The following is a 57,260-nucleotide window of genomic DNA, read 5'->3' on the forward strand; positions in this document are numbered from 1 at the left end:
CGATTTCACTCTGCACATCCTCGACATTGCGGCCGGTTGCGCGGATCTTGCCGGCATAGGGAACGCTGATATTGCCTTCCCGGTCGACCGTCTGGTTTGGGAGGCTTATGAAGTTACCCGGGCGACTGCCTGCATCGTTTGGAATGAACAGGCCGCCCGCCTGGCTTTCGAAAATCGCAACCTGGACTACGTCGCCGACACCCATCGGCAATGCCGGGACGCCGCCCTTGCCACCACCGAAGCTGCCGAGCAAGGTGGTCGTGGTGGTATCACCGACATAGTTAAGGACGGAGCTGTTGATGTCGATAAGCGCATAATCCACGCCTGCGGTCTTTTTCTTGTCCTTTGATCCGAATTTTACGGAGGCGTTGGATTCGATTGTGGCTGCGTCGGGGCCAGATGCCGCTGTGACAGTGCAGCCTGCCAGAGCCGCAGAGGCTAGCAGAATCGAAACATTCAATAAACGCATTTGGTCCTCAAGATGAATATCGTCCGAAAGCAGGAAAAACGGACACGTATAGGTTTTTAAAAAATTATCACTTCGTAAATAACCCGGTAAAGAAAGTCTCAGCCGGTTTGCATTTGTTCAGAAAGGATAGGATTGAAAAACGTGTTGAACTGCGAAAGTAATATGCAAGTTTGGAGCGTAATTCAATTTTATTAAGGTATCTCGGGCTAAATCTTGTGTATTGCCTATGTTATGCAAGACGCACTGTTTTAGTTTCGTTGCAATTCAACATTCGTCCGCCCACTATCATCTCTGTGATTGCTGCATTGCGCTAGTGCAGTTTTGTCACGCTTATGCAGTTTTTTCCTTTGTCGACACCATGTAATCAGTTTTGATAGTCGAGTTTCACTTTGCAGGCGATCATGCCCGTTCAGCGAGCGCGAAATTGACGGTGTCGGCAAATTCCCTCAGGAAGCGTTCCCGGGAGAAACGGGCGGCATTGTCGATGCAGGCGGTCTTGTCGAAGCGGTCGGAATTGTCGACGAACTCCTGCACCGCGCCGCAGATCGCTTCAGGCGTCTGCTCGCGGAAATAAAGGCCCGTGGGCTGGTTGGAGCCGCCGAGCGGGATGACGGTTTCCAGCACGCCGCCCTTGCCATAAGCGATCACTGGTGTGCCCAGAGCCTGGGATTCGACGGGCACGATGCCGAAGTCGTCTTCCGCCGCGAAGACGAAAGCCTTGGCTTCCGCCATGTATCTGTGAAGCTCCTCATTGCCGACAAAACCCAGGATTTCGATATTGGGAGTTGCGATATCGCGAATGCGCTTCATGTCCGGGCCGTCTCCGATGACAACGAGGCGCCTGTCGGGCATTTTGGCGAAGGCTTCGACGATCAGATGCACTTTTTTGTAGGGCACCAGCCGTGATGCAGTGACGAAATAATCGCCCTTGCGGTCAGAGGGAGAGAGGTGGGAGGTATCCACCGGGGGATAGATCACCGTGGAATCCCGCCCATAACACTTGCGCACCCGGTTGCGGATGAATTTGGAATTGACGGTCATCAGGTCGACACCGTTGGCGGTGCGGATGTCCCACATGCGGATATAATGAAGGATGGCGCGGGCGATCCACGAGGCGAAGCCGTGCGTCAGCCGCGTTTCCTTGAGGTACTGATGCTGAAGATCCCACGCATAACGGATGGGGCTGTGGATATAGGAAACGTGAAACTGGCCCGGCCCGGTGATGACGCCTTTGGCGACCGCATAGCTTGAGGAAATGACGAGATCATAACCGCTCAGATCGAATTGCTCGATGGCGAGCGGCATCAACGGCAGGTAAGAGCGATATTTCTTCCGGGCGAAGGGCAGCTTCTGGATGAAGGAGGTATTGACCGGGCGGCCGCCGAGAAAACCGCGATCACGCTCGCTCATGAAATCGACGAGGCAGAAAAGATCTGCCTGAGGATAGATTTCGAGAAGGTTGTGAAGGACCTTTTCAGCCCCACCCCTATCGGTGAGCCAGTCATGGACGATCGCCGTCTTCATAGTTTCCTCAATAATATCAACGTAATGAAAATTTGTAATCCGACCTGGAAATTAGCCGGCAGTATCGAATATCAATCTTGCCTTCACCCGCAAAAGCGCGGCTGCGAAGACGAAACAATGCAAAAATAATATGGACGCAAGGTTATGTCTGTCGGAATCCTGTCCTGCTCCGTCTCTTGAATAGCATCTTGTTCGCAGATGCGAAATATCCCGCTTCCTAATTTCCTGACATCTGTGCCGACCCAGCGTCCGCCGTGGCTGCCGAAAGTGCCCGGGGCGGGCGGTTTGTAACCCCCTCGTTCCGGTAATTAGTCCTCCTCGCTTCAAGGTTATTGACAAGGCGTGGCAGCAAGATATTCTGTTATAAAGATGCATATAACATAATAATGGAACACAGAAGAGCTGGGAGCTTGACCATGAGACGTAAAATTGCATTTCTCGCCACCGCCGCTTTGTTGCTTGCGCCTGGTGTGATGATGGCCCAGGAAAAGGGCGGCGTGATCAATGTCGCCACCATCGGCGAGCCGCCGACACTGGACCCCATGGCGTCTACCGCCGATCTCGTCGGCATCGTCACACAGCACATTTTCGAAACGCTCTATACTTTCGACAAGGGCTGGAAGGTGACGCCGCTGCTGGCGGAAAGTCTTCCCGACATCAGCGCAGATGGCAAAACCTACACGATCAAGCTTAGACAGGGCATCAAGTTCCATGACGGCAGCGACATGACGTCTGAAGATGTCGTCGCCTCGCTCGGACGCTGGATGAAGATCGCCTCGCGCGGCAAGCAGGCCGCCGGCTTTATCGAGAATATTTCCGCACCCGACGCCGGTACGGTGGCGATCACCCTCAAGCAGCCCTATGCCCCGCTCACCTCGCTGCTCGCGTTCAACAATTCCGCGGCGATCATCCTGCCGGCCGAAAAGCAGGCGGAGCCGATGGCCGAATTCATCGGCACCGGTCCCTATATGCTGAAGGAACGCAAGGCCGACCAGTATATCCAGCTCGTGCGCTTCGATGGCTACAAGTCCCGCGGCGGCGAAAGCGACGGTTACGGAGGTGCGCGCCATCAATATCTCGATGAAATCCGCTTCGTTCCGGTGCCTGATCCGAACACCCGCGTCGAAGCCGCCGTTTCGGGCCAATACGACTATGTCGATTCCATTCCTGTGGAATCCTTCGAGAAGGTGAAGTCGTCCGCCGCCTCGCAGCCGTTGATGCTGAAGCCCTTCGGCTATCCGGTCTTCGTCTTCAACACCAAGGAGGGACTGTCCTCAAAGCTTGAGGTTCGCAAGGCGGTGACGGAAGCGCTGAACATGGAAGACATGCTCGCGGCGGCTTTCGGCAGCCCGGATTTCTACGCGCTCGACGGCGCTTATTATCCCGACAACTTCTCCTGGCATTCAGAAGAAGGTGTCGAGGGCAACTATAATGTCGGCAATCCGGAAGCCGCCGCCGAAAAGCTGAAGGCGGCCGGTTATAATGGTGAGCCGCTGCGCATCCTTACCAGCCGCCAGTATGAGTTCCATTACAAGATGGCGCAGGTTGCTGCAGAATATCTGAAACTGGCCGGTTTCAAGGTGGATATGCAGGTGGTGGACTGGGCGACGCTGACACAGCGCCGCGCTGACCCGAAGCTCTGGGATATTTATATCAGCCACAGCCCGTTCCTGCCGGAACCGGCACTGATGGGCGCGCTTTCCACGAGCTCGCCGGGCTGGTGGGATACGCCGGCACGCAAGGCTGCGGTTGATGCCTTCACTGCCGAAGTCGATCCGGATAAACGCATCGCTCTCTGGGCCGACGTTCAGAAGACGATCTATGCCGAGCTGCCGCTTCTCAAGATCGGTGACTTCAATGCCGTGGCCGCGAAGTCCAACAAGCTGGAAGGCGTCGATCCCGCTCCGTGGCCGTATTTCTGGAATGCCTCGGTCACAAAATAAAGCCCGGACGGCAATCGGGTGCCGGGCTGCCGGCACCCTTCAGTAGCTTCGCTTCAACTATCGCGCATAAGTGGTCCGCCACTTTTGCGATCAGGAGCTTTTATTCGTGATACGGTATATCTTCCAGAGACTTGCGGGAATGATCGTGGTGATGTTCCTCGTCGTCACCATCGTTTTCGTCATCCTGCGCGTCACGCCCGGAGACCCGGCCGCCGTGATGCTGGGGCCGGATGCCTCGGCACAGGACATTGCGGAACTGCGCACCCGCCTCGGCCTCGATCAGTCGCTTGGGGTGCAATATGTCTACTATATCGGCCAATTGCTGAAGGGCGATCTCGGCCAGTCGATCTTTCTCAATATGCCTGTCGGATCAGCCCTGCTGGATCGGGCCGAACCGACCTTTTTCCTGACAATCTTTTCACTGCTGATCGCCAGCGTCATCGCTCTCCCGATCGGCATCTATGCCGCTTACCGGCGCGGCTCGTTCGTGGACCAGGCCGCAACGACGGTCGCGATGCTGGCGGCGAGCATTCCGAGCTTCTGGCTCGGTCTCATCCTCATGCAGGTCTTCGCCGTCAGGCTCGATATGTTCCCGGTATCGGGTTATGGCGGGCCGGGGTCGAGTTTCGCCGAGCGCATGTATCATCTGACGTTGCCGGCTATCGCGCTCGGCCTCGTGTCCTCCGCCCTCATTCTGCGCTTCACCCGCGCCTCTATGCTGGATGTCCTCGGTGACGACTATGTCCGCACCGCGCGCGCCAAGGGCGTCAAGGAGCGTCGGGTGGTGATGAAACATGCGCTGAAGAATGCGCTTATACCCATCCTCACCGTACTTGGCCTCACCGCCGCCGTGCTGATTTCGGGTGCGGTGGTAACGGAGACGGTCTTTGGCTTGCCGGGGGTCGGAAATCTCGTCGTCTCGGCGGTGCTCCGGCGTGATTATCCGGTCATCCAGGGTGCGCTTCTCGTTATCGCCGGGCTCTACGTACTCATCAATTTTGCAATCGACATGCTCTACCTGCTGGTCGATCCAAGGGTTCGCTACTGATGGCCGATATCGTTTCCACCGTTCCCCCGGCACGCAACCCGACAGTCCTGTTCATTCGGCGTCTCCTGAAGCGCAAGACAGTCGCCGCCGGCCTGCTCGTGCTGCTCGTCTTCGTGCTGCTTGCGGTTTTCGCGCCGATGATAGCGCCGTACTCGCCCTCAAAACTGTCGATCGTGAACCGCCTGAAGCCGCCGAGCGAACTCTATTGGTTCGGCACCGATGAGTTTGGTCGCGACGTCTTTTCCCGTACCATATACGCCGGAAGACTGTCGCTTCTGGTCGGGGCCGCCGTGGTGGCGCTTTCGGCGCTGATCGGCATAACGCTCGGCCTGCTTGCCGGTTTCTTCCAGAAACTGGATACGCCGATCGCGCGGCTGATCGATGCGATGATGGCGTTTCCTGATATTCTGCTGGCGATTGCGCTGGTGGCGGCTCTCGGCCCGTCGCTGACGACTGTCATCATCGCGCTCGCCGTCGTTTATTCGCCGCGCCTTGCCCGCATCGTGCGCGCCTCGACGCTGGTAATTCGTGAGTTGCCCTATGTGGAGGCGGCAAAGGCGCTCGGCATTTCCACTTTCCACATCATGACGCGGCATGTCCTGCGCAATCTGGTCTCGCCAATCCTCGTGCAAAGCACCTTTCTTTTTGCCAGCGCCATGCTGGCGGAGGCCGGCCTGTCGTTTCTGGGACTTGGTGTCAGCCCCGAAATTCCAACGTGGGGAACCATGATTTCCGCCGGCCGCCAATATATCGGACAGGCCGACTGGATGACCTATTTCCCCGGCTTTGCCATCATTCTTTCCGTACTGTCGCTGCAAATGGTTGGCGATGGACTGCGGGACATGCTCGACCCAAGACTGCGAAGGGATTTGTAATATGACATCAGGTGAACAGGCAAAAACGCCTCTTCGAGCTCCCATTCTTCTCACCAATGTCAAACCTGTCGGTTTCGGAAAAGGTGCGTCTGAGGCTTCAACCGATATTCTGATCGGCGGCGACGGCAAGATTGCCGCGGTAGGCTCTGCCCTGCAGGTGCCTGCGGATGCGCAGCGTATCGAAGCCAAGGGTGCCTTCATTTCGCCCGGCTGGGTCGATCTGCACGTGCATATCTGGCACGGCGGCACCGACATCTCCATCCGCCCCTCCGAATGCGGGGCCGAGCGCGGCGTAACCACACTGGTGGATGCCGGGTCGGCGGGCGAGGCGAATTTCCACGGTTTCAGGGAATATATCATCGAACCCTCAAGGGAGCGCATCAAGGCCTTCCTCAACCTCGGCTCCATCGGCCTCGTTGCCTGCAACCGCGTGCCTGAACTGCGCGACATCAAGGATATCGATCTCGACCGTATCCTCGAATGTTACGCGGAAAACAGCGAGCATATAGTTGGCCTGAAGGTGCGGGCGAGCCATGTCATCACCGGCTCCTGGGGTGTGACGCCGGTCAAGCTCGGCAAGAAGATCGCCAAGATCCTCAAAGTCCCGATGATGGTACATGTGGGCGAGCCACCGGCCCTTTACGACGAGGTTCTGGAAATTCTCGGCCCCGGCGATGTCGTGACCCACTGCTTCAACGGCAAGTCGGGCTCCAGCATCATGGAAGACGAGGACCTGTTCAACCTTGCCGAACGCTGCGCGGGCGAAGGCATCCGGCTGGATATCGGCCATGGCGGCGCATCCTTTTCCTTCAAGGTTGCGGAAGCCGCGATTGAACGCGGGTTGCTTCCGTTCTCCATCTCTACGGATTTGCATGGCCATTCGATGAATTTCCCGGTCTGGGATCTGGCAACCACCATGTCGAAGCTGCTCTCCGTGAACATGCCCTTCGAAAACGTGGTTGAAGCCGTGACCCGTAACCCCGCCTCCATCATCCGCCTCGATATGGAAAACCGTCTCGAGGTCGGTCAGCGCGCAGATTTCACTGTTTTTGATCTTGTCGATGCCGATCTGGAAGCGACCGATTCCAACGGCGACGTGTCGCGCCTGAAGCGCCTGTTCGAGCCGCGTTACGCGGTTATCGGCGCGGAAGCCATCGCGGCCAGCCGTTACATTCCAAGGGCGCGCAAGCTGGTGCGCCACAGCCATGGTTATTCCTGGCGCTGACCCCGACTGATAGGGCGGAGGTCCTTCCTCCGCCGTTCGCAGCCATTACGGGAAACCGCTCCCGGCATTATGAGGAATTCGCGTGAAACAGTCTTCGCTCGACGCAGAAGGGCACGTCTCGCCCTATGACCGGCTCGCCGCGCTCGGCATCTCCCTGCCGCCGCCGCCGCCGCCGATTGCCAATTTCGTCACGCATGTGGTGGAAGGCAACATGCTTTATCTTTCGGGCCAGGGGCCGCGGGAAGAAAATGGCCACCTCTATGCCGGCAAGGTGGGCGCGGAAATCGGGCTGGAAGAGGCCTATAACCATGCGCGTCTCACCGGCATCAACCTGCTTGCCGTCATGCACGAGGCGCTGGGCGATCTGTCGCGGGTGAAGAAGGTGGTGAAGCTGCTGGGCATGGTCAATGCCGTCAGTGATTTCCGCGATCACCCGAGCGTCATCAACGGCTGTTCCGATCTCTTCATCGATGTGTTCGGCGATGCGGGACAACATGCCCGCTCCGCCGTGGGCTTCGGCTCACTGCCGGGCAATATAACCGTCGAAATCGAAGCCATCGTCGCGCTCAAGGGTTGAGGCCGTTCAATGGTTGCGCCAGCCCATCAGCTTTTCGATCCGTTCCGCCGAGACCCTGACCTGCTCGGTGTAGTGGTTCTCGTCCGCCAGCACCTTCTGCTCGGGCAGCACGATGGAAATCGTCGCAACGCATTCGCCCCTGTTGTCGCAAATCGGCGAAGCGATGCATGCCACGGCGTAATCGGACTCGGCGACCTGGATAGACAGCCTGTCACGGAACGCCGCCGCCGCAGACTGGGACAGCGTTTCCGGGTTGATTTCGGCGCGTCCGGTCGGCGAGGAACGGGCACAGCGACGGAAAAGTTCGAGACGTTCGGCTTCCGGCAGATGCCCGACGAGCAGACGTCCGGACGCCGTCCAGTTCAAGGGAACGCGGGTGCCGACACGGGACGCGACCTGAAAATGGCTCGGTCCATCCGCCATGGCCAATACCAGCATATGGTCGCCATCGCGGCCGCAAAGCTGCACCGTCTCGCCCGCATGGCGGCAGAGATCGTGCATTTCGTGGGTGGCGACACCCATGAAGTCGAGCGAGCGGGCATAGGCAAGACCGTAGTGGTAAAGCCGTGCGCCGAGCCAGATGTTGCCGTCGGCATTGCGCGCCAGCATGTTCTTTTCGATGAGATCATCGATGATCACATAGACGGTGGACAGCGGGGCCTTGATCGCCTTGGCAATGGCGTAAGCGCCGGCGGGGGATCCGGTTTCGTAAAGGTAGTCAATAACCTGAAGGGCGCGATCGATGCCGCTGACGCGAGAGCGCTTGGCCGCCTTCGCGTCCGGGTTTTCCGCCGTATCGGGAAGGGCGGATAAAGGCGTTTCGTCCAGCTTATGGGCGTCCAATTTTGGCTCCTCATCAATTTTGAGAAGCTATTACATTATTATGGCATATATGTCGATGCCCATCGCATCGCAAAGACAGGAGAAAGACATGACCGAGGATATCAGAAGCAGGATCGGCCTTCGCCCGGTCATCAACGTCTCGGGCACCATGACCTCGCTCGGCGCTTCCATCGTCGTTCCGGAAGCGGTTGAAGCCATGGCGGCCATCCTGCCGCAATTTGTCGAGATCAACGATCTGCAGCGCAAGGCAAGTGCGATCATTGCAAGGCTGACGGGCGGCGAGGCCGGTTTTATCACGGCGTCCTGCTCCTCCGGCATCAGCCTTGCTGTCGCGGGCGCGATCACCGGCAATAATCTTCTCGCCATCGAAAAGCTGCCCGATGTTACGCCTGAGAAGAACGAGGTTCTGGTGCAGATGGGGCATGTGGTGAGTTATGGCGCACCGGTTGATCAGGCCATCCGCCTCGGCGGCGGCAAGGTGGTGCTGGTCGGGCAGGCAACATCGACCCACCGTTTCCATATGGAAAACGCCATCACCGAAAAGACGGCTGCCGCTGTCTATGTCGTCTCGCATCATGTGGTGGATTACGGTCTGCTGCATCTTTCCGAATTCGTCGAGATCGCCCATGCCAAGGGTGTCCCTGTCATTGTCGATGCCGCTTCCGAATACGACCTGAAGCTGTTTTTGGCCACGGGTGCGGATGTCGTGCTCTATTCCGGCCATAAGTTCCTCGGCGGCCCTACCTCAGGCATCGTTGCCGGTAGGAAGGAACTGGTTCGCAATGCCTTTCTCCAGAATATGGGGATTGGCCGGGGCATGAAGGTTGGCAAGGAAAGTATTTACGGCGTCATGGCGGCGCTGGAAGCTTGGGAAAAGCGCGACCATGCGGGCATTCGCGAGCGAGAAACCGGTTATCTCAACCTCTGGAAAAGGACGCTGGATGGACGGCCGGGCGTGACGGCGTTGATCGAGCCCGACCCGACCAACAACCCGCTCGACCGGCTGCGCGTTATCATCAATGCCGAAGAAGCGCATATTACGGCATGGGACCTGACAACGGCGCTGGCCAAGGGTAATCCGCCGATCATCACCCGTGATCACGAGGTGGAGCATCACTATTTCTATCTCGACCCCTGCAACCTGCATCCCGGCCAGGAGACTATCGTTGCGTCCCGTCTGGCGGAGGAACTGACAAAGGCACGCGCCTCCAACGAGGTAATTGCGACACCGTTCGAAGACCGCAGCCGCCACCGTTTCGACGGCATGCTGCGCTGGCCGGACTAATAACGACTGCATATCGAACGAGCGGGTGCCGCGAGTTTCTTCTCCCCGCCGGGGAGAAGGTCGCGGCAGCGGGATGAGGGGGCAGGGGTGCGATCTATCGTGAACGTCGCCCCCTCATCCGACCCTTCGGGCCACCTTCTCCCCGACGGGGAGAAGAAACAGGCCGTGACGCCGTGCCTGAATTCAAACGAGAAGAAAAGAAGGGAACGATCATGACCATGCCGCAGGCAGTACCGCTTGGTGCCAAAGATGCCGTGCTTTCCGTCCGCAACCTCACCACGTCCTTTCACGTGGATGGCGGCTGGAAACCGGTGGTGCGTGATATTTCCTTTGATGTCGGGCCAGGCGAGACGGTTGCGATCGTTGGCGAAAGCGGCTCGGGCAAAAGCGTGACATCGCTTTCGATCATGCGGCTGCTGGATCGGGAAAGCAGCAGGGTTCAGGGCGAAATCCTGCTCGGCGGGCGCAACCTCCTGTCACTTTCAGAGGACGCCATGCGGCGGGTGCGGGGCAACGAGGTGGCCATGATCTTTCAGGAGCCGATGACCAGCCTCAATCCGCTCTTCACCATTGGTGACCAGATTTCCGAGGCTCTTCTGTGCCACCAGCCCATGTCGAAAGCGGAAGCGCGGGCGGAGACGATCCGCCTGCTCGAAAAAGTCCGCATACCCTCCGCCGCTTCGCGTTTCGATGAATATCCGCACCGCTTTTCCGGTGGCATGCGCCAGCGCGTGATGATTGCCATGGCGCTCGCTTCCCGGCCAAAGCTCTTGATCGCCGACGAGCCGACGACGGCGCTCGATGTGACCATCCAGGGCCAGATTCTCGACCTCATCAAGACGCTTCAGGAAGAGGAGGGCACCTCCGTCCTGTTCATCACACATGACATGGGCGTGGTGGCGGAGATCGCCGACCGTACCGTGGTCATGTATCGCGGCGAGCAGGTGGAAGTCGGCGCAACCGCGGATATTTTCCATCGCGGTAAACATCCCTACACGCGTGCACTGTTGTCCGCGGTTCCGGTTCTCGGTTCCATGACGGGCGAGGAAAGGCCGCTGCGGTTTCCCATTGTCAACACCACCACGGGAGAAACGCAGGAACCGGCGCGCCCGGCCGATACCGTCAATGCCGCAGCCCAGCCGGTGCTCAAAGTTGAGGGGCTGACCAAGCGCTTCGATATCCACTCCGGTCTCTTGGGGCGGCTCAGCGGCCGCGTGCATGCGGTGGAAAACGTGTCCTTCGATCTGAGGGCCGGGGAGACGTTGTCACTGGTGGGCGAAAGCGGCTGCGGCAAGTCGACCACCGGTCGCGCCATCATGCGGCTCATTGAGCCGGATGCAGGTTCCGTGGTGGTGAACGGCGAGAATATTCTCGCCCTCGACAAGTCAGGCATGCGAGAGATGCGCAAGACGGTGCAGATGATCTTTCAGGACCCCTTCGCGTCGCTCAATCCGCGTATGACGGTGGGTGCGGCGATCGCCGAACCGTTTCTGGAACACCGCATGGGCAACGCCCGCGAAGCGAAGGAGGTGGTGGCCGACATGCTGGAAAAGGTCGGCCTCTCGCCGGATATGGCGGCGCGTTACCCGCATGAGTTTTCCGGCGGGCAGCGGCAGCGCATCTGCATCGCCCGCGCGCTGGCACTCCAGCCCAAGGTGATCGTCGCTGATGAGAGCGTTTCGGCGCTGGATGTTTCGATCAAGGCGCAGGTCATCAACCTGATGCTGGACTTGCAGCAGAGCCTCGATCTCGCCTTTCTTTTCATCAGCCATGACATGGCGGTGGTGGAGCGCGTCAGCCACCGGGTGGCGGTGATGTATCTCGGCGAGATCGTCGAAATCGGCCCGCGTGCGGCTGTCTTCGACAACCCGCAGCATGACTATACCCGCAAGCTGATGGCGGCCGTGCCGGTGCCGGACCCGGACCGCAGAAACACGCGTCGCGGTGCCGCCAATGACGAGTTGAAAAGTCCTATCCGCTCAGTCGATTATTCCGTGAAGCCGCGGGAATATCGCGAAGTCTCACCCGGCCATCTTGTCGCCAGCTGAGCGATCAAAGCCCCGGAACGTCAGATGTCACAAATGGCACGCGATAACCGCGCTGGAAGGTTTCGCGCTGTCCAAGCTGGCGATACCAGCGGTTTACTGCGGGAAAATCAGCGAGATCGATTTTATGACGGGCGAAACGCGAAACCCATGGCCAGATGGCGATATCGGCTATTGAAAAATCGCCGGCGACGAACCCGCGCTCTGTCAAGCGGTCGTTCAGTGTCCGGTAGAGGCGTTCGGTATCCGAGGCGAAACGGGTTTCGGCAAAGGGCGCCTTTCCTGTATTGTACGTCAGGAAATAATGGGCGTAGCCGAGTGTCGGGCCGAAGTTGGCGGCCTGCCACATCAGCCACTCGGTGACTGTCAGCCGTGCCGCGGCAGAGACGGGCATGAGCCGTCCGGCTTTTTCCGCGAGATAGATCAGGATTGCGTTGGACTCCGTTAAAACGGTGCCATTGTCTTGATCGACGATTGCAGGGATTTTGGAGCCAGGGTTGATGCGAATGTACTCGGCCGAGAACTGTTCGCCTTTTTCGATATCTATGGCATGGCTGACATAGGGCAGGCCAAATTCTTCCAGCGCAATCGAGATTTTGAGGCCGTTCGGCGTGATCCAGGTGTAAAGGTCGATCATCCTAGTCGAACATTGCCTCATCCAGCGGCAAAGCGCGCCTGCCTTTCTTGCCGGTCACATCGGAAAGATCAGCATAGAGGCCGCGTAATGTCAGAACCAACTGGACAATACGCGGATCGGTAACACGATAGATCACCGCCTTGCCCTCCCGCGTGCCTTCGATGACCCCCGCATCGCGCAGTTCGGCCAGCTGCTGTGAAAGCGTCGGCTGCTGGATGCCGAGTTCATATTCAAGCGCGGAAACGGAGGCTTCCGTTTCCATGAGGTAACAGACGATGGCCAGACGGTTGGCATTGGCCACAAGCTTCAGGAGCTCGCTTGCTTCAACCACGCTGCGGCAGATGAGATTGGAAACCGGTTTGGTCACGACTGAAGAGGCCCATTTTTCAAACTATAAAAAAGTAAATTGTGTGGCGATAAATTTCAATGGTTTGATGAATCTCATCCCAGATCAATCAGGCATTTTTTAAAATCTACAAGTTAGTAGATTTCTCTTTCGCTTTCCGCCCGGGGATCGCCAAAACGTTTCTCGAAAACACTCTATAAAAAAGTAGATTGATTGTGAAATGAGGTGTCGACATGAAAATCGGGGTCCATCCCAACAATCTGCATTTGCGGCTCGCCCGGCTCTGGCCCGGTTCTTTTAAGGCATTCGAGCCTGAATTCGTGCCCTATAGAGAAGGGCGCGATACCGCGGCGCTTCTGGAAAAGGGTGAAATACACTTCGGCGGCACTGGGTCGACACCGCCCATCGAGGCGGATGCGCGAGGGCTCTCGGCGGTCTATATTGCCGCCTCCGCACCGAGGCCGGCCAATGGCGCGATCCTCGTGCGGCGCGACAGCCCGATCCGTTCCGCCGCCGATCTCTCGGGAAAACGCATATCCCTGATCGACGGATCGTTTCATACCTATCTTCTGGCGCGCAGCCTGGAAGGGGCGGGGCTTGGCCTCTCGGATGTCAGCCGGATAGAAAGCGGCGACAGTGACAGCCTGAGAGACCTGGTGGAAGGTCGCGTCGATGCCTGGGTGACGATGTCGCCGCGGCTGGAAAAGGCTCTGACCCATGAAGAAATCAGTCTTTTGGTTCGCTGCGGCTCCACCATTCCCAACCGTTCGCTGTTCTGGACGCTGGATCGTCACGCTCTCGCGCCTGAAACGAGGCAAGCGATTGCGGCTGAACTGGACCGCGTCGGCCGCGCCGTTATGGCTAATGTAGAGCAGGCGGCTGCGCTGCTCGCTGCCGAACCTGGCAGCGAAGGCGACGCTTCGTCCTGGGCAAAGGTATTGCGCTCTCGCGATCTTTCAGTCGTGCCCGCCACTCAAAATATTCTTGCCGAACAGCAGGAGGAGGCCGATACGCTTTACAGGCACGGCCATTTCTCTTTACCGGTTCAGACCGGGCAAAGCCCGGCCCCGCAATCAGCCAGCGTCGGAGGTGACAGATGAATGTTTTCTGGTACATGTGCGCCCCCGACGGCGCCTATCCCTGGCAGCCGGAAGGCTCCCGCAGGGTCGATCTCGGTTATTACAAGCAACTGGCGCTCGCTTACGACCAGCTCGGTTATACCGGGGCGCTGTTTGCCACCGGCGCGCATGACGTCTGGGTTCTGGCGGGTGCGCTTCTTTCCTATACCGAGCGGCTGAAGCTGCTGGTCGCCATTCATCCGGGCCTGATCGCGCCAACGCTGCTTGGCAAGATGGCGGCAACGCTTCAGGAGTTTTCGCGCGGTCGCCTGCTTATCAATGTCGTCTCGGGCGATGCGAAGATGCTCGGCGCCTACGGCATGACCATGCCGCATGACGATCGTTACGAGATGGCGGATGAATATCTGCAAATCTGGCACCGGCTTTTCGCCGGCGAAACGGTGGATTTCAACGGGCATTATTTCCAGACGCAGGGCGCAAAGCTCGCTCTGCCGGTGGGGCAGGGCATCGAGCCGCCGCCGCTGTGGTTTGGCGGCGCTTCGGACAAGGCCATCGACGTTGCGGCCAAACATGTCGAGACCTATCTCTCATGGGGCGAAACGCCTGATCAGATTGGCGCGAAGGTCGATCTCGTCAAGGCGCGGGCGGAAAAGCTCGGTCGAGAACTGGAATACGGTATTCGCCTTTATGTTATCGTGCGCGATACCGATGAAGAGGCCTGGGCTGCCGCCGCCGATCTCTACGGGCGCATGGATGAGGCAGCGATTGCCGCCAACCAGCGCTTCGTCGGCAAGACCGATTCCGTCGGCCAGCAGCGCATGACGGCGATGCATGGCGGCCAGAAGCCGGAGAACCTGCGCGATCTTGAAATAGCGCCAAACCTCTGGGCCGGCATCGGTCTCGTTCGTCCAGGTCCGGGAACAGCTATCGTCGGCTCGCCCGATACTGTCATCCGCACGCTGGAGGCCTATAAGAAGGCGGGCGTGAACACCTTTATCCTGTCCGGCATGCCATTGCTGGAAGAAGCCTTCCGTTTCGGAGAAAAGGTGCTTCCGCGTCTTGACGTATCGCGTGAGGTTTCGGCGGCAAAACAATTCACGTGGTCGACATTGTTCGACCGTGACCTCTCGGCCAAGGCCTCATGAGCATGGCTTCGGGAGTGGAGAAGAAAGACATGATGGCGAGTCCCGCAACGACATCGGCACGAGGGCGCATCGGCCCGCAGCGTGTGGCAGGGCAGCTGCTGGCCATTCTGGACAAGGTACTCGGTGCGGTCGCGGCAGTAATCCTTGCCACGCTGCTCGTGGTGGTTCTGGTCAATGTGACCCTGCGTTATCTGTTTCACACCGGCTTCATCGGCGCGGAAGATCTGGGCATCTGGCTTAATGTCGCGATGATCGCTGTCGGCGCGCCTCTCAGTCTCAAAAGCGCGCTTGCGATGCGGCTCGATGTTTTTGTGCGCTTCCTGCCGGAACGTTTCCATGCTGCCACGGAAGTCCTGGCCGATGCTTTCTCGTTCGTTGCCGCGCTCATACTCGCCTTCGGCGGGGTAGAAATTGCGGCAATGCTGGGCGGGACGTCCCCGACGCTTGGTCTGCCGGAATGGGTGCGTTTCGGTTTTCTTGGTGCGGGTGGCGCACTGATTTTTGTTTATCTCGCGCTTCAGCGCGTCAGTGAAGGCAAGGCGTTCGCTGTTCTGCTCTCCGTCGTCATTGCTGTTGTTTCCTATGTGGGCCTGCCGGAAATTTTCGTCGATACGACCGTGCCGCCTAGCCTGTTTCTGGCGCTGACAGCAGCCGTGGGGCTGGTTTTGGCCGCGCCGCTTGCCCATGCCTTCCTCGCCGCCGCCTATGTGGCGATTGCCTTCGGCAGTACTTTGCCGGAGCCGGCCATCGTTTCCTCCACGGTCACAGGCATGTCGAAATTCCTGCTGCTCGCCATCCCCTTCTTCCTGCTGGCGGGAAGTCTGCTGACGGAATCGGGCGTCGCAAACCAGCTCGTCCGTTTTGCCGCCTCCATGGTCGGCCACCGACGGGCTGGGCTGGCCCAGACGACGCTTCTGACCAGCGTGCTGTTTTCGGGCGCCTCCGGTTCTTCAGTCGCCAATGCTGCCTTCGGCGCCTCCACCTTCCAGCCGGAACTCGTCAAGCATGGTTATCCACCCGCGCAGGCGGGTGCGATCATCGCCGCCACTTCCGTGTTGGACAACGTCATTCCACCCTCCATCGCATTTCTCATCCTCGCAACGGCCACCAACCTTTCGGTCGGGTCGCTGCTAGTCGGCGGATTCTTTGCGGGCGGGTTGATGGCGGTCTGCCTGGCGGTGGCGATCCATTTCAGCGTGCGCAGCGTTGATACCCTGCCTCGCGCGACGGGCTCTCAGCGGTGGCGCTCGGCCGTGGCTGCGATACCTGCCTTCGGTCTTGGCGTCATCGTGGTGGTCGGCATCCGCATTGGCGTCGTCACGACCACGGAGGCCGCAGCGCTTGCAGCGCTTTACACGCTGCTTCTCGGCTTCGGATACCGGCTGGGCGCGGGCCGTATTTTTACAACCTTCCGCCAATCGGCGGGTGAAGCAGCTGCGATCGGCCTTCTGATCGGCACGGCTGGCCCCTTCGCCTTTCTCCTGGCGGTCGATAATGTCTCAGGTCTTGTCACCGACTTCGTGACATTGCTCGGTGGCAGCAAGATCGCGGTGCTTCTGCTGTCCAACCTCATTCTGCTCGTGGTCGGTCTTGTGCTTGATATCGGTGCTGCCATCCTGCTGTTCGGGCCGATCCTTCTGCCCGCTGCCGTGGCAGCCGGTATCGATCCCATCCATTTCGGTGTCATCCTCGTGGTCAATCTCATGATCCACGGCCTGACACCGCCGCTCGGCATGCTGATCTTTGTGGTGAGCGGCGTCACCCGTATTCCGGCGACAGCTCTTTTCCGGGCCGTCGTTCCCTATCTCCTCTCCCTTCTCGTTTCCCTCGCCATTCTGTGCGTCTGGGCCATTTTCTTCTAATCCGGGGCTTTATTCATGACTATTATAGACCGTCGTCATCTCCTCAAACTCTCCGCTCTCGGCGCGGCAACGCTCGCCGCACCGGCCTTCGTGCGCACGGCTAATGCCAGAACCCGCAGCCTCACCGTTGCGTCGCTTTTCGCTGACGACAAGCCGGAGACGAAAATCTGGGTGAAGATCAGTGAGCTGGTGGAAGCGAAGCTGCCCGGTCGCTTCCGGTTCAATATCGTAAAGAGCGGTGCGCTGGGCGGCGAAAAGGAAGTGGCGGAGAATATTCGGCTGGGATCGGTTCAGGCCAGTCTTTCAACCGTTTCCTCGCTTTCAGGCTGGGTGCCGGAATTGCAGATCCTCGATCTGCCCTTCCTGTTCCGTGATGGGGAGCACGTGCGCAAGGTGGTAACCGGCGAGACTGGCAACGAGTTGAAGACGAAGCTCGCCGCCCAGCAATTCATCGCTGCCGATTTCATCAATTACGGCGCGCGCCATCTGCTGACCAAGGAACCGGTAACACGCCCCGAGCAGCTGGAAGGCAAGAAGATCCGCGTCATCCAGAGCCCGCTGCACACCAAGCTGTGGAGCGCCTTCGGCACCACGCCGGTCGGTATTCCGATCACAGAGACCTATAATGCGCTGGCGACCGGCGTGGCCGACGCCATGGATCTTACCAAGTCCGCCTATGCCGGCTTCAAGCTATACGAGGTCGTGCCTTATCTGACGGAAACCGGCCACATCTGGGCTTCAGGGGTCGTTTATTATGGCGCGACCTTCTGGAACCAGCTGGATGACGAAGAAAAGAAAGTGCTGTCGGAGGCTTCCAGCGAAGGCGCGAAGTACTTCAACCAGCTGATCGTTGAAGATGAAACGAAGTCCGTTGAGCTTGCGTTGTCCAAGGGTGGCAAGGTGCTGCAGCCGGAAGCGCTGGATGAGTGGCGCAAGGGCGCTCAGGGCGTCTGGCAGGATTTCGCCGGCATTATTGGGGGTATCGAGAAGATACAGGCCGTGCAATCTGCCTGAGACTACGGGTCAGACGAAGAACAGGGGAGGCGTGTGAACGCCTCCCCTTTTTTATTAGCGAATGTCTTCCGGCAGAACGTCCGAGGGAATGTTCTGATAGGAAACCGGGCGCATGAAGCGGCGGATCGACATGGTGCCGACAGAGGTTGCGCCGAAGTTCGTGGAGGCCGGGTAGGGGCCACCGTGAACCATGGCTTCGGAAACTTCCACGCCGGTTGGGAAACCGTTGGCGAGCACGCGGCCGGCCTTGCGTTCCAGGATCGGCAGCAGCTTGCGGGCGAGTTCGGCGTCGCCTGCATCGAGATGCATTGTCGCCGTCAGCTGGCCTTCGAAGCTCTTGGCAACCTCAAGCATTTCTTCGGTGCTATCAACAGTCACGATCAGGCCGAGCGGTCCGAAGACTTCTTCGGCAAGCGCATGGTTTGCAACCCAGTCCTTGCCCGAGACGCGGAACAGGTAAGGCGTTGCATTGCGCAGGTTGCAGGTAGTGGTCAGAACGTCACGCACGCCGTTGCCGGCAGCGATGCGGTCGCGGCCATCGCGATAGGCAGCGGCGATACCGTCTGTCAGCATGACCTGCGGGCCAACTTCGGAAAGAGCGGCGCGTGCGGTTTCAGCAACCGCATCCGCCTGCTCGGAGAGGATGACGGCGATGCCGGGGTTGGTGCAGAACTGGCCCGCACCCATGGTCAGCGAACCCGCCCAGCCCTTGGCGATGGCTTCCCCACGGGCGGCAACGGCTTCCGGCAGCAGGAACATCGGGTTGACCGAACCCAGTTCGCCGAAGAAGGGGATCGGCTCGGGGCGCTGGGCGCAGAGATCGAACAGCGCACGACCGCCAGCGAGCGAACCGGTGAAGCCGACCGCCTTGATGCGCGGATGCTGCACGAGCGCGGAACCGACATCGCGACGGCCGCCCTGGATCAGCGAGAAGACGCCGGGATGCAGATTGTGCTTCTTGACGGCGGCAAGAACCGCTTCGGCAACGATTTCACCGGTGCCGGGATGGGCGGAATGACCCTTGACGACAACAGGGCAACCGGCAGCCAGAGCCGCAGCGGTGTCACCACCGGCCGTGGAGAAGGCGAGCGGGAAGTTCGACGCGCCGAAAACGGCGACAGGGCCGATCGGGCGTTGCATCAGCCGGATATCCGGGCGCGGCAGCGGCTGGCGATCCGGCAGTGCTTCGTCGTGGCGACGATCGAGATAGTCGCCCTTGCGGATATGCGAGGCAAACAGGCGGAGCTGACCGACGGTGCGGCCGCGTTCGCCCTGCAGACGGGCAGCGGGCAGGCCGGTTTCGGAGGAACCGATTTCGGTGATGGCGTCGGCGCGGGCTTCGATCTCATCGGCAATGGTGTCGAGGAATGCGGCGCGCTCTTCGCGGGTGGTGTAACCGTAGCTCCAGAAGGCTTCTTCAGCTGCCTCACAGGCGGCATTCACCAGATCGACGGTGCCGACCGAAAAATCGAAAGCTTCGCCATGTGCAGGCTCGCTGCGGAATTTTGCTTCCGTTGCGACCCATTCTCCTGCAACCAGATGTTTGCCGTGCGGCTTGAAACTCATTGTGCTCTTCCCTGAAAACTGATCCTGTGTGGAAAACCCACCCGACACCGTGACGTTGCACCGAAAGGCGACAGCGCAAGCGCCATCAGCCGCGATCCTCGCCCGGTTGCCTTCTGCCTTAGCCCGTGTAGGGCCTGAGCGAAAGCCGGTTTTTCAACTATCTGACCAAAAAGTGTGATTAATTGGGCGAAGCGTGAAAAAGACCTGCTTCCGTTTACGCACACGACGCTCTAATGTGACGCCATGATGACAAACAGATTTCCGAAATATGTTGCCTGGTCGCTTCTTCTGTTGATTGTAATCGTCACTGTCAGCCCCATTGGGCTGAGGCCCCACACATTGACGACGGTCGGCATCGACCGCGCAGGTGCCTTCGCCCTCTGTTCGGCCGCCTTCGTGCTCGCCTATCCGCGTTACTGGCTTGCTATCGTCGTCGCGGGGATTGTTGCGGCTTTTGGCATCGAGGCGCTGCAATTCCTGTCGCCGACACGCCATCCGCACCTGACCGACGCAGCCGTGAAGGCCGCCGGGGCTGTTGCCGGCGGATTGGCCGCCTATTCCTACCTCATGCTTCGGGCGAAGATGGCCGCAGGCTGACACATCCCCTGCGGTCAGATTTCCGATTAGCCATTCCCATTCGCGAGACCGAAGTGGCTGTGTGACAGCGTACGCTCGATGCCGCGCAGCTCAGCCAGCCCCTTCAATCGCCCAATGGCGGGGTAACCGGGCTGGGCGCCGCGCGTGAGGTCGTCGAGAATTTCCTGCCCGTGATCCGGCCGCATCGGAATGGTGTGGTCTTCACGGCCCTCCGCTCGCCGACGGGCTTCTTCGGTGATGAGGGCGGCAATGACGGCGACCATGTCGGTTCCGCCTTCCAGATGTTCGTCCTCGAAGAAGGAGCAGGGCACGGTGTCCGTGTCGCGCGTCACGTTGCGCAGATGCACGAAATGGATTCGATCTGCAAAACGGCTGGCGATAAAGGGCAGGTCGTTATCCGCGCGCGCACCGAGAGAGCCGGTGCAGAGCGTGACGCCGTTGGCGCGGCTGTCGACCTGCGACAGCATATGGGCGTAATCCGCCTCCGTTGAGAGAATACGCGGCAGGCCGAGAAGCGGCCAGGGCGGATCATCGCCATGGGCGCAGATGTTGATGCCGACGTTTTCGGCAACCGGCGTCACCTCGGAGAGAAAGTCGATCAGGTTCTGCTGCAGCCTTTCGCGATTAACGCCATGGTAGGAACGCAGCTTTTCGATGAGTTCCGGCAGGGTATAACCATCTGCCGAGCCGGGCAGGCCAGCGCCGATATTGCGCGATAGCGCGACGATTTTTGTGTCGGGCATCTCGGTGAATCGCTTTGCCGCATCCTCCAGCAACCAGTCAGGATAATCCCGCGTCGCGTCCGGGCGCTTGAGAATGTGAATATCAAAGGCAGCGAAATCGGTAAGGTCGAAGCGCATCGCTTTCGCGCCGTGTTTCGTTTCCCAGCGCAGGTCGGTGCGGGTCCAGTCCAGCACGGGCATGAAGTTGTAACAGACGGTGCGGATGCCTGACGCCGAGAGGCGGCGCAGCGTTTCCTGCCAGTTGGCGATATGGGTTTTCCAGTCGCCCGTCTGGGTCTTGATGTCCTCGGAGACGGGCACGCTTTCCACCACGTCCCAATAAAGCCCGCCGGCCTTGATGGCCTCATGCCGCCTGGTTATTTCGTCCACCGGCCAGACATCGCCGGTGGCTATGTGGTGCAACGCGCTGACAATGCCTTCAGCGCCCGCCTGAGCCGCATCCTGAACCGTGACCTTGTCGACCGGACCGAACCAGCGCCATGTATGTCTCATCTTTCGTCCTCAAAAATTCCGTCTGCGGAAAAAGTCAGTTGCACCTTACAGGCGGTGGAGCGGTCTCCGGCCTGCTCGAATGCGGCCTTCGCCTCATCGAGCGGGAAGCTGTGGGAAATGATCGGCCGCACATCGATCTTGCGCGTTGAGATCAGCCCGGCGGCAATGGCGAATTCATCATGAAAGCGCTGCGAACCGCGCCAGAGAATTTCTTTGCCCACCAGCGCATTGAGCGGAATGGTGATGTCACCGGTTACGCCCACCTGTACGATGGTGCCGCGCGGGCGCACGCAGGCAAAGGCGGTGCGGAGCGCGGGGGCTGCCGCGGAGCAATCGAAAATGACGTCGAAATAACCCTTGTCATCCTGGTAGGGCAAAAGCGCCTCGGCGTCCTTTGCGACATTGATCGTGCGGTCCGCACCCATGGCTGGTGCGCGTTCCAGCGCCGCATCGGTCAGATCGGTTGCAACGATGATACTTGCGCCCGCATGGCGGGCGGCGGCGATGGTCAAGAGGCCGATTGGGCCGGCTCCCGTCACCAGCACCTTAGCGCCGGTGAGATCGCCAGCCTGGGCGACGGCATGCAGACAGACTGCAAGCGGCTCGGTGCAGGCCGCTTCAGCAGCTGAGGTATCGGCTGGAAATGGCGCACATTGTTTGGCCGGAACCACCAGCCGGTCGCGGAACATGCCCTGTTCGTGCGGCAGGCGCATGGCGCTGCCCATGAAGCGCATGTCGAGGCAATGGATCGGCTGGCCCTTCAGGCAGAACTGGCAATGGCCGCAGGGTTGCGAGGGATTGACGGCGACGAGCTGGCCGATGGCGAGCCCGCTGACGCCTTCCCCCAGCGCCCGCACATGGCCGGATGCCTCATGCCCGGAGATGATCGGTTCGCGCACCCTGACCGGACCAAAACCGCCATCCTGATAATAATGAAGATCGGAGCCGCAGATGCCGCCCGCTGCCATTGCGAGCACCACCTCGCCGGGTCCCGGCTCAGCGAGATCCTCTGTTTCGACGCGAATGTCCTTTTCGCCGTATAGACGTGCCACGCGTGTCTGCATGACCATGCCCTCATGTCTTGATATGGAATGATGACCCCGCGCGGCGAACCGCGCGGGCAGGGTGCCTCGTCAGCGGATCAGGCCCATCTCGGTCGGCAGCCACAGGGTGATTGCCGGAATGAAGGTGATCAGCAACAGCGCGACGAACAGAGGCACCAGCCATGGCAGGATCGCGATGGTCGTGCGTTCGACGGAGAGTTTCGCCACGCGCGAGAGCACGAACAGCACCATGCCGAGCGGCGGATGCAGCAGACCGATCATCAGGTTGAGCGTGATGATGAGGCCGAAATGCACCGGATCGATATGAAACTGCAGCACGAGCGGCAGAAGGATCGGCACGAGGATCGTGATGGCGGCAATGGTATCGAGGAAGCAGCCCACGAACAGCATCAGCAGATTGACCAGCACCAGGAAAATCCACTTGCTGTCCGTGATCGTCAGGATCGCCGCCGACAGAAGCTGCGCTGCCTGGCTGACCGTCAGAAGCCATGCGAAAACCGAGGCCGCCGCGACAATGAAGAGCACCGATGCGGTGGTTTCGATCGTGTCAAAGGTCGATTTCGCCAGCGTCTTGAAGGTCATCGTGCGATAGCGGACGAGGCCGAGGAACAGTGACCAGAGAACGGCCGCGACGGCTGCCTCCGTCGGTGTGAACCAGCCCATGGTCATGCCGCCGATCAGGATCACGGGCGTCATCAGCGCCATCACGGCTGAGAAGTCGAAATACCAGTCGCAGGCGAGCAGGATGATCAGCACGATCAGGATCGACAGGTTGAGGGAAAGACCAAGCGCCGTGAGGATATAGATGCCGAGCGGCACCATCATCACCACGAAGACTTCAATCGATGCGCCGAAGATCGTTCTGAGGCTGAACGGTGTATCGGAGCCCCAGCCCTTGATATAGGCGAAGACCGCAACCGTGATCATCATCAGAAGCGTCATGACGACGCCGGGAATGATGCCGGCCATGAACAATGCTCCGATGGAGACATTGGCCATCATGCCGTAGATGACGAAGGGCAGCGATGGCGGGAAGATCGGGCCGAGCGTTGCGGAGGCGGCGGTGACGCCGACGGCCGCTTCGACTGGATACCCGTGGTCCTTCATGGCCTTGATCTCGATGGTGCCGATACCGGCCGCATCGGCAAGCGCGGTCCCCGACATGCCGGAAAAGATCACCGAACCGATGATGTTGACCTGGGCGAGACCACCCTTCATCCAGCCGACGAGTGCCACCGCGAAGGAATAGATTCGTCCCGTCACGCCGGCCGTGTTCATGAGATTACCGGCAAGGATGAAAAATGGCACGGCCAACAGCGGGAAGCTTTCCACACCCGCGATCAGGCGCTGCGCCGCTATGATATCGGGCGCGACATTATAAAACACGATGTAGAGCAGAGAAGCCGAGGCCATGGAAATGGCGACCGGCAGGCCGATCACCATCAGGAGAAGAAAGGAGCCGATGAGAAGCAGCATGTGATCAATCCCCCGCGCTCTGGAATTCTTCGGGCCGCTCCAGAACGGAATAACCGCGCTGCATATTGGCGATGAAGACCTGTACCGACCGGAAGAACATCAGAACGAAAGCGGCCAGAACCGTATAAAAGACGATGTTGCGCGGCAGGGCGACGGTGACCATCTCCTCATCCGCGACGATTTCCATGTAGCGCCACATCAGCCAAGAGGTGTAGGCGAAGAACAGAATCCGCAGCACATCGACGAGGATCGACATGGCGCGGGCCACCTGCGGCGGCACGTAGTGATAAAGCACATCCACCTGGATGTGGCGCGACATGCGCACGCACATGACCGAACCTAAAAAGACGACGCCGATCAGGCAGTTGACGGCGATTTCTTCCGTCCAGGCGTAGCTGTCGTTGAGCACGTAGCGGGTGAAGAACTGAAGGAACACGCAGCCCGTCATCAGCCAGAAGAGGCCGAGGGTGACCCAGTCTTCGAATGAATAGACCTTGAGATCGACCTCCGGCGGCGCCTCGTCGAACGTATGGGCGAGTTCCTCAGGCGTGACCTGAGTATGAATTTCCTGCGACATTGAGATATCCCGTCTGGAGAGAAAGGGCGGTGCGGCAAGGGAGCCGCACCGGATCTTGCTTCACTTGACGGCGCGAATGGCTTCCCAGTCGGCCTTGTCGTAACCGAAGTCCTCAAACTTCACTTTTTCGAGGACGTTCTTCTCGAAGTCGGCCTTGTCGACTTCGGCGACGGTCAGGCCGCGCTTCTTGAAGTCCTCGACGAGGCTTTTCTCGCGGCCTTCGATGGTCTTGGTGGTGCGCTCGGCAGCCTGCTGCATGATTTCGGTAAAGATTTTCTTGTCTTCATCTGACAGCTTGGACCACAGGTTCTTCGATATCACTGTATTGAGGTGGTCGACGATGTGGCCTGTCAGGACGATGTTCTTTTGCACTTCGAAGAACTTCTTCGCCTCGATGGTGGTGAGCGGGTTTTCCTGCGCATCGACGGTGCCGTTCTGCAGCGCCAGATAGACTTCCGCAAATGCAATCGGGGTCGTGTTGGCGCCGCAGGCGCGCGGCATGGCGAGGTAGGCCGGAACATCAGGGACGCGCATTTTCAGCCCGCCCATGTCGGCGCAGGTGGCAATCGGCTTGTTCGATGTTGTGTGGCGTGTGCCGTAATAGCTGACGGCAGCGATATGGTTGCCGGTCTTGTCTTCGTAACCCTTCGCGAGCCGCTTGAAGATATCGCTTTTGGTATAGGCGATCAGATGGCTCGGATCGCGGAAGATGTAAGGGAAATAGGTGACGCCGATCGGCTTGAAGTCACGCGCGGCGAAGCTCGACCCGGAAATGATGATATCAACGGTGCCGATCTTCAGGCCCTGATTGATATCGGCTTCCTTGCCGAGCTGTGAGGCCGGAAAGACATCGATCTTGTAGCGGCCATCGGTTCGCTTGGCGATCTCTTCCGCAGCCCAGACCGAATCCGTATGGAACGGCTCTGAGGTTTCGTAGACATGTGCCCATTTCAGTGCGGTCTGCGCCTGCGCCGCAAGCGCCGAGAGCAGGATGGCCGCTGTTGCGCCCATCAAAGTCGACAATCTGATTTTCATTCTTAACTCCTCCCGAATTAAAGCCAGATTTCCGTTTTTCCCGTCGCCGGTTGCGGCGGCGGTTATTCTTCTCCGAGCGTTTCCTCCCCGAAACTTTCGGAAAATCTCTTCTGCGACAGCGTCAGATGCTGCCGCATCGCCTCCCGGGCACCTTCCGGATCGTTCGCGGCAATGGCGTCGCGGATGACCCGGTGTTCCTGCACGGCGAGGTTCCAGGTGTGCGGACCTTCGAAATAGCTGGCAAGCTTTTCGAAAAAGGGTGACAGGCTGCGCTCGTCATAGATCAGGCCGGTAAAGCGGTTGAGCGCCGAGTTGCCGATGATGTCGGCGATGGCGGTGTGAAAGGCCCGGTCGAGATTGAGCGCCTGCGGTGAATTGTCGAGTGCGCCGGCCATGCTCTCGATGATGTCATCAAGTTTGACGATGCATTCCGGCGTGGCGAGCCGTGCGGCTTCCTCCGCGATAGCGCTTTCGATGATGCAACGCGCCTGCAGGATTTCGAAAGGCCCATGCGCATCCGGCACTGTTGGCTTTTCTTTCCCCTGTTTGCCGGTTGCGTTTACATAGACGCCCGAACCCATGCGAATATGGATATGGCCTTCCACTTCAAGAACGATAAGCGCTTCCCGCACCGTGGGGCGTGATACGCCGAAGCGTTCCGCAAGGTCGCGTTCGGCCGGCAGGCGCTGACCGTCCGTCAGTTCCCCGCTTTCGATGAGCAAGCGAATTTGTTCCGCAACCAGCCGGTAAAGGCGGCGCGGCTCAAGAGCCACAAACATGATGTCCTCCCAGCGCGAAAGTCGCCCCCAATCGCGCAAGCGGTAAGATTGTCTTACCAATTTCATTAGGGCGCATTTGGGCGACGCTGTCAATTAGACGTTAATGAAAAATATACGGAGGTCGTCAGGAGGCTCAGCGGAGCAGTATTGTCACGCTCCCAGGGGCTCTGGCTCCCGGGGGTTCTGCCATTTCCTCATTCTGGCCGCGAGCTGGCCGGGCAGCCGGATTCCTTGGGTGGAGAACGACGGCAAAGTCGCAAACTTTGCCTCTCTCAATGTTTTGGATGATGTCGGGGCGCGATGGCTTGCCAGCAGCTCGCGACATCGGCTGGCAAGCGATGGCTTCCTTCCCTTTGAGGGCAGGCTTTTCAGCTCCTGCCCGTCGCCAGCTTCAGGCCGCCTTTGCCGTCGATAATTACATTCACCTCACCATAGCCGCCAATGGAAAGGTGTGGCGTTTCGATAGGATGCGAATGGGTGGCGTTGATGACCACCACTGACGCCCCCATGTTTTCCCCCGCCTGGATGCCGGCGGGGGCGTCCTCGAAGACGATGCAGTCTTGCGGTGATACGCCGAGCTTTTCGGCCGCTTTTCGATAGCCTTCAGGATCGGGTTTGCCGTTCACCACGTCTTCCGCACAGATCATGACAGGCGGCGGTGCAATGCCCGCCGCAGCGAGCCGGCGTTCAGCCAGTTCGCGTACGGCCGACGTCACGATAGCCCACTTGCCCGCCGGCAGCGACTGCAGGAAAGCGCCGGCGCCCGGTATCTGAACAATGCCATCCACATCATCCATCTCTGCACGAAGGATCATTTCGGCCTGCTCATCCACGTCGAGACCCGGAATGGCCTCACGGCGGATAACTTCCGAGGCTCGCATGCCGTGAATGCGCTGCAGGAAGGCATTCGGCTCGATGCCATTCGCCACTGCCCACTCCCGCCATACGCGCTCGACGACGGCGATCGAATTGACGAGTGTGCCATCCATGTCGAACAGGAAGGCCGCAAACTGTTGCGAAAAAATCTGGTTTTGCGGCGGGACTCTGCTGTGCATCTCATTCTTCCGTTGAACTGTCGGCCTCGCCTGTCTCTACAGTATTGTCAGGCATAACGGAATCGTTTTTCAGCCACCAAGGGCCGATGGTCATCTGCCGCGGGTGGGGGATGTTGTCCCGGAATCGGACGCGGTCAGACTCACGCGAGTCGAGGTCGTCGGCAGGCAGGGCGGCGGTGAACAGAGCCACACCGGGAGTCAGCCTGCAGCAAGGATGCGCTGTTATCCTTTGTCTTCATATGTCAGGGAATGGCCAGATTCAAAGGGATAACAGATGTTCTAGAAGGTTCTGCATGAGAGTTTCGAACGCGGAATTTTCTTAACGATTTCCCTCTCTTGAGGGTAGCGTTAACCATTTGTTAACCATATTCGAGGTACCTAATTGTCAACGATTTGTTTACCAAGATGACCAAAGTGCTAACAGACCAGCGTTCCATCCGCATCAAAGGCCGCTCCTTCCTCGCAGTCGTCCTGTCCCCCGAAGCTCCGGTCGATCAATGGCTGGAAAGGCTCGATGATCTCGCGGCGCGTTCGGCGGGCTTCTTCCTGTCGCGGCCGGTGGTCCTCGATGTTTCGGAACTGTCGCTCGACAAGGCGGGTCTGAAGGACCTGCTGGCGGCGCTCAGGGAGCGCAATGTCGGCATCATGGGCATCGAGGGCGTTCGTCCCTCGATGATCGAGCCGGGCATGCCCCCATCGCTGAAGGGCGGAAAGCCGGCTTCCGATGTCGAGGTCGAGCCGGTCGCCGTGGTTGCCGAATTGCCGGAGGAGAAGCCCCGTACATTGGGTGAAATCCGCGCCGTCGTGCAGTCGCTCGTCATCAACGAGCCCGTGCGCTCCGGCCAGTCGATCATGTTTCCCGAAGGTGACGTGACCGTCATCGGCTCGGTCGCCTCGGGAGCGGAGATCATCGCTGGCGGTTCGATCCATGTTTATGGCGCGCTGCGCGGGCGGGCCATGGCCGGTTCGCTCGGCAATGTCTCTGCGCGCATCTTCTGCCGCAAGCTGGAGGCCGAGCTTCTGGCAATCGACGGCGTCTACAAGGTGGCTGAGGACATTGACGACAAGCTGCGCGGGCAACCCGTTCAGCTCTGGCTGGAAGACGATACGATCAAGGCCGCAAAACTCGGCTGATAACAGATAAACACGCACGAACAGGAGAGAGCCGTATGGGGAAGGTAGTCGTTGTAACTTCCGGCAAGGGCGGGGTCGGCAAGACCACCTCGACCGCAGCGCTTGGCGCCGCATTGGCGCAGAATAAAGAGAAGGTCGTAGTCGTCGATTTCGATGTCGGTCTGCGCAACCTCGATCTCGTCATGGGTGCTGAACGCCGCGTGGTCTACGATCTCGTCAACGTTATTCAGGGCGATGCCAAGCTGACGCAGGCGCTGATCCGCGACAAGCGCCTGGAGACGCTGTTCCTGCTGCCCGCCTCGCAGACGCGGGACAAGGACAATCTGACGCCGGAAGGTGTCGAATGGGTCATCAACGAGTTGAAGAAGCACTTCGACTGGGTGATCTGCGACAGCCCCGCCGGAATCGAACGCGGCGCGACGCTGGCCATGCGCCATGCGGATGTGGCTGTGGTCGTTACCAATCCTGAAGTCTCCTCGGTGCGCGACAGCGACCGCATCATCGGCCTGCTCGATTCAAAGACGCTGAAGGCCGAGCGCGGCGAGCGCATGGAAAAACACCTTCTCATTACCCGCTATGATTCTGCGCGTGCGGAGCGGGGTGATATGCTGAAGGTCGACGACGTTCTCGAAATCCTGTCGATCCCGTTGATTGGCATCATTCCCGAGAGTTCGGACGTGCTGCGCGCCTCCAACGTCGGTGCGCCGGTCACGCTCGCAGATGCCCGTTGCGCGCCGGCCATGGCCTATTTCGACGCTGCCCGCCGCCTGTCGGGGGAAGATATTCCGGTGGTCATTCCGGGCGAAAAGCGTGGCATCTTCTCCAAGATCTTCGCAAGGAGGGCTGCATGAGTCTCTTCAATCTTTTTCGCAAACAGAAGTCGGCACCGCTTGCGCGTGAGCGCCTGCAAGTGCTGCTCGCCCATGAGCGGGCCTCATCGGGCTCTGATCTTGTCGCCATCCTGCGGGAAGAAATTCTAGGCGTCATTGCCAAGCATGTACAGATCGACGGCGACCGTGTGCACGTGAAGATGGATCGCGACGAACATTTCTCGATTCTCGAGATCGACGTCGAAATTCCGCTGGGCGCAGATCTCCGCGCCGCGTGACATAGGCATGAAAGACGCCGCCCCAACCGGGCGGCGTTTTATTGCGCGGTCGTATCCACGGGGTTTCGAAACGCGTCAGCGAGATCGTCCGGAAGCGGGCGCTGAAGGTTCATCCCGTTCGGCGGGATCGGAGCGTTGAACCATTTCTCGTAGATTTTGTCGATTTCACCGCTCGCATAGATTTCACCCAGGGCCTCGTTGACGGCATCTCTGAAACCGGTATCGCCGTGGCGAAGCATCAGGCCGTAGGGTTGGGGTGGCGCAAGATATTCATTTGAAATTGCGTAATCCTCAGGCCTGCCTGTTTCTGCGACGAAGGATCGCAGAAGAATATCGTCCATGACGAAAGCCGAAGCACGGTTTTCCGTCACCATCTCGAAACCGCCTTCGGTGCTGTCATTTTGCAGCACGGCGATGTTCAGCCCCAGTTTGCGATTGAGCACGTTCAACTGGCTGATATTAATGGTTCCCGTCGTTACCACCACGGTACGCCCGGCAAGATCCGCGACGGTATTCAGGCCGCTCGATTTCAGCGCCACGTATCGCGTACCGGTGATGAAGTGGCTGTAGGAGAACCATACGGCCTTGCGCCGTTCTTCCGTGTTCGTGCTCGCCACACATTCCATGTCGATCGTGCCGTCATTGAGAAGCGTGATCCGATTGCTGGGCGTGCGTTTGACAAAGTCGACCTTCAGTCCCGGCAGATCCAGTTTTTCCCTGATGGAATCCACCACCTTGAGGCAAAGCTCGATGCTGTAGCCGATCGGCTCCGGGCCGGTGCCGAGATACGAAAAGGGGATATTGCGATCGGCATAACCCAGCCGGATGACACCGGTTCTAGCAATGGTCTCGAGTGTCGGCGGCTGCACTTCCTGCCCGGCCGCATGAGTGGATAAAAGGCTAAAAATTCCTAATGCAAACCATAATGTCGATCTCTGCATCGCGCATCTCCAGCTAAAGTATCTGTCGAAACGTGTTTTCATGAAAATGGAGGCGGGGGTGCGAGCACCTTAATCCCGATATTCTTTCGGTTGTTCGTAGGCCTGTCTCAGAGCTGCTGCCATCGGCAGGTTCAGATTCATGCCGTTTGGCGGAATGGGTCTGGTGAACCATTTTTCATAGAGATCATGAATGGCGGGGCCAGTGAAAATCCGTTTCAGGCTGTCGTTGACGACCGCCTTGAAGGCCGGGTCGTCGCGACGGAAGACCAGCCCATAGGGTTCGGGTGCGCTCAGCGTCTCCTCGGAAAGCGCATAAAGATCCGGATTTTCAGATGTCGCCGCCAGCGCCGCCAGCAGGATACCATCCATCACGAAAGCCGAAGCCTTGCCGGAAACGACGAGGGCGAAGGCTTCCTCGTTGGTTTTCGTCGGCATGACGGAGATATTGAGGTTCTTCTCACGGTTCACGGCATTGAGCTGCTCAATATTGACGGTTCCGGAGGCGGATGTGACTGACCTGCCTGCCAGATCGGCGAGGCTTTTCAGATTGTCCTGCTTGCGCGAGAGAAACTGTGTTGCCGTCATGAAATTCGGATAGGAAAAATCCACGATCCTGCGACGGTCGCTATTATTGGTGGTGGCTGCGCATTCGATATCGATCTGACCGCCGCGGACAAGGATGAAGCGGGTGGCGGGCGTGGCCTTGACATATTCGACGTCGAGCTTGTCGAGTTTCAGGGACTTGCGAATGTCCTCGCTGATCGTCTTGCAGAGATCGGTTGAGAAACCGGTCACCTCTCCGTTCGGCAGCTGATAGGAAAAGGGGGGTTCAGCCTCACGATAGCCGATGCGGATTTTTGCGGTCCTGGCGATCTGCTGAAGCGTGTCGCCTTCACCGGCAGCCTGCAGCGGGGTGAGGGGGGCAAAGCATGTGAGGAAAAGGCAATAGACTGCAATACGCATTTATGTCCTCTTGGCCGGCGGCCGGTTTCTCAAATCGCTTTTTGTGAAGGGCAATAGGTGTCCTGTGTCGGTCGTCCGGCATCGTGGCCCGTCTGCGCGGCTCGATCGGCGATTTCGGTTTTTCCCACTTGGACGATGACCGCACGGTTTTTTAGAACCTGCGCAAGCGGTGCAGGCTCGGCGAAATAATAGCCCTGGGCCTCGTCGCATCCGGAAAGTTTGAGCACCTCGACCTGCTCCACGTTTTCCACCCCCTCGGCGGTCACCTTCAGGCCGATCTGTTCGGCCATGTCGATAACGGTGTTGACGATAGCCGAACACATGGGATTGGCCGGAAGGCCGGAAACGAATTCGCGGTCGATCTTGATCTTGTCGAAGGCGACGTGGGTGAGCGTGCTGAGCCCCGCATAACCGGTGCCGAAATCATCAAGCGCCAGGCGGACGCCTCTATCCTTCAGCATTTTTAGGACGCGCGTGCTGCTGTCGCGCTCAAGCATGGCCGTTTCCGTCACTTCCAGCTCAAGTCGCTCCGCCGGGAACCCGGATGCTTCAAGCGCCCGGTCCACAATGGGGACGATATCGTCATTGCAAAGCTGAACGGCGGATAGGTTGACGGCAAGTCTGATATCCTTCGGCCAGGTCATTGCATCCATGCAGGCCTGCGCCAAAACCCACTCGCCCAACGGCCTGATGAAGTTGTTTTCTTCCGCAAGCGCGATGAAGCGGTCAGGAGAGATCAGGCCAAGCTTGCTGTGGCGCCAGCGGGCAAGCGCTTCGTAGGCGACGATGCGGCCGCTCTGCAGATTGACCACGGGTTGGTAATGCAGCTCGAACTCATGGTTTTCAAGGGCGGATTTCATGTCTATTTCCAGCGCGTGCTTGTGCTGTGCAGCCATGTCCATGCCTGGCTCATAGAAGACGAAATAGCCGCAGCCCATGGATTTCGCCCGGTAAAGGCCGAGATCGGCATGCTGCAGCAGCTGCGTGGCCGATGTGCCATGACCGGGCGCACAGGCGATGCCGATGCTGGTATCGATGCTGATGTCGCTGCCTTCGAGCGCGAAACTGCGAGACACGGCATGCACGACCCGCGCTGCCAGCATCGCCGCATCGCTCTCAAAGTCGCCGCTTGTCGACTGTATGATCGCGAATTCATCGCCGCCCAGGCGGCTCACCATGTCGTTTTCTCCGAGGACGGAGGAGATTCGCGAAGCGACAGCCACCAACAGGGCGTCGCCGGCCGCGTGCCCGAGCGTGTCGTTAACGGCCTTGAAACGGTCGAGGTCCAGCAGCATGACATTGAACAGCTGGCCGGACGCGGAGAGATGCTCAAGGCGATTTTCCAGCGTCTTCATCAGCAGCACCCGGTTTGGAAGCCCGGTCAGCGCATCGTGATGGGCCATGTGCTCCATTTGCTGCGCCATGTCGCGTATCTGCCGCAGGCGTCCGCGTTCCAGAACGGCTTCGCGCAGCATCTCGATGGCGGTTGCCATGTCGCCGATTTCATCCCGTCGATCCTGAAAGGGGGTTGCGACATCGGTTTCCTCGCGGGCGATCCGCAGGGTCGCCTGCACCAGCGCCGGTACGGGTTTCAGGAAATGCCGCGCGATGACCGTTACCAGAACACCTGTCACGGTCAGCACCACGATCAGCGCGATGAGCGAATTGTAGATCAGTTTGCGCTGCGCACCATAAAGCGCATCCGAACCACCGATGCTGACGGCGACCGCGCCGATCGGCTTTTTCGTCTCCGTACTGATGATCGGCAGCAGGCCGATATAGTGGCTGGAGTCGCCTATGGTTGCAAACCCCGTCGCGAAGCGCGCCGCCACGGCATCTCTGGCGAAGATCGGGTCGGTAGCGAGCGGTTTTTCATCATCGTCTGTGGCGTTGTCGAAAGCGGCTGCGATCTGCCTGAAACCGGAATCGGCGTCATCATAGCGGAATAGCCAGACGGCATTTTTCGTCTGGGCGCCGATGAGCGCGAGAACATCGCTTGGATTGAAGCCCGTAACGAGAATGGATTCATCGTCGCCGATAGGCTTGTCGGTCAAAATGCCGTTGACCTGGCCATCGGCATCCGCCGTGACGCTGACATAGGTGTAGATGCTTCGAAGGGTGGCGCTGGCAATCTGGGAGTTGACGCGGGCCTGATTGAGCCACTGTTCGCTGGCGGCGGCAACGAACATGTACCAGCCCACAAGCGCGCCGATGCTGTAGGCGAAGATCACCCCACCCAGGAAAATCAGGGTTATCTTGCTGGCGAGCGAGCGCCGCCGCGACGACCGGCCCTTTTCCGGCGGCGTCGTTGAGCGAAGCATGTGGCCGGGCTCTACCTGTCTATCCATCCCCCGATAGGCAGTCTCTTCCATTCGCGATAGTCCCCCGCGATGTCGCGTTATGATTGTTTTATGGAATTTTTATAGGGCATGCACTTCAATGGTGTCTGCTAAATAATTCAACAAAGTTTAGATGCGATTAAGAATTAATCCGTCTTTTTACAGTCGCTGCTTATATAAGCGGTCTGTCTTTGCACTTCAGGTTGAGAAATAGACTCTGGCAGCAAGTTCCAGTGACGGCAACGGCCGTCCGGGAAAATCCCGCGACCGGCCTTGCCAAGCCTTGCATAAACGGCATGTTGGGCATGATACGCCGATTTTAGGGAATTTCGTCATGGCTCACAGGGGCAAGAACATCGCGCAGCTTTCCGCTCTCATCCAGGGTGGCCACCTTGATCCGCGCGCCCTGGTGGAAGAGACAGTCGATGCGATCCGTCAGGAGGCCGATCAGGCCATTTTCATAGGGCTGACGGCGGAGCGGGCCGCCGCCGAAGCGGAGGCCGCATCGACACGAATTCGCGAAGGCCGTTCCCGCGGGCTTCTCGACGGCATTCCCGTGGCCTGGAAGGATCTTTTTGATCTGGAGGGAACGGTGACCACGGCCGGATCGACCGTGCTTGCGGATGATGAGCCTGCGTCGCGGGACGCTGATGTGGTGACCGCGCTGAAACAGGCCGGCATGATCTGCATCGGCCGAACGAATATGAGCGAGTTTGCATTTTCCGGTCTTGGCATCAATCCGCATTACGGCACGCCGCGCAATCCCCTTTCCACGGATGGACACCGTCTGCCCGGCGGTTCCTCCTCCGGTGCGGGCGTGGCCGTGGCGGCCGGTCTGGTGCCGGTGGCGATCGGCACGGATACGGGCGGATCGGTCCGCATTCCCGCCGCTTTCAATGGCGTGGTAGGCTACAAGGCCAGTCGCGGCCGTTATTCGATGCGCGGCGTATATCCATTGGCGAAGAGTCTCGATTCGCTCGGGCCCCTCACCCGCACGGTTCAGGATGCGGTCTGGGTGGATGCCGCCATGCGGGGTAGGACTGCCGCCGATGTGCAGCGCGTGCCACTTTCCAGCCTCTCGCTTGTTGTGCCCGAGACCGTATTTTTCGACGGAATCGAGGACGAAGTCGCGGCCGCTTTCGAGCAGGCGGTGGACCGTCTTGTCCGCGCCGGTGCCTCGGTGCGACGACAGGCATTCCCGATTTTTTCGGAACTGTTCGACCTTATCAAGGAAAAGGGTGCGCTGGTGACCGCGGAGGCCTTTGCCCTGCACAAAACCCGGCTGGAAGGTGCTGATGCCGCGCGCATGGACCCGCGCGTTGTCGCACGAACGAAGCTGGGGGCCAATATTTCAGTGCCGGATTACATAGCCATCATCGATGCGCGTGAACGCATGACTGCGGCGTTTTCGGGAATGATCGGGAAAGGCGAACTGCTGATGTCGCCGACATTGCCGCATGTTGCGGCCAGGGTCGCGCCGCTTCTCCAAAATGACGATGCTTTTTTCGCCATGAATGCAAAAACCCTGCGCAACACGCAGATCGGCAACTTCTTCGATCTCTGCGGTGTTTCGATCCCCTGTGGAACGGGTGACGCAGGCATGCCGGTCGGTTTGCTGCTTTCAGGCCTAGACGGTACGGATGACCATGTGCTGGGGGCGGCGATGGCGACGGAAGAAATCGTTCGGGCTTGAGATGTTCATCTTCTCGGCTTGTCGGGAACGTGGAACCTATCCCCCGATATCCTCTGGCCTGTCCCGAGGATTTGCTGCCGATCCTCGGCGCGAGGCCGAGGATGACGTTGCGAGGGAGAGGCTGCCGATAACCTCAACGCGCCGCCCAGTTGGCGCCGCGGCGAAACATGGTCTTCATCTGCGGCACGGAAAATTCCTTGGCCTGATGTCCGAGCGCCGAATAAAAAACGCGGCCCTTGCCGTATTTGCGTTTCCACACCACCGGCATCACCACGCCGTCGATCCACCAAGCGTGATCACCGGTGAACGTCGTTGTCGCCAGAACCTCGTTGGAGGGGTCGACATGCATGTAATATTGCTCTGACGTATAGGGAAAATCGGAAATCCCCTCCATCAGCGGATCGTCAGGGCGGGTGATGTTGACCGTGTAGTCAATGATATTTCCGGGATGGGCGACCCATTGCCCGCCGATCATGAACTGGTATTCCACGCATTCGCGAAAACTGTCGCCCGCGCCACCATGAAAGCCGGCGATGCCGACGCCGTTTTCAACAGCCGCCGTCAGGTTCTTGATTTCTTCCTTCTCGATCTTTGACATGGTGACAATAGGCACAACGAGGCTGAGATCATGCACCGACGGATCGGCGAAAGCCTCGGTGCTGTGCTCGACATAGACCTTGAAACCGTCCTCCTCCAGAATGTCCTTGACGATGGTGGCGCATTCCTGCGGCTCGTGGCCGCTCCAGCCGCCCCAGACGATGAGTGCTTCGCGCATTTATTTCCTCCTCGGGATTATTTGCCGAGCTGGCCGTCGACCAGCGATGTTTCAAGGGGAGCAGGACGTTCCGCCTTGGTGGTGATGGAAACGGTCGTGCCGCTATCTGACGCCGTCTGGAAGGCTTCCATGACTTCCAGCACGTGGAGGGCAAGATCGCCATTGGCGCGGTGCGGACGGTTCTCGCGGATGGCGTAGGCCATGTCGGCGACGCCAATCGAACGGTAATTTCCGTCTGCATAGGGCGAAGACAGGGTCTGCGGCGCGAACTGTCCGCCCTTCTTCAACAATTGCACCTCGCCGCCAAAATGGTTGGGGTCGGGGACGATCAGCGTACCTTCCGTGCCGTAGAGTTCCAGCGGCACATGTTTGTGGCCGGCGACATCAAAGCTCATGCCCACCTGCACAACGGCGCCATTCTCGAAGGCCAGCACGCCGGACACATGGGTGGCGACATGAACGGGGATCTTTTCGCCGTTCTTTGGCTCACTTGTAATGAGGCGTTCGTTGCGGGGGGCAATGGCAAAACCCGCCACCCTGGCGACCGGGCCAAACAGGTTGACGAGATCGGTGATGTAATAGGGTCCCATATCCAGCATCGGCCCGCCACCAACCTCATAATAGAAGGCTGGGTTGGGGTGCCAGCGTTCATGGCCGGGGCACATGAAGGTGGCGGTGCCGCCCACGGGCTGGCCAAGCACACCCTCGTCGATCAACCGGCGCGCTGTCTGGTGCCCGCCGCCGAGGAAGGTGTCCGGAGCCGAACCGATGCGCAGGCTCTTTGCCTTTGCCGCGTCCGCAAGGCGTTTGCCTTCGGCGAAATTGATGCCCAACGGTTTTTCCGAATAGGCGTGCTTGCCGGCGTCCAGCGCGCGCAGACCCACTTCTACATGCGCCTTGGGGATCGTCAGGTTGACGATGATCTCCACCGAGGGATCGGCGAGAAGTGCGTCGATGCTTTTCGCCTGGAGGCCGAATTCGTCGGCGCGGGCCTTTGCCGCCTGCTCGTTCATATCCGCAAGACCGCGAATGTCGAGAATGGGAAACGAAGCCATGGCCTTGAGATAGGCGCTGGAAATGTTGCCGCAGCCGATGATGCCGATGCCGACTTTGTTCATAAAATCCTCCCGTAAATCAGAAATGCCTTGGCCTGTGCTCACCCCTGCGGGTTAGAGCGCTGGCCCGGTCGTGTTCCATGGCGATTCGTAAAGTTCGTAAAGCGCAACGGCCGCGGCCCCCTGCGCCCACAATTCGTCGCTTGCAACATCGAAAACCAGTTCCGCCACACCGGCCAGAGATGGCGGCACGGCGGCGTTGTAGCTGTTGCGAATGCTGGCGATGAAAGGTTCGCCAAGTTCGAGGCTGGAGCCGGTAATGATGACCCGTGGTGGCGCAAACAGCGTGACGATATTGGCTAGTGTCAGGCCGAGGGCGGCACCGGCTCGCAAGGCGGCCGTAATGAGGTCGTGATCTTCGGCCGCAATCAGCGCATGAGCATGTTGCATGCCACGGCCGAGCCGGATCGCTTCGGCAAAACGCCCATCCGCCGGGCGGGAGCCCAAAATCGCGTTTTCACCGGCCTGGCTCGCCAGCCGCACCGTGCCTTCATTGGCAAGGCCGATCACGAGGTCACCCAGATTGTGGCTGAGACCGCCCGCGCCACGGAAGAGCTGGTTCTGGTGCAGCACGCCAAGGCCGAGCGTCTGTTCCAGCGAAATCAGCACCATGTCTTCGAGATCGCGCGCATGGCCGAACCAGTGATGGGCAAGCGTGATCGCGTGGGCGTCACTTTCTATAATGGTCGGCGAATTCAGCCGTGCCGTCATTTCCTCAGCGAAATTAACATTCACTTCCCGCAAAATCGGGCTGCTTCGAATCTTGCCGGTGCGATGTTCGATGACGCCGGGCAGGCCGAGGCAGACCATGTCCACATCCTCAAGCGATAGACCCGCATCGACGACGCAACGTCTTACGCCGTCCTCCACGAGATCGGCGATGACGCCTATGGGCTGGCGGTCTACCCGGATCGGCAAGGCAAGCGTGGAGAGTACATTGCCGCAAAAATCGGTGACGACAAAGACCATGCGGTTTGCGGCAATCTTGGCGCCCACAACGCGGGCGGCATCCGGGTTCAGCTCCAGCATCACACGCGGCCTGCCGCGCCCACCTTCGGTGCGGATATCGCCCAGGTGCCGGGTCAGGATGAGCCCGTCATCCAAAAGTGAGGCGGTAATGGCGGAAACGGTCGTGGTGGAAAGCTGGGTGCGTTCGCTGATCTCAACGCGGGAAATGGGCCCATGTCGGCGGATGCTGTCCAGCACGCTCAGCCTGTTGATCGCGCGCATTAGTTCGGGGTCTGCGGTCTTCATGGGGTCCTGCTGCGATCAATGCCGGTTCGAGAAGCGATTTACGTCGGGTTGCGGATTAAATAACGGTGTAGGGGAGGGGTGTGTCAAGCTGTTCGCGCAAAAAATCGGCATAGTGCCTTGACATTGGGCGAGGGCTAATGTGAATTAATCCGCATTGGGGAATAAATGAGGAAATCCCCGAGGGAGGATCACCATCATGACGATTTGGCACGCAGGCGCAAGCCTGAGCGGCAGGCTGACAGGCTTTGCCGCAACGACAAGCATTGCTCTCATGCTCGGCGCAGCAAGCGCCTCGGCCGCGACGGTCGTTAAATGGATGCATGTTGAGCTGGACCCGAAATCCGTGGCTGTCTGGGAAGAAATTGCCAAGGAATACGAGGCCAAGCACCCCGATGTGGATGTTCAGCTGCAGTTCCTCGAAAACGAAGCCTTCAAGGCAAAATTGCCGACCTTGCTGCAATCGAACGATGTTCCGGACTTCTTTTATAGCTGGGGTGGTGGCGTTCTTGAGGAACAGTCCAAAACCGGTGCGCTGAAGGATCTGACCGAGGTTTTCGATGCCGATGGCGGCAAGCTGCGCCAGGCCTATAACGCATCCGCAATTGACGGCCTGTCTTTCGACGGCAAGGTCTGGGCCGTACCTTATCGTGTCAGCCTCGTCAGCTTCTTCTATAACAAGGAGCTTTTCGCCAAGGCCGGTGTGAAGGCCGAAGACATCAAGACCTGGGCGGACTTCAGCGCGACGGTGAAGAAGATCAAAGACGCCGGCATCGTGCCGATTGCAGGTGGCGGCGGTGAGAAATGGCCGATCCACTTCTACTGGAGCTATCTCGTGATGCGCAATGGCGGCCAGGCCGTGTTTGACGCAGCCCGCAAGGGTGAAGGCGAAGGCTTTATGGATCCGGCGATTATCAAGGCGGGTGAGCAACTGGCCGAGTTCGGCAAGCTCGAACCCTTCCAGCCGGGGTATCTTGGTGCAACCTGGCCACAGGCACTGGGCGTCTTTGGCGATGGCAAGGCCGCAATCATTCTCGGCTTTGACAATACCGAAGCGAACCAGCGCAAGAATGCCGGCGACGGCAAGGGGTTGGCCCCTGAAAATATCGGTCGCTTCGCTTTCCCAGTTGTCGAAGGCGGCGCAGGCAAGGCTACCGACACTCTGGGCGGCCTGAACGGCTGGGCGCTCACCAAGAACGCCTCCAAGGAGGCTGTCGATTTCGCCACCTTCCTGACCAGCAAGGAAAGCGAAGAGAAAATGGCGACCGCCGGTATGATCCTGCCGGTTGCCACAGGGGCTGCCGGTGCGGTGAAGAACCCGCTGCTGGCGGATTCCGCCAAGCAGCTGGCTGCTTCCACCTGGCACCAGAACTTCTTCGACCAGACGCTCGGCGCTGCCGTCGGTCGTGTCGTCAACGATATCTCGGTTGAGATCGTTTCCGGCCAGATGACTGCCGAAGAGGGTGCCCAGCAGATTCAGGACGCATTCGAACTGCGCTGATCTGGTTTCCATGGCGGCGCCGCGAATGTGCGGCGCTGCTTATCTGCCTCCATGAAAGCGGATAGAGATGACGGATATTTCCATGACTTCTGCGTCCATACCGGCGCGCGGCGCGGCAAAGGCCAGGCGCAAGCAAAGTTCGGTCGCGCATGACCGGGCATTGACCCTTCTGGTCTTCCTGCCGCCCGCACTTTTGCTCTTTACCCTGTTTGTCATCCTGCCCATGGGCGAGGCGGCGTGGTACAGCCTTTACCGCTGGAACGGCTACGGCACGCCGACCGATTTTGTCGGCCTGAAGAATTTCCAGGTGCTTTTCGGCAATGCCGCATTCTCGCAGGCCCTGATCAATAACGGCCTCATCATCCTCATTTCGATCCTGATCCAGATTCCGCTGGCCATCTGGCTCGCCATGATGCTGGCGCACCGCATTCCCGGTGTCGTCGCTTTCCGGCTGGTATTCTTCCTGCCTTATGTTTTGGCTGACGTCGCGGCGGGTCTGATCTGGCGTTTCGTTTATGATGGCGATTATGGCCTGTTTGCCGCCATTTCCAATTTCTTCGGTTTCGCCAATCCCTATGTGCTGGCTGACAAGGATGTGGCGATCTATGCCGTGCTCGGCGTCATCGTCTGGAAATATTTCGGTTTCCACATGATGCTGTTCATCGCCGGCCTTCAATCCGTCGACAAGAACGTGTTGGAAGCGGCCGAAATCGACGGCGCGTCCGGCTGGCAGAAATTCCGTTACGTTACGCTGCCGATGCTCGGCTCCACGGTTCGCCTTTCCGTCTTCTTCGCAGTGATAGGCTCGCTGCAGCTGTTCGATATGATCATGCCGCTGACCGGCGGCGGTCCGTCCAACTCCACGCAGACCATGGTCACCTTCCTCTACACCTACGGCGTCATGCGCATGCAGGTCGGGCTTGGCAGTGCGGTTGGCGTCGTTCTCTTCGTCATCTGCGTGACGCTCGCCTTCGGTTACAAAAGGATTTTCATGCGCCATGACTGACACATCCACTTCCGTCCGCATGCCGCTGCAAACCAAGCTTTATCTCTATATTTCATTGAGCCTGATTGCAGCCATCGTGCTCATCCCGCTTCTCACGACGGCGCTCGGTGGCTTCAAGACGCTGGGAGACCTGCGCGTTAACCCGTTCGGAATTCCGGCCGAATGGCAATGGGCCAATTACGGCGATATCCTCTTCGGCAAACGCTACTGGCTGCAGATTTTCAATTCGCTCGTCATCGCACTGCTGACGGTGTTCCTGACGCTGACAGTTTCGGCCATGGCGGCCTTCACTTTCGCGCATGTGAAGTTCTTTGGCTCGTCTTTCCTGCTCAATTATTTCTTGCTCGGGCTGATGTTCCCGGCGGCCACAGCCATTCTGCCGCTCTTCATCCGCATTCGCGATCTTGGCCTGCTCGATACCTATTGGGGCGTGGTGCTGCCGCAGGTGGCCTTCGGGCTGGGCATGAGCATTCTCCTGTTCCGCAATTACTTCCGTAATCTGCCCGACGAGCTGTTTCAGGCGGCCTTTGTGGATGGCTGCGGCTATCTGCGCTTTTTCTGGCATATTTCCGTGCCGCTTTCGCGGCCGATCGTGGCGACCGTTGGCATCGTTTCCTTTGTCGGCAGCTGGAACAGCTACATCCTGCCGCTGATCATGCTGAATTCGGAATCGAAATATCCCTGGCCGCTCGGCATCATGGTCTATCGCGGTGAGTTCGGCACGGAATGGCAGCTTGTTCTTGCTTTCATCACGCTGACGATCCTGCCGACCGTCATCGTCTTCTTCCTCGCACAGAAACACATCATCGCGGGCCTGACGGCCGGTGCCGTCAAATCGTGACGTGAAAGGAGCAAAATATGGCTTCCGTCGAACTTAGAGAGATCCGCAAGTCCTATGCCGCGCTCGATGTCATTCACGGCATATCGCTCGATATTGCTGATGGAGAATTCATCGCGCTGGTCGGCCCTTCCGGTTGCGGCAAATCCACCCTACTGCGCATGATCGCCGGGCTGGAAGAAATCACCGATGGCGATATTCTCATCGGCGACAAGGTGGTCAATGGCATGACCCCGCGTGAGCGCAACATCGCGATGGTGTTCCAGTCCTACGCGCTTTACCCGCATATGACGGTGGCTGAAAATATGGGCTTCAATCTGAAGCTTGCCGGCCAGCCGAAAAACGTCATTGAAGAGCGTGTTACGGAAGCTGCCCGTATGCTTGATCTCGGCAAGCTTCTGGACCGCAAACCCTCGCAGCTTTCCGGCGGTCAGCGCCAGCGTGTCGCCATGGGTCGCGCTGTCGTTCGCAACCCCGCCGTCTTCCTGTTCGACGAGCCGCTTTCCAACCTGGATGCCAAGCTGCGCGTGCAGATGCGCAGCGAAATCAAGGCGCTGCACCAGAAGGTCGGCACGACCTCCATCTATGTGACCCATGACCAGATCGAGGCTATGACTCTGGCCGACCGGGTCGTGGTGCTCAATCACGGCCGCATCGAGCAGCAGGGCACACCGCTTGAGCTTTACAAGACGCCGGCAAATCTCTTCGTCGCCGCCTTCATCGGTTCGCCCGCGATGAACCTCATAGAAGGCGTGGTGGATGGCGAGGGTGACCAGCCCGCCGCCCGGCTGAAGGACGGAACCGCGATCCGCATTGCCGCCTCCCGCAAGGTCAAGCGCGGCCAGCCCGTGACGATCGGGCTTCGCCCCGAACATATCGGTTCCGCGATTGGGGGAGATATCTCGCTTACCGGCAGAACGGTGCTGGTGGAGCCAACCGGCGCGCAGACCCATGTGGTCTTCGAATTGGCGGGCGATCAAGTCACGGCACTGGTGGATGGTGAGCAGCCGGTGAAGGTCAACACGCCCTTTGCCGCCACCGTGCACCATGAGCGCGTGCACGTCTTCGACAGGGCGAGCGGACTGGCGCTTTAAGTGCCCAGATGTTCTTGATGAAATGCTGAAATTCTCTTGCCCCTTCGCTTTTGGGGCTTGTCTGAAAATCACGAGCGGTTAGCTTGGCGATTGGGAACAAAGCGGGGTTACCGCGTAACTGTATCGATGCAGGAGGAGATTTTTATGAGAACGATCAAGGGACCGGGTCTTTTTCTCGGTCAGTTCGCCGGTGATGCGGCCCCCTTCAACAGCTGGGACAGCATTACCAAATGGGCGGCGGAAAAGGGCTATGCTGGCGTGCAGGTGCCGACCTGGGCCGGGCAGCTGATCGATCTCAAAAAAGCGGCGGAATCGAAGGACTATTGCGACGAATTCGCCGGTGTCGCGCGCCAGAACGGTGTGGAAGTGACCGAGCTTTCCACCCACTTGCAGGGCCAGCTTGTTGCGGTTCATCCAGCCTATGACGAGGCTTTTGACGGTTTTGCCGCACCGGAAGTGCGTGGCAACCCGAAAGCGCGTCAGCAATGGGCGGTGGAGCAGGTGAAGTTTGCGCTGAAAGCCTCCAGAAATCTCGGCATCAAGGCGCATGCGACCTTTTCCGGCGCGCTCGCTTGGCCTTTCGTCTACCCGTGGCCGCAACGCCCGGCCGGTCTTGTAGAAACAGCCTTTGACGAACTTGCCAAACGCTGGACGCCGATCCTCGATTATGCCGATGAGCAGGGTGTGGATGTCTGCTATGAAATCCACCCCGGTGAAGATTTGCATGATGGCGTCACATTCGAGATGTTCCTGGAACGGGTGAAGAACCACCCCCGTGCCAACATGCTCTACGACCCCTCGCATTACGTGCTGCAATGCCTCGATTATCTCGATAATATCGATATCTACAAAGACCGCATCAAGATGTTCCATGTCAAGGATGCGGAGTTCAACCCGACCGGACGGCAGGGCGTTTACGGCGGTTATCAGGGCTGGGTGGAACGGGCCGGCCGCTTCCGTTCGCTGGGCGACGGGCAGGTCGATTTCGGTGCGATTTTCTCGAAAATGGCCGCCAATGATTTCGATGGCTGGGCTGTGGTCGAGTGGGAATGTGCGTTGAAACATCCTGAAGATGGTGCCCGCGAAGGGGCTGAATTCGTCAAGGCGCATATCATCCGCGTCACGGAAAAAGCCTTTGACGATTTTGCATCTGGTGGCACCGACGATGCGGCCAACCGCCGTATGCTTGGGCTTTGAGAGCATTGCAGAGGAAACATTATGGCTATTGAAGGAAAGACAACCGACAAGGCGAACAAGCGGATTCGTCTTGGCATGGTGGGCGGCGGCTCGGGTGCCTTTATCGGTGGTGTTCACCGCATGGCTGCGCGGCTCGACAATCGTTTCGATCTCATGGCAGGGGCGCTGTCCTCGACCCCGGAAAAATCCCTCGCCTCCGGCCGTGAACTGGGGCTCGATCCCGAGCGTTGCTACGGTTCGTTCGAGGAGATGGCCGAAAAGGAGGCGCTACGCGAGGATGGCATAGAGGCGGTGGCGATCGTCACGCCCAACCACGTGCATTATCCGGCGGCGAAGGCGTTTCTGGAGCGTGGCATCCATGTCATCTGCGACAAGCCGCTGACCTCCAATCTGGAGGACGCCAAAAAGCTGAAGGACGTCGCTGACAAGGCCGATGCGCTGTTCATCCTGACGCATAATTACACCGGCTATCCGATGGTGCGGCATGCACGGGAACTGGTGGAATCGGGCGCTCTCGGCACGATCCGTCTGGTGCAGATGGAATATCCGCAGGACTGGCTGGCGGAACCCATCGAGCAGACGGGTGCCAAACAGGCTGTCTGGCGCACCGACCCGGCCCAATCCGGTGCGGGTGGTTCCACAGGCGATATCGGCACGCATGCCTATAATCTCGGCTGCTTCATTTCCGGTCTGGAAGTCGACGAACTGGCGGCAGATGTGCATACCTTTGTCGAAGGCCGCCGGCTGGACGACAATGCGCATGTGATGCTGCGTTTCAAGCCGAAGGGTGGCAAGCAGGCGGCAAAGGGGCTGCTCTGGTGCAGCCAGGTTGCAGTCGGCCACGAAAACGGGCTGAAAGTTCGTGTGTATGGTGACAAGGCCGGCATCGAATGGACGCAGGCCGACCCGAACTATCTCTGGTTCACGAAGCTTGGCGAGCCGAAGCAGTTGATCACCCGCGGCGGTGCCGGGGCAGGGGCTGCCGCAGCACGCGTCACCCGCATCCCTTCCGGCCACCCGGAAGGTTATCTCGAAGCCTTTGCAACGATCTATACCGAGGCGGCGCATGCCATCGAAGCCCGCCGCACCGGATCGGCGCTCGACAAGGCCGTAATTTACCCGACCGTCGATGATGGCGTGAAGGGTGTCGCCTTTGTTACGGCCTGCATCGAGTCCGGCAAGAAGAACGGTGGCTGGGTGAAGCTCTGAGGCGAGGTTGCAGCGTATTTCTTCTCCCCGCCCCGGGGAGAAGAAAAAAGCTGATGCGCCAGCTCCTTCGTACACTGGGGCCAAAGACTTAGTGATAAGCGCTGGACGACGTCGATTCCACGCGTTCCGTCACGGGGCAGCCGTCCTGGATCTTGGTCCAGGAGGAAACGTTGAGTTTCATCTCGCAGCGGGCCAGATAGGACCCGCCATCGACCCTGAGGCAGGATGTCTGGCCGAGCTGAAACATGACACCGCGATTTCGGCATTTGCAATTATGGGCATCCGCCAAAGTTGGTATAAGGGCGATGGCCAAGCCAAGTATGAGCACTCCAGGACGCATGGCTGAGGCTCCAAAAGATATCCCGCCAGATTACTCCTGTCCCAGTGTATAGTCAAAACGTGCTCCTCTACGAGCACGTGCCGGAAGCTCAGTCGTCTCTGCCAATGCCCCGCTATCAGTCGATCAAAATCGCCCTGATGTCATTGACATTCGTGAGCGTTGGACCGGTCACGACAAGATCTCCTGCCGCCCTGAAAGCCGTATAGCTGTCGTGGCTCACGAGTGACTGGCGCGGATCGACACCGGCTGCGCGCATACGGGCAAGTGTGTCCGGCGTCACCACGGCGCCCGCGGCATCCTCCACTCCGTCTATGCCGTCGCTATCGCCGGCAATGGCCCATATGCCATCAGCACCTTTGAGCGTCAGCGCAAGGCTCAGCAGGAATTCCGTGTTGCGGCCGCCCTTGCCGGCCGGCCCCTTACCGATCGTAACCGTGGTTTCGCCGCCGGAAAGCAAAACGGCCGGGCCTTTGAGTGGCAGGCCCTTGCGGCGAGCGGAAATCGCGATACCGGCCATGACCGCGCCGACATCCCTGGATTCACCCTCCAGCGAATCCCCGAGGATGAGCGGCGTTAAGCCAAGCTTCACCGCCTCATCCGCTGCCGCCTGCAAGGCGAGCGAGGGGGCGGCGATGAGCCGGATATCTTCCTCGATATCGCCGGCCTTCGGGGTTTCCTCGCCTTTTTCCAGCACTTTGCGCACATTTTCGGGAAGATCGAGCGCATAACGGGAAATGATTTCCCGCACGGTTTCAATATCGCTCGGATCGGCGACCGTCGGGCCCGAGGCGATTTCCGAGGGATCGTCGCCCGGCACGTCGGAGATCAGCAGGGAAACGACCCTGGCCGGTTTGGCGGCCAGCGCCAGTCGCCCGCCCTTGATGCGGGAGAGGTGCTTGCGCACGGCGTTCATTTCGGAAATCGTGGCGCCGCTGGCAAGCAAAGCGCGGTTGACCGCCATCTTGTCCGCAAGCGTCATTCCCTCGGCGGGTGATATCATCAGCGCCGAACCACCGCCGGAAATCAGCGCGATGACCATGTCGTCTGCAGTCAACCCTTCAACGGCGGCGAGAATGCGTTTTGCGGCCTCGGCGCTCCTGTCGTCCGGCACCGGATGCGAGGCTTCGATGATTTCAATGCGTCCGGTCGGGACGGCATGGCCGTAACGCGTCACTACCACGCCGGAAAGATCGACATTTGGCCATGCCGCCTCAAGCGCTGCGGCCATCGCGGCGGAAGCCTTGCCTGCGCCAACCACCACACACCGCCCTCTAGGCGGGGAGGGCAGGTGTTGTTGCAACACCTTAGAGGGATCGGCGCTGGCGACTGCGGTCATGAAGATGCGGTTGAGAGCGTCTCTTGCGGACGTATCGTTCCATGCGGTCATTTGTTCATACTCCGATCCAGAGGAAGCCGAGCGCAAACAATGCCGGCAATGCCTGAATGAACAGGATTTTGATATTGGCTGTCACGGCGCCGAAAATACCGGCCACCAGCACACAGGTCAGGAAGAAGACTTTGAAGTTCAGCCCGTCGTCACCCTGCGTGAGCCCATAGATCAGCCCCGCTGCGAGAAAACCATTATAAAGCCCCTGATTGGCGGCCAGCACTTTCGTCTGCCGGGCAAAATCCGCGGAAAGACCGAAGGCCTTGCGACCGGCAGGCTTCTCCCAAAGCAGCATTTCCAGAATGACGATGTAAATATGGATTGCCGCGATCACGGCAATCAGAATGCTGGCAATCATCATCGGTTCCTCCAAACCCTGATGCCCGTCGCCAGGTCTGTCAGGGTAACAGGTGGCAAGCGGATAATTCCGTTTTAACGGCGCAACAGATAGCCGCAAGGCCAGAATCCTCTCTTCCCGTACAAACTGGTGAAGAGCACCAACCTGTTGCTTGACTCTTTGCAGAAATAGGAACAAAACAAGAACAATAAAGATTAATAACCGGAATTGAAACCTGTCATGCCATGCAAAAGCGCGCGGATCAGTTGCTCGTTGTCGAAGAGCTGCGTGAAAGGCTGGAAAGGATCGGTGGCGGCCCTGAGCGGCTGCACGAGACCTTGCCTTTCGGCGTGGATGCCATCGACCATCACCTGCCGGGAGGCGGGCTGAAGCTCGGCTGCCTGCATGAGCTGAGCGGCGGCGGCAATGGTGCTGCCGATGGTGCGGCGGCCGCTCTCTTTGCGGCCGGGGTGGCAGCAAGGATTGCCGGCAAGGTTTTATGGTGCGTCACCCGGCAGGATCTGTTCATGCCGGGGCTGACACAGGCTGGCCTGTCGCAGAACCGGCTCATCATCGTTGAATGCCGTGATGAGAAAGGCGTGCTTGACTGTTTCGAGGAGGGCTTGCGCTGCAATGGTTTCGGCGCGGTGATGGGCGAAGTGGCGAAACTGCCGATGAACGCTTCGCGGCGGCTGCAACTGGCGGCGGAAACTTCCGGCGTGACCGGCATTGCCATCCGCCGCTTCCGGCGTCCGGCCGATGCGGCGCTGTTCGGCGAACCGACGGCGGCCGTCACCCGCTGGCGTATTTCCGTGCGGCCCTCGTCACCCCTGCCGGTGCCGGGGGTGGGCAGGTCCCGCTGGTTTCTTGAGCTTTTGCGATGTCGCGGCGGCGAAAGCGCCGAATTTGAAGTGGAAGCCTGTGATGCAAAGGGTCGTCTCGCTCTACCTGCCGACATGGCCGACGGATCGATTCCGGCGTCTGTCGGGACAGAACGCGCCGCCGGTTGAAAAGCCGCTGGTCATGATCGGCCGCCAGGGCAGCCGCCGGCTGGCGCTGGCGCTCGACAAGGCCGCGAAGGCGGCGGGCATCCGGCCTGGCACGCCGGTCAGCAAGGCGCAGGCGCTGGTGCCCGGCCTTCTCGTGGAAGATCTGGATGCGGTTGGAGATGCCCGCGCCCTTGAGCAGCTGGCCTTTCATTTCCTGCGCATTTATGCCCCCATCGTCGCCGCCGATGCGCCGGACGGGCTGGTGCTGGACACGGCGGGCGCGGATCATCTGCACGGCAATGAGATGCTGATGCTGAGCGGCATGGTCAACCGCCTGCATGCCGCAGGCTTCGCCGCCCGCGCCGCCATTGCCGATAGCTGGGGTGCGGCCCATGCACTGGCGCGTTTCGGCCGCGAGCAGATCAGCATCATACCGCCGGGTGGGCAACGGGTGGCGATCAGCAGCTTGCCGCTTGCCGCGCTGAGGCTGGAGGATCGCATCGTTTCCGGGTTGAAGGTGCTCGGCTTTCGCAGCATCGGTGAGCTTGCCGAAGCCCCGCGCGCGCCGCTCACCTTGCGCTTCGGCCCGGAAGTCGTCCGTCGTCTGGCGCAGGCTTTCGGAGAGATCGGCGAACCCATAGAGCCGGTGCGCGTGGCCGAACTGGTGGAGGTGCGGCGCGCCTTTCCAGAGCCGATCGCAGCGGCGGAAACGATTGCCCGTTATACACAAAAGCTGGTCACGGGGCTTTGCGCCGCGCTGGAAAGGCGTGGTCTCGGCGCCCGCCGGGTCGATCTGGTGCTGCACCGTGTGGATAGCGGCCTGCAGGCGATCAGGGCGGGCACATCAAGACCGGTGCGCGATGTCAAGCAACTTGTCCGGCTTCTGACTGACCGTATCGACACCATCGATCCCGGCTTCGGCATAGAGATGATGGTGCTCACCGCCACCCATGCCGAACCGCTTGTCGCCGTGCAGGCCAGATCCTCGCTTCTGGAAGAAGGGCGTGCGGACATCGCCGATACGGTCGATGTCATCCTCAATCGCGGCCACAGGGTCTATCGTTATGCAGCGGTGGCGAGCGACGTGCCGGAACGCTCCGTTGCCCGCATTGCGGCACTTGCCACTGAGGATACGCTCGGCTGGCCCGGCCACTGGCCACGCCCGGTCAGACTGCTTGCAACACCTGAACCCGTTGAGACAATGGCGCTTCTCCCGGACCATCCGCCGCGTTATTTCATCTGGAAAGGCATACGCCACAATGTGCGCCGTGCCGACGGGCCGGAACGGGTGTTCGGTGAATGGTGGAAGCGTGACCGGGAAAAGGCCGCCGTGCGCGATTATTTTACGGTGGAAAATGAAAGCGGCGAACGTTTCTGGATTTTCCGCTCCGGTGACGGCGAACATGCTGAGACGGGATCGCAGGGCTGGTTCATCCACGGGGTCTTCGCATGAATACGCCGCGTTATGCCGAGCTTCAGGTAACCACGCATTTTTCCTTTCTGCGCGGAGCGAGCTCCTGCGACGAATTATTCGAACAGGCAAAAATTCTCGGCATCGAGGCGCTGGGCATTGTCGATCGCAACAGCCTTGCAGGCATTCCCCGCGCTTATGAAGCAGCCAATAGTCATGGCATCCGCCTTGTCATCGGCTGCCGGCTCGATCTGGATGACGATCTATCCGTACTTGTGTATCCCATGGATCGCCCCGCTTACGGCAGGCTTTGCCGGCTGCTTTCCGTGGGCAAAAAAAGGGGCGGCAAGGGCAAGTGCAGGCTGACATGGGACGATCTCGTCACCTATGGCGAAGGGCTGATCGTGGTGCTGCTCGCCGATCTGGCCGATGATCTCTGCGCGCTCCGCCTGCGGCGGCTGAAAGCCGCTTTTGCGGACAGGGCCTATATGGCGCTCAGTCTCAGGAGGCGTCCCAATGATCAGATGCGGCTTTTCGAACTCTCAGCTATGGCCGACGCGGCTGGTGTACCGATCGTGGTAACCAATGATGTGCTGTTTCATGTGCCCGAACGGCGCATGTTGCAGGATGTCGTCACCTGCATCCGTCACAATTGCACCATCGACGAGGCCGGTTTTCGCCGCGAGCGCCATGCCGATCGTTATATGAAGCCGCCGCAGGAGATGCACCGGCTGTTTGCCCGTTACCCCGAGGCGCTGGCCCGCAGTCTCGAAATTACGAAGCGCTGCAAGTTTTCACTGAAGGAACTGGTCTATCAATATCCCGAGGAGCGTAGCCTGCCGGGGCTGACGGCGCAACAGGCGCTGGAGAAGATGGTCTGGGAAGCGGTGCCGAAACGTTATCCGCATGGCGCCCCTGAAAAGGTGGAAAAGGCGCTGCACCACGAGCTTGGCCTAATCGGCAGGTTGGAATACGCCCCTTATTTCCTGACGGTGAATGCTATCGTCCAATTTGCCCGGGGGGAGGATATTCTCTGTCAGGGACGCGGCTCGGCGGCCAATTCGGTGGTGTGTTACGTGCTCGGCATCACCGCCATCGATCCTATGACGGTCGACCTTCTGTTCGAGCGTTTCGTTTCGGAAGAACGGCGCGAACCGCCTGATATCGACGTGGATTTCGAACATCAGCGGCGTGAGGAGGTCATTCAGTGGGTTTATAAAACCTATGGCCATGACAAGGCGGCGCTTTGTTCGGTCGTCACCCGTTATCGCGGGCGAGGGGCGTTACGCGACGTCGGCAAGGTTTTGGGCCTGCCGGAAGACTTGACGAAACTTCTTTCGTCGCAGGTCTGGCGCTGGAGCGAGGGGGTGGGTGAAAAGCAGGTGAAGGAACTGAACCTCAATATGGAGGATCGTCGCCTGAAGCTTGCCTTCGAATTGGCTAACCAGCTGGTGGGCACGCCGCGCCATCACAGCCAGCATCCGGGCGGTTTCGTCTTGACCCATGACCGGCTGGACGAGCTGGTACCAATCGAACCCGCCGCCATGGACAAACGGCAGATCATCGAATGGGATAAGGACGACATCGATATCATGAAGTTCATGAAGATGGATTGTCTGGCGCTCGGCATGCTCTCCTGCATGAAACGCGGTTTCGATATGCTGGAGGCACGGACAGGAGAGAAATACGATCTCGCCACAGTGCCACAGGGCGACGGTCCCACCTACGCCATGATCCAGAAGGCCGATACGCTGGGCACCTTCCAGATCGAAAGCCGGGCGCAGATGTCGATGCTGCCGCGCCTGAAACCGGTAAAATTCTACGATCTTGTCATTCAGGTCGCCATTGTTCGCCCCGGCCCCATTCAGGGAGATATGGTGCACCCATATTTGCGACGCCGTAACAAACAAGAGGATGAGCATTATCCGAAAGAGGAGCTGAGGAGCGTACTGGGCAAAACGCTGGGCGTGCCGCTGTTTCAGGAACAGGCTATGCGTGTCGCCATCGAATGCGCCGGGTTTTCACCCGGTAAGGCGGATCAGCTGCGTCGCGCCATGGCAACCTTCAAGAATGTCGGCACCATCTCCAAGTTCAGGCAGGATCTGATCGATGGCATGGTGGAGCGCAAGTATGACAAGGAATTCGCCGAGCGCATCTTCAAGCAGCTGGAAGGTTTCGGCAGTTATGGTTTTCCCGAAAGCCACGCGGCTTCCTTCGCGTTGATTGCTTATGCCTCCTCATGGCTGAAATGCCATCATCCCGATATTTTCTGTACTGCCCTTCTCAACTCGCAGCCGATGGGATTTTACGCTCCGGCGCAGATCGTGCGTGATGCGCGTGATCATGGCGTGGAAGTACGCCCGGTCTGCGTCAATCACAGCCGCTTCGATTGCACGCTGGAACCCACGGGAGAGAAAGATGCGAGTGGCAAAGAGCGTTATGCCGTGCGGTTGGGTATGCGCATGGTGAAGGGGCTCTCCAATGATCATGCTGCCGATATAGTCAATGTCAGGCAGGATAGGCCTTTTGTCTCCGTGGATGATCTGTGGCGAAGGGCGGGTGTTCCGGCCGCCGCCCTTGTCTGTCTCGCCGAAGCCGATGCCTTTCTGCCGTCGCTTCGCCTTGCCAGACGCGAGGCGCTCTGGGCCATCAAGGCCTTGCGGGATGAGCCTCTGCCGCTTTTTGCTGCCGCTGCCATCAGGGAAAATGCCGTTATCGAGGAGCTTCAGGAACCCTCCGTCATGCTCCGCCCCATGACTGACGGTGGCGAGGTTGTGCAGGATTACGGTCATGTGGGATTGACGCTGCGCGAACATCCCATGACCTTCCTGCGGCGCGATCTTTCCCGTCGCCGCATCGTCACCTGTGCGGAGGCGGTGCGCGTTCGGGACGGAACATGGCTGGAAACGGCCGGGCTGGTGCTGGTGCGCCAGCGTCCCGGCTCGGCAAAAGGCGTTATCTTCATGACGCTGGAGGACGAGACGGGTATCGCCAATGCGGTGCTGTGGGTCAAAACTTTCGAAAAATACCGCCGCGTGGTGCTGTCGGCCGGTATGGTCGGCATTTATGGCAAGATTCAAAGGGAAGGCGAAGTCGTGCATCTGGTCGCCCACCGGCTGACCGATCTGTCACAGGCGCTTGCTAGTGTGGGCGAGCGCAACCACGCGTTTCCGCTGCCGCACGGGCGTGGTGACGAGTTTCACCATGGCATGCCACAGGAGGATCACCGCGCCATCAGGAAAAGACCGCCGCCGGCCACCCATGATGAAGATGCGGTGGAGCGGATAAAGGTCATTTCCCGTAATTTCCACTGAGTCCGAGGTTTCCGCCGAGAGGGCGCGTCTTAAGCCGCATACTCCAGCCCTGCTGCATCTTTCCTGCGGAACTGGCTGGGTGGTGCGCCGATTACCCGTTTGAAGGCGCGGCTGAAAGAGGCCTCGGAATCGTAACCGAGCTTTTCGGCCGCTAGCGTCACCCGCATGCCCTCTCGCAGCCACAGCCGCGCCTGATGCATGCGCACCCGCACCACATAACGCGCGGGGCTTTCTCCTACCACGCGGGTGAAACGTTCCGCGAAACTTGAGCGGGATGCGCCCATCAGTGAGGCAAGCTCTTCCACGCTCCAGTCCTTTTCGGGATTGAGGTGAATGGCGGCGAGCACGCGGCCGAGTTCGGGATTGCGCACGGCGGCAAGCCAGCCGCTGGAATCGCCGCAGCCATATTCCACCCACGTACGGATCAGCGTTGCAGTCAGCACATCGGCCAGCCGCGCCAGAATGCCGCCCGCGCCGACGCGGTTCAGCTCGACCTCCCGCGTCATGGCTTCCAGAAGATGCGGAATGGCCGGATCGCTTTTTGCCAGATCGCTGGTCAACATCACGTCAGGCATCAGCTGCAGCAGCGGATGCAGATTATCCATGTTGAAACGCATCGAAGCGGTGAAAGCCACGGTATCGCCACCCGCACTCGCGCACTCCATGTCGAAAATGCCCTGGCAAACTTCCTTCTTACCGAACCGGTCGAAGGGGGAAGGGGCCACCTTTTCACCGCTCGCCAGCACATGTGCATGCCCGCGCGGCAGAAGCACGGCGTCGCCACATGTCAGGGCCAGCCATTCACCCGAGGGTTTTTGCAATTTCGCATGCCCCACGCCGATGAAATGAAACCGCGCCGCCTCCTGTTCGGGAAAAGCCGTCGCCCAGGGGGTGGCCATGCGGCAGCGGCCATATTCCACACCGTCAAGCCTAAGGCCACGCAACATTTCCGTCAGGGCATCGTTCATGGTATCTCGCATATTCGGACGATTGGTTAAGGAATACGGATTTTCTAGCATGGAAACGCCGGGCTGTCACGCCTAGCCTGCTTGCATCGATTTGCAGTCGTCGAAGCAGGGCTCCCAACCGGCTTCCTCGCCTTGCCCTTTCCATTTCACGACGCGTTCCGGGAATGCGCATCAGGAGATTTTCATGAATAGCCGGACCATAAACGAACTGGAATATACGCCGCGCAGACAGGAGCCGGATGCGAAATGGGCCGCTGTGGTTTCACTTTCGCTCGGCGTTTTCGGGCTGGTAACGGCGGAATTCCTGCCCGTCAGCCTCCTGACGCCGCTATCGGCCGATCTCTCCATTAGCTCCGGCATTGCCGGACAATCCATAACCGTCACGGCGCTGGTCGCGGCGGTTGCAGGTCCGGGTGTCGTCATCGGCACACGCGGCATTGACCGGCGCTGGACCCTGCTCGGGTTGACCACGCTGCTGATCATCTCCAGCACGCTGGCCGCCTTTGCCAATGGGCTTTTCATGCTCTTTGCCTCGCGCGTCCTGCTGGGCATCGGTCTTGGCGGCTTCTGGGCCATGTCGGCGGCGCTTGCGTTGCGGCTCGTGCCTATTGAAAAAATGCCACGCGCCATGGCCATCATCCTTACCGGGGTCTCCGTCGCAACCGTGTGTGCGGCACCGGTGGGCGCGTGGATTGGCGCGACGCTCGGCTGGCGATCGGCCTTCGTCGTTGCCGGCGTGCTCGGCGTCATTGCGCTCGCCGTGCAATTGCTCACCGTGCCTTCGCTGCCGCCGGCCGGTGCCCCCGGCCTTTCCACCATGTTCCGGCTGCTTCAGCGAACGCAGGTCCGGATCGGTCTTTTGACGACGCTATTTATCGTTGCGGGCCACTTTGCCGGCTTCACCTATGTCCGACCGTTCCTGGAAGACGTGCCGCAGCTTGGCGTGGAGGCGATTTCGCTTGTTCTGCTGATTTACGGTATCGGCGGTTTCTTCGGCAATCTTTTCGGCGGTTTCCTTGCCGAAAAGAACACGGCTTGGGCGGTGACCTTCGCCGCGACGCTGATCGCCGCATCGGCTTCCATCCTGGTGATTGCCGGCGCATCTCCCGTTGTTGCGGGCCTTGCCATCGCCTCCTGGGGTTTTGCTTTCGGCGCATTGCCCGTCAGCGTGCAGAGTTTCATCACGCGTGTTGCCTCGGATGAGGCCGAGAGTGCGGGTGCGCTGCTGCTTACGACATTCCAGATCGCTATTTCCAGCGGTGCGGTTCTTGGCGGCCTGCTGATCGATCTCCAGGGCGCAACCATGGTGTTCGTCTTCGTGGCCATCGCAGCCCTTCTCGGCGCCTCGCTGATGGCGTCGCGGCGCGGCGTGGTGCCGCAGGTAGAGGCATCGCAGGGCTGAGGACCTGGCGAGAGGAATGGGCCTGCATTCTTGTGGGCCCGCCTTCACTACGACCGGTTTCGGGTTTCAAACCGTCTTGATCGCCTTCTGCGTCCGGTCCTTGCCCACTTCGATCACATGCCGCATGGCCTTCACCGCCGCATCCGCGTCCCGCGCCGCGATGGCGTGGACAATGCGAAGGTGGTTGGATGCGATCTCGGCGATGGTGTCGGGCGAGGCGGCCGGTGACGAAAGCTGGAACGAGATGGCAAGCGCCGCCTCGATCAGCCCGCTTGCCGAACGCATGAAGGGATTGCCGGACATATGCGCGACGGCAAGATGGAACTCGAGATCCACCTTGGCGATGCTCTCTGGCGTATGCTGCGGATTGTCGAATTTTGCGGCGATGACGTAAAGCGAGACAATGTCTTCATTGGAGGCCTGGAGAGCTGCTGCCGCCGCCGCCGCCGGCTCCAGCGCCAGCCGAATTTCAGCCAGGTGCTTCACAAATTCCTGGTCGATGCCAGCTTCGCAGCGCCAGCCCAGCACATCTGGATCAAAGAAATTCCAGCTCGAACGGTCGAGCACCCGGGTACCCACCTTCGCCTTCGGTTCCACCAGCCGCTTGGCCGCCAGCGTCTTCATGGTTTCGCGCAGCACCGTGCGCGAGACGCCGAAACGCATGGAGAGCTCCGCATCGTTGGGCAGCAGAGAGCCTTCGGCGATCCTGCCCGAGACGATGGCGCTGCCGAGTTCGGAAACCACATGCGCGTGGCTGTTCCGGCGTTTTCGCCCGCTAATCGTCGTTTCGAGCAGCCCCAAGCAAGCCTCCGTTTGCGTTATGCCGGATGCGGTCCGGCCAGTCTCCCGTTTGAATACCAGATGATTGCGCGCTGCAACACGATGAACACGAAAAGCAGCACGCCGATGACGATTTTCGTCCACCAGGAGGACAGGGTTCCATCAAAAACGATGTAGGTCTGGATCAGGCCCTGGATCAAAAGCCCCACAAAGGTTCCCGCAACCAATCCCGTGCCGCCGGTCAGAAGTGTACCGCCGATGACGACGGCAGCGATCGCGTCCAGCTCCACGCCCACCGTCGCCAGCGAGTAACCTGACGAGGTGTAAAGCGTATAAACGATGCCAGCGAGGCCGGAGAGAAAGCCGGAAAGTGCATAGATGCCAATGGTGGTGGTCCCGATCGGCACGCCCATCAGCTCGGCAGATTGCGGATTGCCGCCCAGCGCATAGACATTGGCACCGAAGCGGGTGCGGCTTGCGATCAGCATGCCGGCGGCGAAGACGAGAAGCATGAGCATGGCGAGCGCCGTCAGCCTGCCGCCGCCTGGAAAGCGGAAATAAAAGCCCTGTATCGCATCGATGAAAGGATGTGAGATCGGCACCGACTGGGTGGAGATCAGATAGGCAGCCCCGCGCGCCAGGAACATCCCCGCGAGTGTCACCACAAAAGGCGGGATGGAGAGAAAGCGGATCATCGCGCCCATGAGGCAGCCAAACAGCGTGGAAATCAAAAGCACGATGGCGAAGGCAAGCAGCGGATGGATGTTATAGGTGCCGACCAGGACGGCCACAAAGACGCTGGTGAAGGCAATGACCGAACCAATCGAGAGATCGATGCCGCCTGACAGGATGACGAAAGTCATGCCG

Annotated in this window: 51 protein-coding genes (2 of these 51 only partly in view); 26 read left to right on the forward strand and 25 right to left on the reverse strand. The window is 59.5% G+C overall.

All coding sequences use genetic code 11. The features are described from left to right. Together FHW77_RS18355 and FHW77_RS18360 are read right to left on the reverse strand one after the other, a co-directional pair. Positions 1 to 469, reverse strand: partial view of a polysaccharide biosynthesis/export family protein gene (locus FHW77_RS18355; protein ID WP_182590641.1) — the beginning only. The gene continues 728 nt to the left of window position 1, outside the view; the window shows 469 of its 1,197 coding nt (coding positions 1–469); it begins with the start codon at positions 467 to 469; its stop codon lies beyond the left edge, outside the window. Positions 470 to 868: 399 nt separating this feature from the next. Next, complete coding sequence (locus FHW77_RS18360) at positions 869 to 1,993, reverse strand: glycosyltransferase family 4 protein (RefSeq protein ID WP_111814049.1); 1,125 nt, start codon at positions 1,991 to 1,993, stop codon at positions 869 to 871. A gap of 416 nt (positions 1,994 to 2,409) precedes the next feature. On the opposite strand from FHW77_RS18360, the gene FHW77_RS18365 reads away from it, so the two are divergent. The 5 genes from FHW77_RS18365 (at position 2,410) to FHW77_RS18385 (ending at position 7,661) form a co-directional block, all read left to right on the forward strand. Next, positions 2,410 to 3,936 (forward strand): ABC transporter substrate-binding protein, encoded by a 1,527-nt coding sequence (locus FHW77_RS18365; RefSeq protein ID WP_112416275.1) that lies wholly within the window; start codon positions 2,410 to 2,412, stop codon positions 3,934 to 3,936. Positions 3,937 to 4,042: 106 nt separating this feature from the next. Next, entirely contained in the window at positions 4,043 to 4,984 is a 942-nt protein-coding gene (locus tag FHW77_RS18370) for an ABC transporter permease (protein WP_004438751.1), read from the forward strand. After that, positions 4,984 to 5,859 carry an ABC transporter permease gene (locus FHW77_RS18375; protein ID WP_064263032.1) on the forward strand — a complete coding sequence of 292 codons (876 nt, stop codon included), beginning with the start codon at positions 4,984 to 4,986 and terminating at the stop codon, positions 5,857 to 5,859. The genes FHW77_RS18370 and FHW77_RS18375 overlap by 1 nt, the downstream gene beginning before the upstream one ends. Before the next feature lies 1 nt (position 5,860). Continuing rightward, positions 5,861 to 7,084 (forward strand): amidohydrolase/deacetylase family metallohydrolase, encoded by a 1,224-nt coding sequence (locus FHW77_RS18380; RefSeq protein ID WP_111814047.1) that lies wholly within the window; start codon positions 5,861 to 5,863, stop codon positions 7,082 to 7,084. Positions 7,085 to 7,166: 82 nt separating this feature from the next. Further along, positions 7,167 to 7,661, forward strand: coding sequence for a RidA family protein (locus FHW77_RS18385; RefSeq protein WP_004438756.1), 495 nt, complete (start codon positions 7,167 to 7,169; stop codon positions 7,659 to 7,661). Between the two features lie 6 nt (positions 7,662 to 7,667). Here the strand turns inward: FHW77_RS18385 and FHW77_RS18390 are convergent, their stop codons facing one another. Continuing rightward, positions 7,668 to 8,504 carry an IclR family transcriptional regulator gene (locus FHW77_RS18390; protein ID WP_004438758.1) on the reverse strand — a complete coding sequence of 279 codons (837 nt, stop codon included), beginning with the start codon at positions 8,502 to 8,504 and terminating at the stop codon, positions 7,668 to 7,670. A gap of 88 nt (positions 8,505 to 8,592) precedes the next feature. Between FHW77_RS18390 and FHW77_RS18395 the strand changes: the two genes are divergently transcribed. Then, positions 8,593 to 9,789: an aminotransferase class V-fold PLP-dependent enzyme gene (locus tag FHW77_RS18395; protein ID WP_111814083.1), complete on the forward strand. Its 1,197-nt coding sequence runs from the start codon at positions 8,593 to 8,595 to the stop codon at positions 9,787 to 9,789. A gap of 212 nt (positions 9,790 to 10,001) precedes the next feature. Then, positions 10,002 to 11,837 (forward strand): ABC transporter ATP-binding protein, encoded by a 1,836-nt coding sequence (locus FHW77_RS18400; RefSeq protein WP_064263064.1) that lies wholly within the window; start codon positions 10,002 to 10,004, stop codon positions 11,835 to 11,837. Positions 11,838 to 11,841: 4 nt separating this feature from the next. On the opposite strand, the gene FHW77_RS18405 is transcribed toward FHW77_RS18400, so the two are convergent. Next, positions 11,842 to 12,471, reverse strand: coding sequence for a glutathione S-transferase family protein (locus tag FHW77_RS18405; RefSeq protein ID WP_064263030.1), 630 nt, complete (start codon positions 12,469 to 12,471; stop codon positions 11,842 to 11,844). A gap of 1 nt (position 12,472) precedes the next feature. Then, entirely contained in the window at positions 12,473 to 12,838 is a 366-nt protein-coding gene (locus FHW77_RS18410) for an ArsR/SmtB family transcription factor (protein ID WP_004438767.1), read from the reverse strand. A 212-nt stretch (positions 12,839 to 13,050) separates the two neighbouring features. Between FHW77_RS18410 and FHW77_RS18415 the strand changes: the two genes are divergently transcribed. From FHW77_RS18415 to FHW77_RS18430, 4 genes are read left to right on the forward strand one after another with little or no spacing between them, the layout of a single operon-like run. Then, the gene (locus FHW77_RS18415) at positions 13,051 to 13,917 is read left to right on the forward strand and encodes an ABC transporter substrate-binding protein (protein WP_182590642.1); all 867 of its coding nucleotides are present in this window, start codon (positions 13,051 to 13,053) and stop codon (positions 13,915 to 13,917) included. Beyond that, complete coding sequence (locus FHW77_RS18420) at positions 13,914 to 15,041, forward strand: LLM class flavin-dependent oxidoreductase (RefSeq protein WP_100911404.1); 1,128 nt, start codon at positions 13,914 to 13,916, stop codon at positions 15,039 to 15,041. The genes FHW77_RS18415 and FHW77_RS18420 overlap by 4 nt, the downstream gene beginning before the upstream one ends. A gap of 29 nt (positions 15,042 to 15,070) precedes the next feature. After that, positions 15,071 to 16,903: a TRAP transporter large permease gene (locus FHW77_RS18425; RefSeq protein WP_182590643.1), complete on the forward strand. Its 1,833-nt coding sequence runs from the start codon at positions 15,071 to 15,073 to the stop codon at positions 16,901 to 16,903. Positions 16,904 to 16,918: 15 nt separating this feature from the next. Continuing rightward, positions 16,919 to 17,917, forward strand: a complete 999-nt coding sequence (locus FHW77_RS18430; protein ID WP_044459879.1) for a TRAP transporter substrate-binding protein — start codon at positions 16,919 to 16,921, stop codon at positions 17,915 to 17,917. A gap of 54 nt (positions 17,918 to 17,971) precedes the next feature. On the opposite strand, the gene FHW77_RS18435 is transcribed toward FHW77_RS18430, so the two are convergent. Further along, positions 17,972 to 19,483 carry an aldehyde dehydrogenase (NADP(+)) gene (locus FHW77_RS18435; protein ID WP_044459880.1) on the reverse strand — a complete coding sequence of 504 codons (1,512 nt, stop codon included), beginning with the start codon at positions 19,481 to 19,483 and terminating at the stop codon, positions 17,972 to 17,974. Between the two features lie 243 nt (positions 19,484 to 19,726). Here FHW77_RS18435 and FHW77_RS18440 point away from each other — a divergent pair, with 243 nt between their 5' ends. Further along, complete coding sequence (locus FHW77_RS18440) at positions 19,727 to 20,080, forward strand: hypothetical protein (protein ID WP_044459881.1); 354 nt, start codon at positions 19,727 to 19,729, stop codon at positions 20,078 to 20,080. A gap of 26 nt (positions 20,081 to 20,106) precedes the next feature. On the opposite strand, the gene uxuA is transcribed toward FHW77_RS18440, so the two are convergent. From uxuA to FHW77_RS18475, 7 genes are all read right to left on the reverse strand, one after another. Beyond that, on the reverse strand, positions 20,107 to 21,315 hold the full coding sequence (uxuA, locus tag FHW77_RS18445; RefSeq protein WP_044459882.1) for a mannonate dehydratase: 1,209 nt from the start codon (positions 21,313 to 21,315) through the stop codon (positions 20,107 to 20,109). Continuing rightward, positions 21,312 to 22,379 carry an L-idonate 5-dehydrogenase gene (locus FHW77_RS18450; protein ID WP_044459949.1) on the reverse strand — a complete coding sequence of 356 codons (1,068 nt, stop codon included), beginning with the start codon at positions 22,377 to 22,379 and terminating at the stop codon, positions 21,312 to 21,314. Before FHW77_RS18450 ends, uxuA begins: the two co-directional genes overlap by 4 nt. Positions 22,380 to 22,448: 69 nt before the next feature. Then, positions 22,449 to 23,855, reverse strand: coding sequence for a TRAP transporter large permease (locus FHW77_RS18455; RefSeq protein ID WP_064263023.1), 1,407 nt, complete (start codon positions 23,853 to 23,855; stop codon positions 22,449 to 22,451). 4 nt (positions 23,856 to 23,859) lie between these two features. Beyond that, positions 23,860 to 24,432, reverse strand: coding sequence for a TRAP transporter small permease (locus FHW77_RS18460; protein ID WP_064263022.1), 573 nt, complete (start codon positions 24,430 to 24,432; stop codon positions 23,860 to 23,862). 60 nt (positions 24,433 to 24,492) lie between these two features. Next, the gene (locus tag FHW77_RS18465) at positions 24,493 to 25,467 is read right to left on the reverse strand and encodes a sialic acid TRAP transporter substrate-binding protein SiaP (RefSeq protein ID WP_111814034.1); all 975 of its coding nucleotides are present in this window, start codon (positions 25,465 to 25,467) and stop codon (positions 24,493 to 24,495) included. A gap of 62 nt (positions 25,468 to 25,529) precedes the next feature. After that, positions 25,530 to 26,246 (reverse strand): FadR/GntR family transcriptional regulator, encoded by a 717-nt coding sequence (locus FHW77_RS18470; RefSeq protein ID WP_111814032.1) that lies wholly within the window; start codon positions 26,244 to 26,246, stop codon positions 25,530 to 25,532. Between the two features lie 368 nt (positions 26,247 to 26,614). Continuing rightward, positions 26,615 to 27,301, reverse strand: a complete 687-nt coding sequence (locus FHW77_RS18475) for an HAD family hydrolase (protein WP_044459884.1) — start codon at positions 27,299 to 27,301, stop codon at positions 26,615 to 26,617. Between the two features lie 405 nt (positions 27,302 to 27,706). Here FHW77_RS18475 and minC point away from each other — a divergent pair, with 405 nt between their 5' ends. From minC to minE, 3 genes are read left to right on the forward strand one after another with little or no spacing between them, the layout of a single operon-like run. Then, positions 27,707 to 28,435: a septum site-determining protein MinC gene (gene minC, locus FHW77_RS18480; RefSeq protein ID WP_044459886.1), complete on the forward strand. Its 729-nt coding sequence runs from the start codon at positions 27,707 to 27,709 to the stop codon at positions 28,433 to 28,435. Positions 28,436 to 28,470: 35 nt separating this feature from the next. Further along, positions 28,471 to 29,286, forward strand: coding sequence for a septum site-determining protein MinD (gene minD / locus FHW77_RS18485; protein ID WP_004438810.1), 816 nt, complete (start codon positions 28,471 to 28,473; stop codon positions 29,284 to 29,286). Continuing rightward, on the forward strand, positions 29,283 to 29,543 hold the full coding sequence (gene minE, locus FHW77_RS18490) for a cell division topological specificity factor MinE (protein ID WP_004438814.1): 261 nt from the start codon (positions 29,283 to 29,285) through the stop codon (positions 29,541 to 29,543). The genes minD and minE overlap by 4 nt, the downstream gene beginning before the upstream one ends. 38 nt (positions 29,544 to 29,581) lie before the next feature. On the opposite strand, the gene FHW77_RS18495 is transcribed toward minE, so the two are convergent. The 3 genes from FHW77_RS18495 to FHW77_RS18505 all read right to left on the reverse strand — a co-directional run bounded on the left by FHW77_RS18495 (position 29,582) and on the right by FHW77_RS18505 (position 33,819). Further along, positions 29,582 to 30,484 (reverse strand): amino acid ABC transporter substrate-binding protein, encoded by a 903-nt coding sequence (locus tag FHW77_RS18495; RefSeq protein WP_111814028.1) that lies wholly within the window; start codon positions 30,482 to 30,484, stop codon positions 29,582 to 29,584. 69 nt (positions 30,485 to 30,553) lie between these two features. Beyond that, a complete protein-coding gene (locus tag FHW77_RS18500; protein ID WP_044459888.1) occupies positions 30,554 to 31,447 on the reverse strand; it encodes an amino acid ABC transporter substrate-binding protein in 894 nt (297 codons plus the stop codon). A 29-nt stretch (positions 31,448 to 31,476) separates the two neighbouring features. Next, entirely contained in the window at positions 31,477 to 33,819 is a 2,343-nt protein-coding gene (locus FHW77_RS18505; protein ID WP_182590644.1) for an EAL domain-containing protein, read from the reverse strand. A 301-nt stretch (positions 33,820 to 34,120) separates the two neighbouring features. On the opposite strand from FHW77_RS18505, the gene FHW77_RS18510 reads away from it, so the two are divergent. Then, on the forward strand, positions 34,121 to 35,479 hold the full coding sequence (locus FHW77_RS18510) for an amidase (RefSeq protein ID WP_044459890.1): 1,359 nt from the start codon (positions 34,121 to 34,123) through the stop codon (positions 35,477 to 35,479). A 133-nt stretch (positions 35,480 to 35,612) separates the two neighbouring features. On the opposite strand, the gene FHW77_RS18515 is transcribed toward FHW77_RS18510, so the two are convergent. From FHW77_RS18515 to FHW77_RS18525, 3 genes are read right to left on the reverse strand one after another with little or no spacing between them, the layout of a single operon-like run. Continuing rightward, positions 35,613 to 36,254, reverse strand: coding sequence for a ThuA domain-containing protein (locus FHW77_RS18515; RefSeq protein WP_004438834.1), 642 nt, complete (start codon positions 36,252 to 36,254; stop codon positions 35,613 to 35,615). A gap of 17 nt (positions 36,255 to 36,271) precedes the next feature. Beyond that, positions 36,272 to 37,372 (reverse strand): Gfo/Idh/MocA family protein, encoded by a 1,101-nt coding sequence (locus FHW77_RS18520; protein ID WP_044459891.1) that lies wholly within the window; start codon positions 37,370 to 37,372, stop codon positions 36,272 to 36,274. A 51-nt stretch (positions 37,373 to 37,423) separates the two neighbouring features. Further along, positions 37,424 to 38,623 (reverse strand): ROK family transcriptional regulator, encoded by a 1,200-nt coding sequence (locus FHW77_RS18525; protein WP_004438840.1) that lies wholly within the window; start codon positions 38,621 to 38,623, stop codon positions 37,424 to 37,426. 196 nt (positions 38,624 to 38,819) lie between these two features. Here FHW77_RS18525 and FHW77_RS18530 point away from each other — a divergent pair, with 196 nt between their 5' ends. The 6 genes from FHW77_RS18530 to FHW77_RS18555 all read left to right on the forward strand — a co-directional run bounded on the left by FHW77_RS18530 (position 38,820) and on the right by FHW77_RS18555 (position 45,465). After that, positions 38,820 to 40,121 carry an extracellular solute-binding protein gene (locus FHW77_RS18530; RefSeq protein WP_034498157.1) on the forward strand — a complete coding sequence of 434 codons (1,302 nt, stop codon included), beginning with the start codon at positions 38,820 to 38,822 and terminating at the stop codon, positions 40,119 to 40,121. 67 nt (positions 40,122 to 40,188) lie between these two features. Then, a complete protein-coding gene (locus FHW77_RS18535; RefSeq protein WP_004438845.1) occupies positions 40,189 to 41,127 on the forward strand; it encodes a carbohydrate ABC transporter permease in 939 nt (312 codons plus the stop codon). Next, entirely contained in the window at positions 41,120 to 41,968 is an 849-nt protein-coding gene (locus tag FHW77_RS18540; protein ID WP_004438848.1) for a carbohydrate ABC transporter permease, read from the forward strand. The genes FHW77_RS18535 and FHW77_RS18540 overlap by 8 nt, the downstream gene beginning before the upstream one ends. A 17-nt stretch (positions 41,969 to 41,985) precedes the next feature. Next, positions 41,986 to 43,059: an ABC transporter ATP-binding protein gene (locus FHW77_RS18545; protein WP_044459892.1), complete on the forward strand. Its 1,074-nt coding sequence runs from the start codon at positions 41,986 to 41,988 to the stop codon at positions 43,057 to 43,059. 144 nt (positions 43,060 to 43,203) lie between these two features. Further along, a complete protein-coding gene (locus FHW77_RS18550; protein WP_004438853.1) occupies positions 43,204 to 44,256 on the forward strand; it encodes a sugar phosphate isomerase/epimerase family protein in 1,053 nt (350 codons plus the stop codon). A gap of 21 nt (positions 44,257 to 44,277) precedes the next feature. Beyond that, positions 44,278 to 45,465 (forward strand): Gfo/Idh/MocA family protein, encoded by a 1,188-nt coding sequence (locus FHW77_RS18555; RefSeq protein ID WP_044459893.1) that lies wholly within the window; start codon positions 44,278 to 44,280, stop codon positions 45,463 to 45,465. An 88-nt stretch (positions 45,466 to 45,553) separates the two neighbouring features. On the opposite strand, the gene FHW77_RS18560 is transcribed toward FHW77_RS18555, so the two are convergent. From FHW77_RS18560 to FHW77_RS18570, 3 genes are all read right to left on the reverse strand, one after another. Further along, entirely contained in the window at positions 45,554 to 45,805 is a 252-nt protein-coding gene (locus FHW77_RS18560) for a hypothetical protein (protein ID WP_044459894.1), read from the reverse strand. A 115-nt stretch (positions 45,806 to 45,920) separates the two neighbouring features. Then, positions 45,921 to 47,192: a glycerate kinase type-2 family protein gene (locus FHW77_RS18565; RefSeq protein ID WP_044459895.1), complete on the reverse strand. Its 1,272-nt coding sequence runs from the start codon at positions 47,190 to 47,192 to the stop codon at positions 45,921 to 45,923. A gap of 4 nt (positions 47,193 to 47,196) precedes the next feature. Then, positions 47,197 to 47,550 carry a DUF1304 domain-containing protein gene (locus FHW77_RS18570; protein WP_037093304.1) on the reverse strand — a complete coding sequence of 118 codons (354 nt, stop codon included), beginning with the start codon at positions 47,548 to 47,550 and terminating at the stop codon, positions 47,197 to 47,199. Between the two features lie 224 nt (positions 47,551 to 47,774). On the opposite strand from FHW77_RS18570, the gene FHW77_RS18575 reads away from it, so the two are divergent. Genes FHW77_RS18575 through FHW77_RS18585 form a run of 3 tightly spaced genes read left to right on the forward strand, consistent with a single transcriptional unit; the run spans position 47,775 to position 53,243 of the window. Then, the gene (locus FHW77_RS18575) at positions 47,775 to 48,539 is read left to right on the forward strand and encodes an ImuA family protein (RefSeq protein WP_044459896.1); all 765 of its coding nucleotides are present in this window, start codon (positions 47,775 to 47,777) and stop codon (positions 48,537 to 48,539) included. Continuing rightward, on the forward strand, positions 48,454 to 49,971 hold the full coding sequence (locus tag FHW77_RS18580; RefSeq protein WP_044459897.1) for a Y-family DNA polymerase: 1,518 nt from the start codon (positions 48,454 to 48,456) through the stop codon (positions 49,969 to 49,971). Before FHW77_RS18575 ends, FHW77_RS18580 begins: the two co-directional genes overlap by 86 nt. Next, positions 49,968 to 53,243, forward strand: a complete 3,276-nt coding sequence (locus FHW77_RS18585; protein WP_044459898.1) for an error-prone DNA polymerase — start codon at positions 49,968 to 49,970, stop codon at positions 53,241 to 53,243. The genes FHW77_RS18580 and FHW77_RS18585 overlap by 4 nt, the downstream gene beginning before the upstream one ends. Before the next feature lie 29 nt (positions 53,244 to 53,272). Here the strand turns inward: FHW77_RS18585 and FHW77_RS18590 are convergent, their stop codons facing one another. Further along, the gene (locus tag FHW77_RS18590) at positions 53,273 to 54,211 is read right to left on the reverse strand and encodes an AraC family transcriptional regulator (protein ID WP_044459899.1); all 939 of its coding nucleotides are present in this window, start codon (positions 54,209 to 54,211) and stop codon (positions 53,273 to 53,275) included. 184 nt (positions 54,212 to 54,395) lie between these two features. On the opposite strand from FHW77_RS18590, the gene FHW77_RS18595 reads away from it, so the two are divergent. After that, on the forward strand, positions 54,396 to 55,613 hold the full coding sequence (locus FHW77_RS18595; protein ID WP_004438869.1) for an MFS transporter: 1,218 nt from the start codon (positions 54,396 to 54,398) through the stop codon (positions 55,611 to 55,613). A gap of 66 nt (positions 55,614 to 55,679) precedes the next feature. Here FHW77_RS18595 and FHW77_RS18600 read toward each other — a convergent pair whose 3' ends face one another. Next, positions 55,680 to 56,414 (reverse strand): FadR/GntR family transcriptional regulator, encoded by a 735-nt coding sequence (locus tag FHW77_RS18600; protein WP_004438874.1) that lies wholly within the window; start codon positions 56,412 to 56,414, stop codon positions 55,680 to 55,682. Positions 56,415 to 56,431: 17 nt separating this feature from the next. Next, positions 56,432 to 57,260 carry the 3' portion of a galactofuranose ABC transporter, permease protein YjfF gene (gene yjfF / locus FHW77_RS18605; protein ID WP_044459900.1) on the reverse strand. Its footprint extends 152 nt past the window's final position, so 829 of the gene's 981 nt are visible here — the last part of the coding sequence; its start codon lies beyond the right edge, outside the window — the gene reads right to left on this strand; its stop codon occupies positions 56,432 to 56,434.

The sequence above is a fragment of the Agrobacterium sp. RC10-4-1 genome, assembly GCF_014138475.1.
Taxonomy (GTDB): Bacteria; Pseudomonadota; Alphaproteobacteria; order Rhizobiales; family Rhizobiaceae; genus Agrobacterium; species Agrobacterium pusense.

Coding starts and splice junctions, on each gene's coding strand:
- FHW77_RS18550 (WP_004438853.1), top strand. CDS start 43,204: ATGAGAACGATCAAGGGACCGGGTCTTTTTCTCGGTCAGTTCGCCGGT.
- FHW77_RS18435 (WP_044459880.1), bottom strand. CDS start 19,483: ATGAGTTTCAAGCCGCACGGCAAACATCTGGTTGCAGGAGAATGGGTC.
- minC (WP_044459886.1), top strand. CDS start 27,707: ATGACCAAAGTGCTAACAGACCAGCGTTCCATCCGCATCAAAGGCCGC.
- FHW77_RS18415 (WP_182590642.1), top strand. CDS start 13,051: ATGAAAATCGGGGTCCATCCCAACAATCTGCATTTGCGGCTCGCCCGG.
- FHW77_RS18475 (WP_044459884.1), bottom strand. CDS start 27,301: ATGCACAGCAGAGTCCCGCCGCAAAACCAGATTTTTTCGCAACAGTTT.
- FHW77_RS18455 (WP_064263023.1), bottom strand. CDS start 23,855: ATGCTGCTTCTCATCGGCTCCTTTCTTCTCCTGATGGTGATCGGCCTG.
- FHW77_RS18360 (WP_111814049.1), bottom strand. CDS start 1,993: ATGAAGACGGCGATCGTCCATGACTGGCTCACCGATAGGGGTGGGGCT.
- FHW77_RS18440 (WP_044459881.1), top strand. CDS start 19,727: ATGATGACAAACAGATTTCCGAAATATGTTGCCTGGTCGCTTCTTCTG.
- FHW77_RS18375 (WP_064263032.1), top strand. CDS start 4,984: ATGGCCGATATCGTTTCCACCGTTCCCCCGGCACGCAACCCGACAGTC.
- FHW77_RS18560 (WP_044459894.1), bottom strand. CDS start 45,805: ATGCGTCCTGGAGTGCTCATACTTGGCTTGGCCATCGCCCTTATACCA.
- FHW77_RS18400 (WP_064263064.1), top strand. CDS start 10,002: ATGACCATGCCGCAGGCAGTACCGCTTGGTGCCAAAGATGCCGTGCTT.
- FHW77_RS18565 (WP_044459895.1), bottom strand. CDS start 47,192: ATGACCGCATGGAACGATACGTCCGCAAGAGACGCTCTCAACCGCATC.
- FHW77_RS18420 (WP_100911404.1), top strand. CDS start 13,914: ATGAATGTTTTCTGGTACATGTGCGCCCCCGACGGCGCCTATCCCTGG.
- FHW77_RS18570 (WP_037093304.1), bottom strand. CDS start 47,550: ATGATTGCCAGCATTCTGATTGCCGTGATCGCGGCAATCCATATTTAC.
- FHW77_RS18525 (WP_004438840.1), bottom strand. CDS start 38,623: ATGAAGACCGCAGACCCCGAACTAATGCGCGCGATCAACAGGCTGAGC.
- FHW77_RS18425 (WP_182590643.1), top strand. CDS start 15,071: ATGATGGCGAGTCCCGCAACGACATCGGCACGAGGGCGCATCGGCCCG.
- FHW77_RS18580 (WP_044459897.1), top strand. CDS start 48,454: ATGCAAAGGGTCGTCTCGCTCTACCTGCCGACATGGCCGACGGATCGA.
- minD (WP_004438810.1), top strand. CDS start 28,471: ATGGGGAAGGTAGTCGTTGTAACTTCCGGCAAGGGCGGGGTCGGCAAG.
- uxuA (WP_044459882.1), bottom strand. CDS start 21,315: ATGAGACATACATGGCGCTGGTTCGGTCCGGTCGACAAGGTCACGGTT.
- FHW77_RS18540 (WP_004438848.1), top strand. CDS start 41,120: ATGACTGACACATCCACTTCCGTCCGCATGCCGCTGCAAACCAAGCTT.
- minE (WP_004438814.1), top strand. CDS start 29,283: ATGAGTCTCTTCAATCTTTTTCGCAAACAGAAGTCGGCACCGCTTGCG.
- FHW77_RS18450 (WP_044459949.1), bottom strand. CDS start 22,379: ATGCAGACACGCGTGGCACGTCTATACGGCGAAAAGGACATTCGCGTC.
- FHW77_RS18505 (WP_182590644.1), bottom strand. CDS start 33,819: ATGGAAGAGACTGCCTATCGGGGGATGGATAGACAGGTAGAGCCCGGC.
- FHW77_RS18380 (WP_111814047.1), top strand. CDS start 5,861: ATGACATCAGGTGAACAGGCAAAAACGCCTCTTCGAGCTCCCATTCTT.
- FHW77_RS18520 (WP_044459891.1), bottom strand. CDS start 37,372: ATGAACAAAGTCGGCATCGGCATCATCGGCTGCGGCAACATTTCCAGC.
- FHW77_RS18545 (WP_044459892.1), top strand. CDS start 41,986: ATGGCTTCCGTCGAACTTAGAGAGATCCGCAAGTCCTATGCCGCGCTC.
- FHW77_RS18405 (WP_064263030.1), bottom strand. CDS start 12,471: ATGATCGACCTTTACACCTGGATCACGCCGAACGGCCTCAAAATCTCG.
- FHW77_RS18365 (WP_112416275.1), top strand. CDS start 2,410: ATGAGACGTAAAATTGCATTTCTCGCCACCGCCGCTTTGTTGCTTGCG.
- FHW77_RS18590 (WP_044459899.1), bottom strand. CDS start 54,211: ATGAACGATGCCCTGACGGAAATGTTGCGTGGCCTTAGGCTTGACGGT.
- FHW77_RS18465 (WP_111814034.1), bottom strand. CDS start 25,467: ATGAAAATCAGATTGTCGACTTTGATGGGCGCAACAGCGGCCATCCTG.
- FHW77_RS18470 (WP_111814032.1), bottom strand. CDS start 26,246: ATGTTTGTGGCTCTTGAGCCGCGCCGCCTTTACCGGCTGGTTGCGGAA.
- FHW77_RS18430 (WP_044459879.1), top strand. CDS start 16,919: ATGACTATTATAGACCGTCGTCATCTCCTCAAACTCTCCGCTCTCGGC.
- FHW77_RS18575 (WP_044459896.1), top strand. CDS start 47,775: ATGCAAAAGCGCGCGGATCAGTTGCTCGTTGTCGAAGAGCTGCGTGAA.
- FHW77_RS18495 (WP_111814028.1), bottom strand. CDS start 30,484: ATGCAGAGATCGACATTATGGTTTGCATTAGGAATTTTTAGCCTTTTA.
- FHW77_RS18595 (WP_004438869.1), top strand. CDS start 54,396: ATGAATAGCCGGACCATAAACGAACTGGAATATACGCCGCGCAGACAG.
- FHW77_RS18555 (WP_044459893.1), top strand. CDS start 44,278: ATGGCTATTGAAGGAAAGACAACCGACAAGGCGAACAAGCGGATTCGT.
- FHW77_RS18510 (WP_044459890.1), top strand. CDS start 34,121: ATGGCTCACAGGGGCAAGAACATCGCGCAGCTTTCCGCTCTCATCCAG.
- FHW77_RS18585 (WP_044459898.1), top strand. CDS start 49,968: ATGAATACGCCGCGTTATGCCGAGCTTCAGGTAACCACGCATTTTTCC.
- FHW77_RS18515 (WP_004438834.1), bottom strand. CDS start 36,254: ATGCGCGAAGCACTCATCGTCTGGGGCGGCTGGAGCGGCCACGAGCCG.
- FHW77_RS18460 (WP_064263022.1), bottom strand. CDS start 24,432: ATGTCGCAGGAAATTCATACTCAGGTCACGCCTGAGGAACTCGCCCAT.
- FHW77_RS18530 (WP_034498157.1), top strand. CDS start 38,820: ATGACGATTTGGCACGCAGGCGCAAGCCTGAGCGGCAGGCTGACAGGC.
- FHW77_RS18395 (WP_111814083.1), top strand. CDS start 8,593: ATGACCGAGGATATCAGAAGCAGGATCGGCCTTCGCCCGGTCATCAAC.
- FHW77_RS18500 (WP_044459888.1), bottom strand. CDS start 31,447: ATGCGTATTGCAGTCTATTGCCTTTTCCTCACATGCTTTGCCCCCCTC.
- FHW77_RS18535 (WP_004438845.1), top strand. CDS start 40,189: ATGACGGATATTTCCATGACTTCTGCGTCCATACCGGCGCGCGGCGCG.